This is a genomic window from Streptomyces tyrfis (genome assembly GCF_037034285.1).
In the GTDB taxonomy this organism is placed as follows: domain Bacteria; phylum Actinomycetota; class Actinomycetes; order Streptomycetales; family Streptomycetaceae; genus Streptomyces.
In genome coordinates this window covers 115,344-172,227 of sequence record NZ_JBAGJZ010000007.1, presented here as the reverse complement: position 1 = coordinate 172,227, position 56,884 = coordinate 115,344, and the positions used below count along the sequence as shown (strand labels likewise).

At 72.3% G+C, this 56,884-nt stretch carries 48 protein-coding genes, 1 tRNA gene and 1 pseudogene (2 of these 50 only partly in view); 26 read left to right on the top strand and 24 right to left on the bottom strand.

The genetic code is table 11. The features are described 5' to 3' along the window. The 5 genes from WA762_RS07930 to WA762_RS07910 all read left to right on the top strand — a co-directional run. On the top strand, positions 1 to 183 hold the 3' end of the coding sequence (locus WA762_RS07930; protein WP_335934085.1) for a class E sortase. 555 nt of this gene lie to the left of the window's left edge; only the last 183 of its 738 coding nucleotides appear in the window; its start codon lies beyond the left edge, outside the window; the stop codon is at positions 181 to 183. 58 nt (positions 184 to 241) lie between these two features. Continuing rightward, positions 242 to 424: a hypothetical protein gene (locus tag WA762_RS07925; RefSeq protein ID WP_335934083.1), complete on the top strand. Its 183-nt coding sequence runs from the start codon at positions 242 to 244 to the stop codon at positions 422 to 424. Next, entirely contained in the window at positions 421 to 1,059 is a 639-nt protein-coding gene (locus tag WA762_RS07920; protein ID WP_335934081.1) for an aminodeoxychorismate/anthranilate synthase component II, read from the top strand. Before WA762_RS07925 ends, WA762_RS07920 begins: the two co-directional genes overlap by 4 nt. A gap of 605 nt (positions 1,060 to 1,664) precedes the next feature. Then, the gene (locus tag WA762_RS07915; RefSeq protein ID WP_443080543.1) at positions 1,665 to 3,011 is read left to right on the top strand and encodes a class E sortase; all 1,347 of its coding nucleotides are present in this window, start codon (positions 1,665 to 1,667) and stop codon (positions 3,009 to 3,011) included. Positions 3,012 to 3,038: 27 nt separating this feature from the next. After that, positions 3,039 to 3,767, top strand: a complete 729-nt coding sequence (locus WA762_RS07910; RefSeq protein ID WP_335934079.1) for a class E sortase — start codon at positions 3,039 to 3,041, stop codon at positions 3,765 to 3,767. Between the two features lie 378 nt (positions 3,768 to 4,145). Here the strand turns inward: WA762_RS07910 and pknB are convergent, their stop codons facing one another. The 6 genes from pknB to WA762_RS07880 all read right to left on the bottom strand — a co-directional run bounded on the left by pknB (position 4,146) and on the right by WA762_RS07880 (position 12,192). Further along, on the bottom strand, positions 4,146 to 6,128 hold the full coding sequence (pknB, locus tag WA762_RS07905; protein WP_335934077.1) for a Stk1 family PASTA domain-containing Ser/Thr kinase: 1,983 nt from the start codon (positions 6,126 to 6,128) through the stop codon (positions 4,146 to 4,148). Positions 6,129 to 6,295: 167 nt separating this feature from the next. Continuing rightward, positions 6,296 to 7,750: a peptidoglycan D,D-transpeptidase FtsI family protein gene (locus WA762_RS07900; RefSeq protein WP_335934075.1), complete on the bottom strand. Its 1,455-nt coding sequence runs from the start codon at positions 7,748 to 7,750 to the stop codon at positions 6,296 to 6,298. Then, complete coding sequence (locus WA762_RS07895) at positions 7,747 to 9,159, bottom strand: FtsW/RodA/SpoVE family cell cycle protein (RefSeq protein ID WP_335934074.1); 1,413 nt, start codon at positions 9,157 to 9,159, stop codon at positions 7,747 to 7,749. The genes WA762_RS07900 and WA762_RS07895 overlap by 4 nt, the downstream gene beginning before the upstream one ends. Before the next feature lie 23 nt (positions 9,160 to 9,182). Beyond that, entirely contained in the window at positions 9,183 to 10,688 is a 1,506-nt protein-coding gene (locus WA762_RS07890) for a PP2C family protein-serine/threonine phosphatase (RefSeq protein ID WP_335934072.1), read from the bottom strand. Positions 10,689 to 10,817: 129 nt separating this feature from the next. Continuing rightward, positions 10,818 to 11,333, bottom strand: a complete 516-nt coding sequence (locus tag WA762_RS07885) for an FHA domain-containing protein FhaB/FipA (protein WP_335934070.1) — start codon at positions 11,331 to 11,333, stop codon at positions 10,818 to 10,820. Between the two features lie 10 nt (positions 11,334 to 11,343). Continuing rightward, complete coding sequence (locus tag WA762_RS07880; RefSeq protein WP_335934069.1) at positions 11,344 to 12,192, bottom strand: DUF3662 and FHA domain-containing protein; 849 nt, start codon at positions 12,190 to 12,192, stop codon at positions 11,344 to 11,346. Positions 12,193 to 12,507: 315 nt separating this feature from the next. Here WA762_RS07880 and WA762_RS07875 point away from each other — a divergent pair. The 3 genes from WA762_RS07875 to WA762_RS07865 all read left to right on the top strand — a co-directional run bounded on the left by WA762_RS07875 (position 12,508) and on the right by WA762_RS07865 (position 15,464). Continuing rightward, positions 12,508 to 12,590 (top strand) — tRNA-Leu (locus WA762_RS07875). A gap of 458 nt (positions 12,591 to 13,048) precedes the next feature. Further along, a complete protein-coding gene (locus WA762_RS07870) occupies positions 13,049 to 14,770 on the top strand; it encodes a sensor histidine kinase (protein ID WP_335934068.1) in 1,722 nt (573 codons plus the stop codon). Between the two features lie 34 nt (positions 14,771 to 14,804). Continuing rightward, complete coding sequence (locus WA762_RS07865) at positions 14,805 to 15,464, top strand: response regulator transcription factor (RefSeq protein ID WP_335934067.1); 660 nt, start codon at positions 14,805 to 14,807, stop codon at positions 15,462 to 15,464. 271 nt (positions 15,465 to 15,735) lie between these two features. On the opposite strand, the gene WA762_RS07860 is transcribed toward WA762_RS07865, so the two are convergent. Beyond that, positions 15,736 to 16,203, bottom strand: a complete 468-nt coding sequence (locus WA762_RS07860; protein WP_335934066.1) for a MarR family winged helix-turn-helix transcriptional regulator — start codon at positions 16,201 to 16,203, stop codon at positions 15,736 to 15,738. Positions 16,204 to 16,308: 105 nt separating this feature from the next. On the opposite strand from WA762_RS07860, the gene WA762_RS07855 reads away from it, so the two are divergent. The 4 genes from WA762_RS07855 to WA762_RS07840 all read left to right on the top strand — a co-directional run bounded on the left by WA762_RS07855 (position 16,309) and on the right by WA762_RS07840 (position 20,714). Further along, a complete protein-coding gene (locus tag WA762_RS07855; RefSeq protein ID WP_335934065.1) occupies positions 16,309 to 17,472 on the top strand; it encodes an ABC-2 transporter permease in 1,164 nt (387 codons plus the stop codon). 510 nt (positions 17,473 to 17,982) lie between these two features. Next, the gene (locus WA762_RS07850) at positions 17,983 to 19,305 is read left to right on the top strand and encodes a DUF2252 domain-containing protein (protein ID WP_335934063.1); all 1,323 of its coding nucleotides are present in this window, start codon (positions 17,983 to 17,985) and stop codon (positions 19,303 to 19,305) included. A 58-nt stretch (positions 19,306 to 19,363) separates the two neighbouring features. Continuing rightward, positions 19,364 to 20,323, top strand: coding sequence for a J domain-containing protein (locus WA762_RS07845; protein ID WP_335934062.1), 960 nt, complete (start codon positions 19,364 to 19,366; stop codon positions 20,321 to 20,323). Between the two features lie 46 nt (positions 20,324 to 20,369). Beyond that, a complete protein-coding gene (locus WA762_RS07840) occupies positions 20,370 to 20,714 on the top strand; it encodes a rhodanese-like domain-containing protein (RefSeq protein WP_335934060.1) in 345 nt (114 codons plus the stop codon). A gap of 187 nt (positions 20,715 to 20,901) precedes the next feature. Here WA762_RS07840 and WA762_RS07835 read toward each other — a convergent pair whose 3' ends face one another. The 6 genes from WA762_RS07835 to paaA all read right to left on the bottom strand — a co-directional run bounded on the left by WA762_RS07835 (position 20,902) and on the right by paaA (position 25,776). Beyond that, on the bottom strand, positions 20,902 to 22,077 hold the full coding sequence (locus WA762_RS07835) for an acyl-CoA dehydrogenase family protein (protein ID WP_335934058.1): 1,176 nt from the start codon (positions 22,075 to 22,077) through the stop codon (positions 20,902 to 20,904). A gap of 147 nt (positions 22,078 to 22,224) precedes the next feature. Then, positions 22,225 to 23,283, bottom strand: a complete 1,059-nt coding sequence (locus WA762_RS07830; RefSeq protein WP_335934056.1) for a 2Fe-2S iron-sulfur cluster-binding protein — start codon at positions 23,281 to 23,283, stop codon at positions 22,225 to 22,227. Beyond that, entirely contained in the window at positions 23,284 to 23,793 is a 510-nt protein-coding gene (paaD, locus tag WA762_RS07825) for a 1,2-phenylacetyl-CoA epoxidase subunit PaaD (RefSeq protein ID WP_335934055.1), read from the bottom strand. Further along, positions 23,787 to 24,488: a 1,2-phenylacetyl-CoA epoxidase subunit PaaC gene (paaC, locus tag WA762_RS07820; RefSeq protein WP_335934053.1), complete on the bottom strand. Its 702-nt coding sequence runs from the start codon at positions 24,486 to 24,488 to the stop codon at positions 23,787 to 23,789. The genes paaD and paaC overlap by 7 nt, the downstream gene beginning before the upstream one ends. Further along, the gene (gene paaB, locus WA762_RS07815) at positions 24,485 to 24,775 is read right to left on the bottom strand and encodes a 1,2-phenylacetyl-CoA epoxidase subunit PaaB (RefSeq protein ID WP_335934051.1); all 291 of its coding nucleotides are present in this window, start codon (positions 24,773 to 24,775) and stop codon (positions 24,485 to 24,487) included. Before paaB ends, paaC begins: the two co-directional genes overlap by 4 nt. Then, on the bottom strand, positions 24,772 to 25,776 hold the full coding sequence (gene paaA, locus WA762_RS07810; protein ID WP_335934050.1) for a 1,2-phenylacetyl-CoA epoxidase subunit PaaA: 1,005 nt from the start codon (positions 25,774 to 25,776) through the stop codon (positions 24,772 to 24,774). The genes paaB and paaA overlap by 4 nt, the downstream gene beginning before the upstream one ends. A gap of 118 nt (positions 25,777 to 25,894) precedes the next feature. Between paaA and WA762_RS07805 the strand changes: the two genes are divergently transcribed. From WA762_RS07805 to WA762_RS07795, 3 genes are all read left to right on the top strand, one after another. Next, complete coding sequence (locus WA762_RS07805; protein ID WP_335934049.1) at positions 25,895 to 26,884, top strand: DUF5819 family protein; 990 nt, start codon at positions 25,895 to 25,897, stop codon at positions 26,882 to 26,884. After that, positions 26,881 to 28,146 (top strand): HTTM domain-containing protein, encoded by a 1,266-nt coding sequence (locus WA762_RS07800; RefSeq protein ID WP_335934048.1) that lies wholly within the window; start codon positions 26,881 to 26,883, stop codon positions 28,144 to 28,146. Before WA762_RS07805 ends, WA762_RS07800 begins: the two co-directional genes overlap by 4 nt. Before the next feature lie 128 nt (positions 28,147 to 28,274). Further along, complete coding sequence (locus WA762_RS07795) at positions 28,275 to 29,015, top strand: TrmH family RNA methyltransferase (RefSeq protein WP_335934158.1); 741 nt, start codon at positions 28,275 to 28,277, stop codon at positions 29,013 to 29,015. Between the two features lie 220 nt (positions 29,016 to 29,235). On the opposite strand, the gene paaN is transcribed toward WA762_RS07795, so the two are convergent. Further along, positions 29,236 to 30,936, bottom strand: coding sequence for a phenylacetic acid degradation protein PaaN (paaN, locus tag WA762_RS07790; RefSeq protein ID WP_335934046.1), 1,701 nt, complete (start codon positions 30,934 to 30,936; stop codon positions 29,236 to 29,238). A gap of 123 nt (positions 30,937 to 31,059) precedes the next feature. Here paaN and WA762_RS07785 point away from each other — a divergent pair, with 123 nt between their 5' ends. Next, positions 31,060 to 31,653, top strand: coding sequence for a TetR/AcrR family transcriptional regulator (locus tag WA762_RS07785; RefSeq protein ID WP_335934044.1), 594 nt, complete (start codon positions 31,060 to 31,062; stop codon positions 31,651 to 31,653). 168 nt (positions 31,654 to 31,821) lie between these two features. Here the strand turns inward: WA762_RS07785 and WA762_RS07780 are convergent, their stop codons facing one another. After that, positions 31,822 to 32,328, bottom strand: coding sequence for an Lrp/AsnC family transcriptional regulator (locus WA762_RS07780; RefSeq protein ID WP_443080542.1), 507 nt, complete (start codon positions 32,326 to 32,328; stop codon positions 31,822 to 31,824). Between the two features lie 360 nt (positions 32,329 to 32,688). Here WA762_RS07780 and pdhA (WA762_RS07775) point away from each other — a divergent pair, with 360 nt between their 5' ends. The 7 genes and pseudogenes from pdhA (WA762_RS07775) to WA762_RS07745 all read left to right on the top strand — a co-directional run bounded on the left by pdhA (WA762_RS07775) (position 32,689) and on the right by WA762_RS07745 (position 42,152). After that, the gene (gene pdhA / locus WA762_RS07775) at positions 32,689 to 33,852 is read left to right on the top strand and encodes a pyruvate dehydrogenase (acetyl-transferring) E1 component subunit alpha (RefSeq protein WP_335934040.1); all 1,164 of its coding nucleotides are present in this window, start codon (positions 32,689 to 32,691) and stop codon (positions 33,850 to 33,852) included. Beyond that, on the top strand, positions 33,849 to 34,880 hold the full coding sequence (locus tag WA762_RS07770; RefSeq protein ID WP_335934039.1) for an alpha-ketoacid dehydrogenase subunit beta: 1,032 nt from the start codon (positions 33,849 to 33,851) through the stop codon (positions 34,878 to 34,880). The genes pdhA (WA762_RS07775) and WA762_RS07770 overlap by 4 nt, the downstream gene beginning before the upstream one ends. Beyond that, positions 34,880 to 36,466, top strand: coding sequence for a dihydrolipoamide acetyltransferase family protein (locus WA762_RS07765; protein ID WP_335934037.1), 1,587 nt, complete (start codon positions 34,880 to 34,882; stop codon positions 36,464 to 36,466). The genes WA762_RS07770 and WA762_RS07765 overlap by 1 nt, the downstream gene beginning before the upstream one ends. 122 nt (positions 36,467 to 36,588) lie before the next feature. Further along, entirely contained in the window at positions 36,589 to 37,437 is an 849-nt protein-coding gene (locus WA762_RS07760; RefSeq protein ID WP_335934035.1) for an NTP transferase domain-containing protein, read from the top strand. 833 nt (positions 37,438 to 38,270) lie between these two features. Beyond that, a pseudogene (locus WA762_RS07755) lies at positions 38,271 to 39,794 on the top strand (molybdopterin molybdotransferase MoeA); the annotation flags it as partial. Then, a complete protein-coding gene (locus WA762_RS07750) occupies positions 39,752 to 40,951 on the top strand; it encodes a potassium channel family protein (protein ID WP_335934034.1) in 1,200 nt (399 codons plus the stop codon). The pseudogene WA762_RS07755 and the gene WA762_RS07750, both read left to right, overlap by 43 nt. 214 nt (positions 40,952 to 41,165) lie before the next feature. After that, positions 41,166 to 42,152, top strand: coding sequence for an NAD(P)H-quinone oxidoreductase (locus tag WA762_RS07745; RefSeq protein WP_335934033.1), 987 nt, complete (start codon positions 41,166 to 41,168; stop codon positions 42,150 to 42,152). Positions 42,153 to 42,324: 172 nt separating this feature from the next. Here the strand turns inward: WA762_RS07745 and WA762_RS07740 are convergent, their stop codons facing one another. From WA762_RS07740 to WA762_RS07720, 5 genes are all read right to left on the bottom strand, one after another. Next, on the bottom strand, positions 42,325 to 42,870 hold the full coding sequence (locus tag WA762_RS07740; RefSeq protein WP_335934032.1) for a bacterial proteasome activator family protein: 546 nt from the start codon (positions 42,868 to 42,870) through the stop codon (positions 42,325 to 42,327). Positions 42,871 to 43,011: 141 nt separating this feature from the next. Further along, positions 43,012 to 45,864, bottom strand: coding sequence for an FtsX-like permease family protein (locus tag WA762_RS07735; protein WP_335934030.1), 2,853 nt, complete (start codon positions 45,862 to 45,864; stop codon positions 43,012 to 43,014). Continuing rightward, positions 45,861 to 46,652 (bottom strand): ABC transporter ATP-binding protein, encoded by a 792-nt coding sequence (locus tag WA762_RS07730; RefSeq protein ID WP_335934028.1) that lies wholly within the window; start codon positions 46,650 to 46,652, stop codon positions 45,861 to 45,863. The genes WA762_RS07735 and WA762_RS07730 overlap by 4 nt, the downstream gene beginning before the upstream one ends. Positions 46,653 to 46,889: 237 nt before the next feature. Beyond that, positions 46,890 to 47,516 (bottom strand): PadR family transcriptional regulator, encoded by a 627-nt coding sequence (locus WA762_RS07725; RefSeq protein ID WP_335934026.1) that lies wholly within the window; start codon positions 47,514 to 47,516, stop codon positions 46,890 to 46,892. Between the two features lie 121 nt (positions 47,517 to 47,637). After that, a complete protein-coding gene (locus WA762_RS07720; RefSeq protein WP_335934024.1) occupies positions 47,638 to 47,970 on the bottom strand; it encodes a hypothetical protein in 333 nt (110 codons plus the stop codon). Positions 47,971 to 48,181: 211 nt separating this feature from the next. Between WA762_RS07720 and WA762_RS07715 the strand changes: the two genes are divergently transcribed. Further along, on the top strand, positions 48,182 to 48,487 hold the full coding sequence (locus WA762_RS07715; RefSeq protein ID WP_335934022.1) for a hypothetical protein: 306 nt from the start codon (positions 48,182 to 48,184) through the stop codon (positions 48,485 to 48,487). Positions 48,488 to 48,934: 447 nt separating this feature from the next. Here the strand turns inward: WA762_RS07715 and WA762_RS07710 are convergent, their stop codons facing one another. Further along, positions 48,935 to 50,614 carry a protein kinase domain-containing protein gene (locus WA762_RS07710; protein ID WP_335934020.1) on the bottom strand — a complete coding sequence of 560 codons (1,680 nt, stop codon included), beginning with the start codon at positions 50,612 to 50,614 and terminating at the stop codon, positions 48,935 to 48,937. A 454-nt stretch (positions 50,615 to 51,068) separates the two neighbouring features. Here WA762_RS07710 and WA762_RS07705 point away from each other — a divergent pair, with 454 nt between their 5' ends. Then, the gene (locus WA762_RS07705) at positions 51,069 to 52,712 is read left to right on the top strand and encodes a protein kinase domain-containing protein (RefSeq protein ID WP_335934019.1); all 1,644 of its coding nucleotides are present in this window, start codon (positions 51,069 to 51,071) and stop codon (positions 52,710 to 52,712) included. Between the two features lie 172 nt (positions 52,713 to 52,884). Here the strand turns inward: WA762_RS07705 and WA762_RS07700 are convergent, their stop codons facing one another. The 3 genes from WA762_RS07700 to WA762_RS07690 form a co-directional block, all read right to left on the bottom strand. Next, positions 52,885 to 53,877: a phosphotransferase enzyme family protein gene (locus tag WA762_RS07700; protein WP_335934154.1), complete on the bottom strand. Its 993-nt coding sequence runs from the start codon at positions 53,875 to 53,877 to the stop codon at positions 52,885 to 52,887. 457 nt (positions 53,878 to 54,334) lie between these two features. Then, positions 54,335 to 54,787 carry a pyridoxamine 5'-phosphate oxidase family protein gene (locus WA762_RS07695; RefSeq protein ID WP_335934018.1) on the bottom strand — a complete coding sequence of 151 codons (453 nt, stop codon included), beginning with the start codon at positions 54,785 to 54,787 and terminating at the stop codon, positions 54,335 to 54,337. Positions 54,788 to 55,049: 262 nt separating this feature from the next. Beyond that, positions 55,050 to 55,706, bottom strand: coding sequence for a response regulator transcription factor (locus WA762_RS07690; protein WP_335934153.1), 657 nt, complete (start codon positions 55,704 to 55,706; stop codon positions 55,050 to 55,052). A gap of 401 nt (positions 55,707 to 56,107) precedes the next feature. Here WA762_RS07690 and pdhA (WA762_RS07685) point away from each other — a divergent pair, with 401 nt between their 5' ends. After that, positions 56,108 to 56,884 carry the 5' portion of a pyruvate dehydrogenase (acetyl-transferring) E1 component subunit alpha gene (gene pdhA / locus WA762_RS07685; protein ID WP_335934152.1) on the top strand. The gene runs 438 nt beyond the window's last position, so 777 of the gene's 1,215 nt are visible here — the first part of the coding sequence; it begins with the start codon at positions 56,108 to 56,110; its stop codon lies off the right edge, out of view.

Here is a 56,884-nt window from a genome sequence, read left to right as displayed (position 1 = left end):
CCGAGCGACATCGGGGTCATCGACCCCGTACCCCGCGCGTCCGGCTACGACGGGCCGGGGCGCTATCTGACACTGACCACCTGCGACCCCGAATGGGGCAGCAGCCACCGGCTGATCGCCTGGGCGCACCTCGACGCCACCCAGCCCGTGGGCGACGGACGGCCGACGGCTTTCCACAGCTGACCCACGGCTCCGCCCCGGCCCTTTAGTCTGGATCCCGTACCGATTTGGAGGGGACAGCATGTACGGCTGGATCTGGCGGCATCTGCCGGGCAATGTGTGGGTGCGCGCGCTCATCTCGCTCGTGCTGGTGCTGGCCGTCGTCTACGCGCTTTTCCAGTACGTCTTCCCGTGGGCGGAGCCGCTGCTTCCGTTCGGCGACGTGACGGTCGACGGGGCGAGCGGACCGGGGGCCGGCCGATGAGCGCCCGCATTCTCGTCGTGGACAACTACGACAGCTTCGTCTTCAACCTCGTCCAGTACCTCTACCAGCTCGGGGCCGACTGCGAAGTCCTCCGGAACGACGAGGTGACCACGGCGCACGCCCAGGACGGCTTCGACGGCGTCCTGCTGTCTCCCGGCCCCGGCGCCCCCGAGCAGGCGGGCGTCTGCGTGGAGATGGTCCGCCACTGCGCGGCGACGGGCGTCCCGGTCTTCGGGGTCTGCCTCGGGATGCAGTCGATGGCGGTGGCATACGGGGGAGTGGTGGACCGCGCCCCGGAGCTGCTGCACGGCAAGACCTCGCCGGTCGTCCACGACGGCACGGGCGTCTTCACCGGCCTGCCGTCCCCCTTCACCGCGACGCGGTACCACTCGCTCGCCGCCGAGCCGGACACGGTCCCGCCGGAGCTGGAGGTGACGGCCCGCACCGCCGACGGCATCATCATGGGGCTGCGCCACCGCGAACTTCCGGTGGAGGGCGTGCAGTTCCACCCCGAGTCGGTGCTGACCGAGCACGGTCACCTGATGCTGGCCAACTGGCTGGCGCAGTGCGGCGACACGGGGGCCGTCGCGAGATCGGCGGGGCTCGCGCCGGTGGTGGGCAAGGCCGTCGCGTGACCGAGCTCCGCCCCGAGCACGACGCCGGACAGGACGGCCCGTACGAGCGAGGAGCGTACGAGCCGTCGGGCGCGTTCGAGGCGGCGGGAGCCTCAGGGGGACCGGAAGCCCTTGAGGGCTCCGGGGCTCTCGGGGACTCGGGGGCCTTCGGGGACTCGGGGGCCTTCGAGGCGGCGGTCGGCCGGCTGGCCGACCCGCTGAACGACCCACTGCCGGTTCCGGTTCCGGTTCCGGCTCCGGGGCAGCACCCCTCGCCGTGGTTCCGTGCGGACGGCCCGCCGTCGGAGAGACCGGGCCCGGGGCAGCGCGAGGGGGGCCGGCACCGCGCTCCGGAGCGGCCGGAGCGACCGGAGCAGAAACGGGCCGACGCCCCGGCACCGGACCACGCGCGGCCGTCGCGGGCGGCGGCCTCCCAGGAGACCCCGCCCGAGTGGTACGACCCCGAGGGCTTCGAACGGGACTGGTACGGGCCGCGGAGCCCCACGCCGGCACCCGGGGCGCGGTCGGTCGGCCCGCCGTCCCCCGCCCCCGCTCCCGCCTCCTTCCCCTCGGCGTCCCCGGTGCCCCCGGCGTTCCCGGTGTCCCCGGTGTCTTCGGCGTCCCCGGTGCCCCCGGCGTCTTCGGCGTCCCCGTCTTCCGGGACACCGGTCTCTCCGTTCTCCGGGGCGCCGGCATCCCCGTCGGTCGGGGGCCCCGCCCCTTCGCCTTCCGGAGCCGCGGTAGGCCCCTCCTCCGAGGGCCCGGTCTCCCGCTCGCGCTCTTCCGCGGTCCCGGCCGGAGCAGCCCCCGCCGTGGGCGACGCGGCGGCCGGGTCGCGCGGCCAGAGCCCCGGGGGCCAGGGCGGACCGAGGAGCCCGGATGCGCCGAGGGGCCAGGAGGGACCGAGAAGCCCCGGCGGCCTGGTCGATCGCGGCGGCCCGGTCGATCGCGGTGGCCCGACGGGCCCGGGCGTCCGGACGGATCCGGGCCTTTCGGCGGATCCGGGCGGCCCGATGGAGTCGACCCGGCGGATGCCCGCCATTTCCGTACCCGCCCCCGGGCCGGACTCGGCCCCGGAACCGGATCCTGAGCGTGCGGCGGACCCGGAGCGCGGGCCGGACCGGGCTCCGGAGGAGCCGCGCACCGGAGGCCGTGCCGAGCGCCGTCGCGCCGCGAAGGCGAAGGGCCGCCGTCGCGCCGAACCGCGACAGGGGCCCGCGAACCCCGCTCCGCCGCCGACGCCCGGCAGACCCATGTCGCGCGTCGAGGCACGGCGTGCGGCGCGTGCCGCCAAGGACAGTCCGGCCGTCGTAGCGAGCCGGGTCGTCGGCGAACTCTTCATCACGCTGGGCGTGTTGATGCTGCTGTTCGTCACGTACCAGCTGTGGTGGACGAACGTGCGCGCCGACCAGTACGCCGGCAAGGAGACGCACAAGATCCAGGACAACTGGGCGAAGGCGAAGGGCGACCGCACCCCGGGCGCCTTCGAGCCGGGGCAGGGCTTCGCCATCATCCACATCCCCAAACTGGACGTGGTCGCCCCGATCGCCGAGGGCATCAGCAAGGAGAAGGTCCTCGACCGGGGCATGGTCGGCCACTACGCCGAGGGCGCGCTGCGCACCGCGATGCCGTCCGCCGAACGGGGGAACTTCGCGCTCGCCGGTCACCGCAACACCCACGGCGAACCCTTCCGGTACATCAACCGGTTGAGCCCCGGCGACCCGATCGTGGTCGAGACGCAGGACGCGTACTACACGTACGAAATGACGAAGATGCTGCCGCAGACCTCGCCGTCCAACATCTCGGTCATCGGCCCGGTGCCCCCCGAGTCGGGATTCACCGGACCCGGCCGGTACATCACCCTGACCACCTGTACACCGGAATTCACGAGTACGTACCGGTTGATCGTCTGGGGCAAGATGGTCGACGAACGACCGCGCAGCAAGGGGAAGCCCGACGCGCTTCTCGACTGACACTTCATCACCACAGGGACGGGTGCGGTGACCACGAGGACCGAGCACGAAGAGCTGACCGGCGAGTCCGCGCCCCCGCCGCGGCGTGCGGGCCGCCATCCCATCGCGGCCGCGATCAGCGTCTTCGGTGAGCTTCTGATCACCGCGGGCCTGGTCCTGGGGCTCTTCGTGGCGTACTCCCTGTGGTGGACCAATGTGCTCGCCGACCGCGAGGCGACGAAGCAGGGCGACACCGTCCGCGACCGCTGGGCGGAGGGGCCGGGCGCTCTGGACACCAAGGACGGCATCGGCTTCCTGCACGTCCCGTCGATGAAGAACGGCGAGGTGCTGGTCAAGAAGGGCACCGACACCGAGAACCTCAACGATGGCATCGCGGGCTACTACACGGACCCGGTGAAGTCGGCCCTGCCCTGGGACAAGGAGGGCAACTTCACCCTGGCCGCCCACCGCGACGGCCACGGCGCCAAGTTCCACAACATCGACAAGATGAGGACGGGCGACGCGATCGTCTTCGAGACCAGGGACACCTGGTACGTCTACAAGGTGTTCAAGGAGCTTCCCGAGACGTCGAAGTTCAACGTCGACGTGCTGCAGCCGGTGCCGAAGGGGTCCGGCGCGAAGAAGCCCGGCCGCTACATCACGCTGACGACCTGCACCCCGGTCTACACGTCGAAGTACCGCTACATCGTCTGGGGCGAGCTGGTGCGGACGGAGAAGGTCGACAAGGACCGCACGAAGCCGGCGGAGCTGCGCTGAGACCAGGGCCGAGGGGCCCCGCAGGGCCCTGACCGTCCCGCAGGGCCCGGCGACCGTCCCGCTCCGCCCGGCGGCCGTCCCGCTCCGCCCGGCGGCCGTCCCGCTCCGCCCGGCGGCCGTCCCGCTCCGCCCGGCGGCCGTCCCGCTCCGCCCGGCGGATTTCCGGGTGCCTTCTGGTGCTTTCCGGTGTCTTTCCGACGCTCTCCGCCAGCTTCCCTTCGGCAGCCCGGCAGCCCGGCAGCCCGGCAGCCCGGCGGCTTCACGGCCGCCGCCGTCGGCGGCACGATGCCGCAACGCCCCGCGCGGGCCGAACGCGGAGGGCCCCGGTCACCCGTTGACGAGTGACCGGGGCCCTGTGGGTGCCGGGGGAGAGGCGGGTCAGTGCTTCCGCTGGCCCGACGGGCCGCCGAAGTCGTTGTTCCCGCTGCCCGGGAGAGTCAGCACGCTGACCTCGCTGTTCTTGTCGACCTGCTGGCCCTGGCCGGGCTGGGAGGTGACGACCCGGGCGTTGTCGTCGTTCGGGCCCTGCACCTGGCCGAGCCGGAGCCCGGCGCCGGCGAGCAGGTTCTTCGCCTCACCGAGGGTCTTGTTCTGGATCTCGGGAACCGTAGTCTGCTCCGGCTGAGCCGGACCCTTCGAGACCGTCAGGACGACCTGGACGTCCAGCGGCTGGGACGAGCCCCCCTGCGGGGTCTGACTGATGACCGTGCCCGCGGGCTTGTCCGAATCGACGTCGGTCCTGGAGACGTTCTTGAAGCCCACGGCGTTCAGCTGGGCCACCGCGTCGTCGTAGCTCCGGTCGGTCACCGGCGGAAGCGACCGGGCGGCCTGCTTCGCGACCGTGATCGTGACCTCGGAGTTCTTCTCGGCCTTCGAACCGCCGTCCGGGGACTGCCGGATGACCGTGCCGACGCTCTTTTCCGACACCTCCGCGGTGACGTTGACCGTGAAGCCCTTCTCCTCAAGGTACTTGCGGGCGCTCTCCTCGGACTTCTCCGTGACGTCCGGGACCTCGACCTTCGGCGCGCCGGTGGAGACGACGACCGTGATGGTGTCCTTCGTCGCCATGGTGTCGTCGGTGCCCGGGGTCTGGCTGCAGATCCTGTCCTTGGGCTGCTCCTCGCACGGTTCGTGCGAGCCGACCTTGAGGACGACATCGGCTCTGTCCGCGAGCTTCTGTGCCTCGGCCACGGTCGAGCCGACCAGGTTCGGCACGTCGATCTTGCCGCTGTCGCTGTGGTCGCCGAACACCGACCGGCCGATCAGGATCGCCCCGATCAGGACCAGGACACCGGCGACGACCAGCAGGATCGTCGAGGTGTTGCTCTTCTTCTGACGGCGGCGGTCCGGACGGTCGTCGTAGCCGTAGCCGCCGTCGTCCGGGTTGACCGGGGGCAGCATGGAGGTGGCGCCCGCGCCGTGCTGGTCCCCGGAGTGCAGCGCCGTGGTGGGCTGGTCGCCGTAGCCGGCGTCGTAGCCGCCGTAACCGGGCGCGCCCATCGCCGCGGTGGCGGCGACCGGCTGGCCGTCGAGGCACGCCTCGATGTCGGCACGCATCTCGTCGGCCGACTGGTAGCGGTAGTCGGGGTCCTTGACCAGGGCCTTCAACACGATCGCGTCCATCGCGGGCGTGATCTCGGGGTCGAAGTTGCTGGGCGGCTGCGGCTCTTCCCGTACGTGCTGGTAGGCGACCGCGACGGGGGAGTCGCCGACGAACGGCGGCCGGACCGTCAGCAGCTCGTAAAGCAGGCAGCCGGTCGAGTACAGGTCGGAGCGCGCGTCGACCTGCTCGCCCTTGGCCTGCTCCGGCGAGAGGTACTGGGCGGTGCCGATGACGGCCGAGGTCTGGGTCATGGTCATGCCGGAGTCGCCCATGGCGCGGGCGATGCCGAAGTCCATGACCTTGACCTGGCCGGTGCGCGTCAGCATGACGTTCGCCGGCTTGATGTCACGGTGGACGATGCCCGCGCGGTGCGAGTACTCCAGCGCCTGGAGGATGCCGACCGTCATCTCCAGGGTGCGTTCGGGCAGCAGCTTGCGGCCCGAGTGCAGAAGCTCCCTGAGCGTCGACCCGTCGACGTACTCCATCACGATGTACGGGATGGAGACCCCGTCGACGTAGTCCTCGCCGGTGTCGTAGACGGCGACGATCGCCGGGTGGTTGAGCGAGGCGGCGGACTGGGCCTCACGGCGGAACCGGGCCTGGAAGGACGGGTCGCGGGCCAGGTCGGCCCGGAGTGTCTTCACAGCTACGGTGCGGCCGAGCCGGGTGTCGTGTGCGAGGTAGACCTCGGCCATGCCACCACGGCCGAGCACCGAGCCCAGCTCGTACCGGCCGCCGAGGCGACGCGGCTCTTCCATAACTGTTCCAGCCCTCTCCGTCAGTCCCGACCGCACCGGTGCGCGGTCCGGCGGTGTGCTGCTCGCGCCTACGCTACCGGCCGCGCACTACCCGATCGGCCCGGAGCCCGGACCTGATACCTGACCGGTATCCGAAGGCGCAGGTATGACGCCTGGTGTGACAGTCGTCACTTCTTGTCGATGATCGCCTTCATCACGGCCTTGGCGATCGGCGCGGCCAGACCGCCACCGGAGATGTCGCCGCGGTTCGCCTCGCCGTCCTCGACGACCACGGCCACGGCGACCGGGGAGCCGTCGCCGGTCTTGGCGTACGAGATGAACCAGGCGTACGGCTTCTCGCTGTTGTTGAGGCCGTGCTGTGCCGTACCCGTCTTGCCGCCGACGGTGACGCCCGGGATCTGAGCGTTCTTTCCGGTGCCGTCCTGGACGACGGTCTCCATCATCTTCTGCAGCTTCTGGGCGTTCTCGGCCGAGAGGGGCTGGCTGAACTCTTCCTTCTTGTGGGTGTAGATGACGTCCAGGTTGGGCGCCTGGCGCTCGGCGACCATGTACGGCTGCATCAGCTTGCCGTCATTGGCGATCGCGGCGGCGACCATGGCCATCTGGAGCGGGGTGGCGCGGTTGGAGGCCTGGCCGATGCCGGCCATGGCGTTCTGCGGGCGGTTGTCCTTGGGGAAGACGCTGGCGTCGGCCCGGACCGGCGTGAAGATCTCCTTGTTGAAGCCGAACTTGTCGGCCTGGTCGATCATCTTCTGGTTACCGAGATCGTCGCTGATCTTGCCGAAGACGGTGTTGCACGACCAGCGCAGCGCCTCACGGAGCGAGGCGTTCTCGCACGGGATGTTGCCCTCGTTGTTCAGCGGGAGGGTCGACTGGGGCAGCTGCCAGGGCAGCGGCGAGTTCGTCCGCGCGTCGATGTCGGTGTACAGCCCGTTCTCCAGGGCCGCGGTGGCGGTGACGACCTTGAAGGTCGAGCCCGGCGGGTAGGTCTCGCGCAATGCCCGATTGAGCATCGGCTTGTCCTTGTCCTTCAGGAGCGTCTGCCGGGCCTTGGTGTCCTTGTCGGAGTTGCCCGCGAAGGTGGAGGGGTCGTACGAGGGAGTGCTGGCCAGGGCCAGGATGGCACCGGTCCGCGGGTCGAGCGCCGCGACGGCGCCCTTCTTGTCCCCCAGCCCCTTGAACGCGGCCTTCTGGGCGGCGGAGCTGAGCGTGGTGACGATGTTGCCGCCCTGCTTCTCCCCCCCGGTGAACATCGACAGCGTCCGGTCGAAGAACAGCTGGTCGTCGTTGCCGGTGAGGATGCCGTCCTCGATCTTCTCGAGCTGGGAGGCGTCGAACGCCTGGGAGGAGTACCCGGTCACGGGGGCCCACATGGGGCCGTCCTTCCAGACCCGCTTGTACTTGAAGTCGCCCACCTTGGTCTCGACCGACCCGGTCACCGGGTTGCCGTCGACGATGATGTTGCCGCGCTCGTGCGCGTACCGCTCGATGCGGACGCGGCGGTTCTCGTCCCGGCTGTTCAGCTCGTCGGAACGCACGTACTGGAGGTAGTTGGTGCGTACGAGCAGGGCGAGGACGAGGAGGCCGCAGAAGATCGCGATCCGGCGCAGGGGCTTGTTCACGGTCGGACCACCTGGGTCATCTCGGCATCGGGGGACGGCGCGGGCGCCGGGGCGGGGCGGCGGGCGGTGTCGCTGATCCGGATCAGGATGGCGATCAGCGCCCAGTTGGCGAGCACGGACGAACCACCGTAGGCGAGGAACGGCATCGTCATACCGCTGAGGGGGATGAGCCCCATCACACCGCCGGCGACCACGAAGATCTGGATGGCGAAGGCGCCGGACAGACCGATGGCGAGCAGCTTGCCGAAGGGGTCTCGGGCGGCGAGCGCCGTGCGGACGCCCCGCTCGATGACCAGGCCGTAGACCAGCAGGACGGCCATCATCCCGGCCAGGCCCAGCTCCTCGCCGACAGTGGCGAGGATGAAGTCGGCGTTGGCGGCGAAGCCGATCAGGTCGGAATGCCCCTGCCCCCAGCCGGTGCCCAGGGTGCCTCCGGAACCGAAGGACATGATCGCGTTGGAGATCTGCTCGCAGGCGCCGTTGGTTGTGAAGCAGGCGAAGGGGTCTTGCCAGGCGGTGACACGAGCCTGCACATGCGACTCGAAGGAGGCGACGCCTACCGCACCAGCCGCGGACATCAGCAGACCGAAGACGATCCAGCTGGTCCGCTCGGTGGCGACGTACAGCATCACCACGAAGAGGCCGAAGAACAGCAGCGAGGTGCCGAGGTCGGTCTCGAAGACCAGGATCAGGATCGACAGGGCCCAGATCGTGATGATCGGGCCGAGGTCGCGTCCGCGCGGCAGGTACATCCCCATGAAACGGCGACTGGCCAGCGCCAGCGCGTCACGCTTCACCATCAGATAGCCGGAGAAGAACACCGCGATCAGAATCTTGGCGAACTCACCCGGCTGGATGGAGAGCGGGCCCAGGCTGATCCAGATCTTCGCGCCGTTCACCGCCGGGAAGAACATCGGCAGGATCAGCAGGACCAGCGCCACGGCCATCGAGATGTAGGTGTAGCGCTGCAGGATGCGGTGATCCTTGAGGATCATCAGCACGGCGACGAAGAAGGCGACGCCGATCGCCGAGTAGAGCAACTGCTTCGGGGCGTCCGGACTGTACGACCCGTACAGGTACTCGGCGCGCTTGATCAGCCGTTCCGACTGGTCGAGTCGCCAGATCAGCACCAGCCCGAGACCGTTGAGCAGGGTCGCGAGCGGCAGGAGCAGCGGGTCCGCGTACGGGGCGAACTTGCGCACCACGAGGTGGGCGACGCCGCCGAGCAGGATGAGGCCACCGCCGTAGCCCAGCATGCCGGGCGGGAGCTTGCCGTCGATGGCGAGCCCGACGTTGGCGTAGGCGAACACCGAGATGGCGACGGCGAAGACCATCATCATCAGCTCGGTGTTGCGACGGCTCGGCGCGTCGATCGCGCCGATCGTGGTCGTATTGGTGACAACGCTCATGGTGCTGGAGGCCCCCTACGGCTTTACTGCTTACCGCACTGCGGGACCAGCTTTTTCTCTTCCGCCGAGAGGCTGGGACCAGGAGTGGGAGTCGCTTCGGTCGACTTGGTCTTGTCGGCGCCCGGTTCGTCGAACGGCTTGGGCGCGCCCGATTCCATGCCGCCGGCCCGGCCCTCGTCGGAGCGGGCCTTCTCGGCCGTGCGCCGCTGGGCGTCCTTCTTGCAGGCGGATGCCTGGAGGGCGAGTTCGTCGATCTTCTCGCGGGCGGAGGCGAGGTCGCCCTCGGCGATGGTCGCCTCGACCTGCTTGCGCTGGTAGGCCGGGAGGTACTTGAGTTCGATCTCGGGGTGGTCCTTCTCGACCTTCGAGAGCGAGATCCACGCCAGGTCCTGGCTGAGGCCCCGGAACAGCGCGACGTGCTCGTTGTTCGCGCCGACGTAGAACTGGTTCTGCGTCCAGCGGTAGCCGCCGTAGACGCCGCCGCCGAGGACGGCCAGCGTCAGGACGGCGTAGAGCGACCTCTTGATCCACTTCCGGCCGCCGCGCGGCTTGACGAAGTCGTCGTCGGTGTACGCGTCGAAGGAGCCGTCCGGCATGCCGTCGTATCCGGCGTCGCCGCCGCTCCCGGGCGGGCCGAATCCGCCGGCGGGGGGCGGGACGGGGCGGCCCAGGCCGGCCGCCCGCCCGGCGGGGGTCTGCATGGCGGCCGTGCTCTCGGCGGCGCTCATCTGCGCGGCCTGGTTCTCGGCGACCGCGCCGACGACGACCGGGGTGTCGTTGAGCTGCCCGGACAGGGTGTCGTTGCTGTCGACGTCGAGGACGTCGGCGACGATGCAGGTGATGTTGTCGGGGCCGCCGCCGCGCAGGGCGAGCTGGATCAGCTCCTGGATGGTCTCCTGCGGGCCCTGGTAGCTGGCGAGCGTCTCCTCCATCGTCTGGTGGGAGACGACGCCCGACAGCCCGTCGGAACAGATCAGATAGCGGTCGCCGACCCGGACCTCGCGGATGGAGAGATCGGGTTCGACGTGGTCGCCACTGCCCAGCGCCCGCATCAGCAGGGCCCGCTGCGGGTGGGTGGTGGCCTCCTCCTCGGTGATCCGGCCCTCGTCGACCAGCCGCTGCACCCAGGTGTGGTCCTGGGTGATCTGGGTGAGCACACCGTCGCGCAGCAGATACGCGCGGGAGTCGCCGACGTGGACGAGACCGAGGCGCTGACCGGTCCAGAGCAGGGCGGTGAGCGTGGTGCCCATGCCCTCCAGCTGGGGGTCCTCCTCGACCATCATGCGCAGCTGCTCGTTGGCCCGCTGGACCGCGACGCCGAGCGACGTGAGGATGTCCGAGCCCGGGACGTCGTCGTCGAGCTGGACGAGCGTGGAGATCACCTCGGAGCTGGCGACCTCGCCGGCCGCCTGGCCGCCCATGCCGTCGGCGATGGCGAGCAGTCGCGGACCGGCGTAGCCGGAGTCCTCGTTGCCCTCCCGGATCATGCCCTTGTGCGATCCGGCGGCGAAGCGCAGGGAAAGACTCATGCCCACCTCGCCCGTCGGCTCGGGGTACCGCCGGTCTCGAGCCACACTGCCCACCCTCCGGTCGGGAGCCGGGCCGGGGCCGTTGCCCGGGCCGCCGCGGCTCGCTCGCTCCGCTCGCTCATTGTCGTACTACTTCCGCAGCTCGATGACGGTCTTGCCGATACGGATCGGCGCGCCCAGCGGAACAGGCGTCGGGGTGGTGAGCCGGGTCCGGTCGAGGTACGTGCCGTTGGTCGACCCGAGGTCCTCGACGATCCACTGGCCGTCGCGGTCGGGGTAGATCCTGGCATGCCTGCTGGACGCGTAGTCGTCGTCCAGCACAATCGTCGAATCGTGGGCCCGGCCCAGCGTGATGGTCTGCCCCTGGAGCGTCACCGTGGTGCCGGTGAGCGACCCCTCCGAGACGACCAGCTTCGTGGGCGCTCCCCGGCGCTGGCGGCCGGACTGCTGGCGCTGCGGCGGCGGTGCCGCGGCGTTCTGGCGCGCCTGTGGCGGCCGTGCGTCGTTCGTGCTGCGGCGCGAGCCGCGCTGCGTGACGCGCGTTCCGAACAGGTCGCTGCGGATGACCTGGACGGCCACGATCACGAACAGCCACAGAACAGCCAGGAAACCTAGCCGCATGACCGTCAGGGTCAGCTCTGACATTGCCCCCGCTTCACCCTTCGGCTTGCCGGTAAACGATGGTGGTGCTGCCCACGACGATCCGCGAGCCGTCGCGGAGCGTAGCGCGGGTGGTGTGCTGTCCGTCCACCACGATGCCGTTGGTGGATCCGAGATCCTGGATCGTCGAGGGCGTTCCGGTCCGGATCTCGCAGTGCCGACGCGATACGCCGGGGTCGTCGATCCGCACGTCGGCGTCGGTGCTGCGTCCCAGCACCAGCGTCGGGCGGGAGATCTGGTGGCGGGTGCCGTTGATCTCGATCCAACGCCGTACCTGTGCGCCCGGCAGGGGACTGGGGCCGGCCGTTCCCGGCGGCGGGGCCGCGGGCATGGGCGGCGCGGGGCTGGGCGGATAGCCGTAGCCGCCGGTCGGCTGCGAGGGCCGCCCCTGACCCGGGTGGGGGGGCTGGCCGTGCGGTCCCGGGGGGTTCGGCGCCGCCTGCCGGCCGAAGTCCTGGTGCTGTGACGAACTCGACGCCAGCGTGCGGCTGCGTACCCGGTAGAGACCGGTGTCGAGGTCGTCGGCCTTCTCCAGGTGGACCTTGATCGGGCCCATGAAGGTGTACCGCTGCTGCTTGGCGTAGTCGCGGACCAGCCCGGAGAGCTCGTCGCCCAACTGGCCCGAGTACGGGCTGAGTCGCTCGTAGTCGGGCGTGCTGAGCTCGACGATGAAGTCGTTGGGGACGACCGTCCGCTCGCGGTTCCAGATCGTCGCGTTGTTGTCGCACTCGCGCTGGAGGGCTCCCGCGATCTCCACCGGCTGGACCTCGGACTTGAAGACCTTGGCGAAGGTGCCGTTGACCAGACCCTCGAGACGCTGCTCGAAACGCTTCATGACTCCCATGGGGCACCTCCTCCGTCGTAGCCGTCCCGGTACTGCTTACTGATCGTATCCACGCCTCGGGAAATCGGCTGGTTCCCCTTGTCTGCCCTGTGGATGAGTGTCACCTCTCACACGGATCGTAGAGGCGGCCTCCTGACAGTGTCCCGCACGCGGGGGGTACTGAGGAGGAGTGGGGGCGGCCGCTCGGCGTTCCCGCTTCCCGCCAGGTGCTCGGTGAAACAACGGATGTGAATCCACCCCCTCCAGCGTGCTAATCTTCCGGATGTCGCCAGGCGATCGCACCAAACGGTGGGAGAACCTGAAAACACCACTCATGCGCGAGTGGCGGAACGGCAGACGCGCTGGCTTCAGGTGCCAGTGTCCTTAGGGACGTGGGGGTTCAAATCCCCCCTCGCGCACAGGAGAGAAGCCCCACAGGTCAAACGATCTGTGGGGCTTCTTCGTTCCCGCTGTCCTGGGGCGATTTTCGGCACTTCCCGGTGTTCCCGGTCTTCCTGGCTTTTCCGGTGCTCCCGTCGTTGCGGGGCGATCCCGATGTTCGGGATGTCTCGGGGGGTTCCCGGCCTTACCGATGCTCCCGGACGCCCCCGATGCTTCCGGACGTGCCCGGTGGCCCCGGACGTTCGTGGAGTCCCGGACGTTCATGGAGTCCTGGATGTTCATGGAGTCCTGGATGTTCGTGGGATCTCGGATGTTTCGGACGGCCCGGGTGTTTCCGGTGTTTCCGGTGGTTCCGGGGCGGACTCTTCGCAGCTCTTTGGCGTCGGGGCGTGGTGCGGGATGACGACTTTTGTCGTCGGCTCCTGCGACGAAAGCAGGGCGTCACAGGCATAGGGGACTGTCTAGGGTGCGGAACGTGGACGCGATATCGAAGCTCCGGGCCGGGTGGCGGTGGTGGGCGGCGCCTGAGCTGTGGTCCCGGCGCAGGACGGCCGGCGAGGCGGTGCTGGCCGGGGTGCTGGGTCTGCTCGCGGCGGGCACGGAGGAACTGCTGCGCAGCGGGCAACCTCACCTGTGGGCAGTGTCGGTCGCGGTCGTGGTGCTGTCCCTGGCGCGGCGCCGACTGCCGGTCACGGTGCTGGTGGTCAGCTCCGCCCTGGCCGGTCTCTCTGGCGGTTTCGCACTGCTGCTGATGGTCGTGGCGTGGAGTTCCGGGCGCAGGATCGCGGGGGCCGGGCGGGCACTGGGCGCGTTCACCGCCTCCTATGTGCTCTACACGGGGCTGACCGTCGCGGTGAACTGGGTGTCGCTGCAGCCGCTGACGCAGGTGTTGTTCACCACCCTCTACTTCCTGGCGACGACGCTCGTGCCCGGGCTCGCCAGCCGGTACTGGACGCAGCGCCGGACCCTGCTGCACGCCCTTCAGGAACGCAACGCCCAGCTCATCCGGGAACGGGCCATGATCGTGGGCCAGGCACGGCTCATGGAGCGCCAGCGGATCGCCCAGGACATGCATGACAGCCTCGGTCATCAACTGGCGCTCATCTCCGTCCATACGGGGGCCCTGGAGGTCGACCGGGAACTGACGGAACGGCAGCGCGAGGTGGTCGGAGTGCTCCGCGACGCCTCGGTCCACGCCATGCACGAGCTGCGCGAGGTCGTCGGCATCCTCCGCGACGGCGTCGAGGCGCCGGTCCAGGGCGCCGACGGCGGGCAGGCGACGGCGCGCGGGACCGCGGGCATCGAGGAGCTGACGGCGGCCGCGCGGGCGGCCGGGAACGTGGTGGAGTTCCGTCGGACCGGGGAGGCGCGGGAGCTCGCGGGCCCCTCGGACCGGGCGGCCTACCGCATCGTCCAGGAGGCGCTGACCAACGCGTACAAGCACGCGCCGGGCGCGGCGATCACGGTCGAGCTGCGTTACGAGCCGGATTCCCTGGTCGTCGAGATCGTCAACGGGCCGCAGGGCCGGGCACAGCCCGAGGTGGAGGTGGTCAGCGGGGGACAGGGCCTCCCCGGTCTGCACGAGCGGGCCCGGCTGGTCGGCGGCATGGTGCACACCGGCCGGACTCCGGACGGCGGCTTCCGGGTCGCCGGAGTGCTTCCGTACGGCGCCGAGGGGGTGCCCGGCAGTTCGGTCGGCACGCCGATGGTCGATGTGGAGGACGACTTTCGGCAGCAGTCGCAGAAGGCCCTGCGGGGGAACGGTGGTCCGGTCATGGACTGGACTGTTTCCGAGCGGGAGTTGGCGATGGGCGGCGGCAGGAGAAGCACGGGCGGCGGGATCGCGCTGGGTTGCGGCATCGGGGCGGGGGCACTGCTGCTGTTGCTGCTGGCCTGTGGGTTCGGCCTGTACTTCCTGGTGGGGGAGGTGCAGAAGGCGACGATCGACCCGGAGCAGTACCAGTCGATCAAGGTCGGGACGGCCGAGGACGAGGTGCGGGAGCAACTTCCCGACGGGGATACATTCGTTGCCGACGGGCTGGACCGGGAGGGGCCCGAGAAGCCGGCCGGGGCGCGGTGCCTGGTCCTGATGTCCTCCGAACTGGGCGACAGCTTCAACACCGAGCCGGTGTTCCGGTTCTGCTTCCGGGACGGCAAGCTGATCGAGAAAAGGTCCTACGAGGTCGCCAGCAGATGAGGCGCCCGGACGAGCGCACGGGAGTACGAGCGAAGTGACGGGGCAGCCGATCCGGGTCGTCATCGCCGACGACGAGCCCCTCATCCGGGTGGGGATACGCATGATTCTCACCTCCGACCCTTCCATCGAGGTGGTCGCGGAGGCTCCGAATGGGCGCGAGGCCGTCGAACTGGCCCGCGCCCACGCGGCGGACGTGGTGCTGCTCGACATCCAGATGCCGGTGATGGACGGCCTCACGGCGCTGGCGGAACTCCGGACGGCGGCACCGAAGACGCGGGTGATCGTGCTCACGACGTTCGGCGAGCGGGAGAACGTCCTGCGGGCGCTGGAGCAGGGAGGCGCCGGCTTCCTGCTCAAGGACACCGCCCCGGCCGAGCTGATCCAGGCTGTGCAGGCGGCGGCGGCCGGTGACGCGTATCTCTCGCCCGGCGCCACCCGGCATGTGGTGGATCAGCTGACGCGGGGGCGGGCGGCGGCGCGGGGAGAGGAGGCGCGGCAGCGGATCGCCGCTCTCAGCGAGCGGGAGCGTGAGGTGCTGGCGCTGCTCGGGGAAGGGCTCTCCAACGCGGACGCGGGCCGTCGTCTGCACATGAGCGAGGCGACGGTGAAGACGTATGTGAGCCGGATCCTGGCGAAGCTGGGGTGCGAGAACCGGGTGCAGGCCGCGCTGCTGGCCAGGGACGCGGGGTTGTAGCGGGGGCGTGGTGCGGTCGCGCAGCGGGGCGCGCCGGGTCTCCGAGGGGTGGGCGCGGGCGCGTTGGGCGCGGGCGCGTGCGGCGTGGGCCGGGAGAGCCGGGCAGAGGGGTGGGCGCGGGGCGCCGGGCCGAGGAGTCGTGTTTCACGTGAAACACCCCATTGGGGGCGTTCCCATGCGAACGCCCCTTGTCGCAGCGGTGCGGCGGTTCGGCGTGCGGTGAATCGACAGTTCGGGTTATGGGTGTTTCGCGTTTCGACCGGGGCGGTGGTCAGCGCGGCTCGGTCGGAGTGATCGGGTTCCCGCCGTTCGCGGAGTTGTAGCGCATCAGGCATTCGGCGAACTTCGCGAGATCGTCCGCCGTCCAGTCCGCGAGACGTTCCTGGTAGGCGGCGCGTCGGCTGGCCTGGGTCGAGGCCAGTGCCTGGGTGCCGGCCTCCGTGGGGTGCAGCACCTGGATGCGGTGGTCGTCCGGGTCCGGGTGGCGCTCGACCAGCCCGAGTTCCTCCAGCGTCCGGATCTGCCGGCTGACCGTCGACTTGTCCAGCATGTAGTGCGCGGCCAGGTCCGTCGCGCGGCAGCCGTTCCGGTCGTCGATGTGCGCCAGCAGCGTGTACGAGACGAGGGGCAGCTCCGGGTGGAGGCGGGCCGCCGCAGCGCGGGCGCGGCGGGCGAAGGCGGTCAGTTCGCGCTGGATGACGTCCAGTGATGCTTCGCGTTCCGCAGGTGTGCCCGACACCGGTCCGCCCTCCTCGTTCATCGTTCTCGGCTCACCGCTTCCAGTTTCAGTTGTATGGTACAACGAATTGAAGTTGTAAAAGCCAACCAATGGGAGCTTTCTCGCATGTCTTCCGATCGGGGTGCTGCCGCGGGCTCCACCGCCGCCGCTCTGCGTCATGTGCTGGGGCACCTGGTCACGCCGCTGCTGATGTGCGTCGGCATGGGGCTCGCCTATCTCGGCGCGTTCCACGCTCCAGAGCCGCACGATCTGCGGGTCGACGTGATCGGATCGGGCACGAGTGCGCAACTGCTCGCCCAGACGCTGCAGGACACGGCGGACGGCGCGCTGAACGTGCGCACGGTTCCGGACCGGGCCACCGCGATGAACCACCTGGCGACCCAGGCGAGTTACGGGGCCTATGCGCCGGGGCGGCACCCCGAGCTGCTGGTGGCGAGCGCCTCCTCCGACACCAGTGCCACGGTGGTGGAGAAGGTCTTCACGAAGGTCGCGGCCGAACACGGACACCCGCTGAAGGTGACCGACATGGCCCCGACCGCGCACGGCGACCCGACCGGGCAGGGCATCTTCTTCCTGCTGGTCGCGCTGAGCATCGGCTCCTATGCGTCGGTCGCGGTGATCGGCGGTGCGGGCGCGGTGCTGACGCTGAGGATCAGGGCCGCGCTGGCGATCGCCGCGTCCCTGGTGGTGAGCCTGATCGGGGTGGTGTTCGCGGGCCCGCTGTTCGGGCTGGTGGACCACGGGCTCGGCGGGCTGTGGGCGATGGCCTGGCTCTATTCGGCGGGCATCCTGATGATCGGCGTCGGGCTGCACACGTTCCTCAAGCGGTGGACGACGCTCGGCGTGATGGTGCTCTTCGTGATGCTCAACTTCACCAGCTCCGGCGGCATTTTCCGGCCCGAGCTGCAGCCCGGTTTCTTCGGCTCGCTGCACTCCTTCTGGAACGGGGCGGGCTTCGTCGAGGGCGTACGGAGCCATGTGTACTTCGGCGGGCACGCGCTCGGCCGGCACGTCCTGGTGCTGGCGCTCTGGTTCGTCGTGGGCCTGGCGCTGATGGGCCTGGCCGGTCTGGCCGAATCCGGGCGGCGGAGGGCGGCCGCGGGGGCGGTTCCGGCGGCGGTCGTCGCCGGTGCCGTCGTCGGGGAGGCCGGGGCCGAAGCGGCGCGCGGACGGGGACGGCACGTCAGGGCCGAATCCCGGACCGGTGCGGAGGCGGGGGAGGCGGACGAAGCGCTGGAGGAGGAGCTGGAGGGGGCCGTCGGCGTCTGACCGGGGCGCGTTGTGCGGCCGTACCTGGGCGGGGCCCGGGCTTGGGCGGGGGCCGGGCCTGGGGTCGGGTTTGATGGGGGCGGGCGCACGGCCGGGCGGGCCGTTGTCCACAGAAGGCGGGTTTTCCACAGGGTTTTCCACAGAGGGAGACGGGCTTCGGTCGACGGGGGTAGCGTCGTCGCGATTGATCCGCGGCGGGGCACCGGGCCGGTGCGCGGACGAGATCGGGGGAGGCTGCGTGCCATGCGCGAGAACGACGAGGCGGCGACGCCGGGACGAGTGACGCTGCCGGACCGGGCGGCGGCTCTGGGACGGTCGGGGTTCCCGGGCCGGTTGGTGGCGCCGGAGCAGGGGGCGGTACGGGACCGGAAGCCGAGTCCGGGCCGGTCGGCGGTGCCGGACCAGCGGGGTGCGCCGGATCGGCCGCGCATTCCGGACGTGCCCGGGTTCGCGTGCCCTGCGGAGAGGGCGCCAGCGGACGCCGGGCGGGCGGAGCGGTCGCTCAAGGCGATGGGCAGGGAGCTGCGGAAGAGGGTGCCCAGAGCCTCGCACGCGTCCCTGGACCTGCCGCCCGGGCGGCCCGACGCCGTGCGGGCGGTCGAGGAGTCGAACCTGGGCAGGGTGCTGGCGCTGGCCCCGATCCGGGTGGGCCGCATGACGGCCTCACCGTTCGCCTTTCTGCGCGGTTCGGCCGGCCTGATGGCGCACGACCTGGTGGGCACGCCGGTCAGCGGGGTGGGCGCCCAGCTCTGCGGCGACGCGCACGCGGCCAATTTCGGGCTGTACGGCGATGCGCGGGGCAGCCTCGTCATCGACCTGAACGATTTCGACGAGACGGTGTTCGGTCCCTGGGAATGGGACCTCAAGCGCCTCGCCACCTCGCTGGTGCTGGCCGGGCGGGAGGCCGGAGCCGACGAGGACACCTGCCGCCGGGGCGCGTACGACACCGTGGGCGCGTACCGGCGGACGATGCGGCTGCTGGCCCGGCTGCCCGCGCTCGACGCCTGGAACGCCATCGCGGACGAGGAGCTCGTCTCGCACACGGACGCACGGGATCTGCTCGGCACGCTGAAACGCGTCTCGGAGAAGGCCCGCGGCAACACCAGCGCCCGTTTCGCCGCCAAGTCCACGGAGGCCGCCGGTGACGGCGGTCGCCGCTTCATCGACGCGCCGCCCGTGCTGCGGAGAGTGCCGGACGCGGAGGCCGCGGCGGTGGCGGCGGGGCTCGGCGACTACCTGGACACCGTCCCGGAGGACCTGGCGCCCCTGCTCGGCCGGTACGCGATCCACGACGTGGCGTTCCGGGTGGTCGGCACGGGGAGCGTCGGCACCCGGTCGTACGTGGTGCTCCTGCTCGACCACCGGGGCGAGTCCCTGGTGCTCCAGGTGAAGGAGGCGCGACCCTCCGCGCTCGCACCGTATCTGCCGGCCGTCGGGTTCGAGGCGCCGGAGGCGGCGCACGAGGGGCGCAGAGTGGTGCTCGGGCAGCGCCGTATGCAGGTGGTCAGCGACATCCTGCTGGGCTGGACCAGCGTGGACGGACGTCCTTACCAGGTACGGCAGTTCAGGAATCGCAAGGGCAGCGTCGACCCGACGGCGCTGGCGGCCGACCAGGTGGACGACTACGGCCGGATGACCGGGGCACTGCTGGCGCGGGCCCACGCGCACAGCGCCGATCCACGGCTGATCGCCGGGTACTGCGGCAAGAACGACGAACTGGACGAGGCGGTGGCCGCGTTCGCGGTGACCTACGCGGACCGTACGGAGGCGGATCACGCGGAGTTGCTGCGGGCCGTGCGGGCGGGACGGATAGCGGCGGACCCGGGCGTGTAGCGGGGGCGTTCCCCACCGTGCGTCCTCCGGGAGGGTTCGGGGGCCATACGCTGGACGAGTGAGCCACGAAGCCGCCGGGGTGCCGACCACCCGGAACGACGATGACCGGCAGGACGACGACCGGCAGGACGAGCAGCATGCCCAGCCCGAGCAGCCCGAGCAGCCCGAGCAGCCCGAGCAGCCCGAGCAGCCCGAGCCGGGCGGGCGGGCAGCCGGTGGCGGCCCGGCCGGGGCGGCCGAGGGGGAGCGGCCCGAGGCGCGGCTCGCCAGAGCCGTGCACGGGGCGGAGCAGGCGCTGATCGAGTTCGAGATCGCGGTGGAGACCTTCCGGGTGGAGGTCGAGAACTTCTCCCGGCTGCACCATCAGAAGCTCGGCCCGATGTACGCACGTCTCGACGAGCTCGACGCGCAGATCGCCGAGGCCCGGGCCGCCAGGACCGGTGACCCCGAGGATCTGCGCAAGGCGCGGGAGGCGCGGGCGGTCGTGATGCCGATGCCGGGCGTCGACGAGCTGTTCCACGACTGGATCGACTCCGAGGGGCTGTCCCCCGAGGCGGCGGCGATGCTGACCGAGCAGCCGGTCCAGCCGCCGAAGCGGGTCCGGCCGACCGAGGAGGCGCGCAAGCTCTACCGTGAGCTGGCGCGCAAGGCCCATCCGGACCTGGCTCAGGACGAGACGGAGCGGGCGCGCCGGGAGGAGTTCATCACCCGCGTCAACGCGGCCTACGGACGCGGGGACGAGGCGTTGCTGGAGGAGCTGGCGCAGGAGTGGGCGGCGGGTCCGTCGGTGCCGACGGCGGAGCTGAGCGAGAGCGAGGAGCTCTACGCCCGGCTGGACTGGCTGACCCAGCGCAAGGAGCTTCTGACGGTTCTGGCGCGGGAGCTGGAGGAGAGCGCGATCGGGGCCATGTTGCGCATGGCGCCCGACGACCCGGACCGGCTGCTCGACGAGATCGCCGAACAACTGCTGGCCGAGGTCGCCCGGCGCGAGGAGGAGCTGGCGGGCCTGGTGCAGTAGCGTTTCCGACGACCCAGGAGCGTACGTACGAGAGAAGGCTTGCCCCATGAATTTCGCCCCGCTGCCCTCGGTGGACGCCGCGGCGGTTCCGTCGGACGGCTTCGTGCTGGACGTCCGGGAGAACGACGAGTGGGCGGCCGGGCACGTCGCGGGCGCCCTGCACATTCCGATGAGCGACTTCGTGGGTCGTTTCGGTGAGCTGACCGAGGCCGTCGAGGACGGCCGGCGGGTGCATGTGATGTGCCGGGTCGGAGGCCGGTCCGCCCAGGTCACCCAGTACCTGGTGCGGCAGGGCATCGACGCCGTGAACGTCGACGGCGGGATGCTCGCCTGGGACGGCGCCGGGCGTCCGATGACCACCGACGACGGCAGCCCGGCCGTCGTTCTCTGAGACACCGGGCCTCGGGCGCACCCGTCCTCGGGGACGCCCCGTCTCGGGGCCGCCCCGTCTCGGGGACGCCCGGTCTTGGGAACGCCCGGCCTCGGGCCGGCCCGCCGCCGTTCTCCCGCCTTCACCCCCTCCGTGTGGCCGGCCCCGCGCAACGGGCGCCGGACGGGGAGGAGCGGGGAGGGCGAGGTCAGCCGAGGAGGTGTGAGGCCAGCAGGTCGCCCAGCGCCTCCTCGTGCGCGGCGGCCGGGCCGAGGGCGAGTTCCACCTGCTTCGCGCGGGCGTGGAAGCGGTGCAGAGAGTAGTCGGTGTCCGCGCCGAAGCCGCCGTGCAGATGCTGTGCCGTCTGCACGACGCGTCGGACCCCCTCCGAGGCCCAGATCTTCGCCACGGCGACATCGCCCTCCGCCGGAAGCGCGCCGTCGGTTCCGGCGGACAGACGCCAGGCTGCCTGCCAGAGCGTGACCTCCATGGCCTGGAGGTCGATGTACCGGTCCGCCGCCTGCACGGCGACGGCCTGGAAGGTCGCGATCGGGTGGCCGAACTGCTCGCGCTTGCCGGTGTATTCACTCGTCATGGCGAGCACGGCTTCGCCCAGCCCCAGCGCGAGGGCGCAGGTCCCGGTGGTGAGTACGGCGCGCAGCCACTCCCAAGCCCCGTCGGCGTCGATCAGCGCGCCGCCCTCGACGAGTACCGAGTCCAGCCGGACCTCGGCGAGCGGTTCGCCGCTGGTGGAGAACTGTTCGGCCAGGGTGACGCCTTCCTGGTCCGGTCGGACGAGGGCGACGACGGCCCGGCCCTCCTCCGTGCGGGCCGGGATCGCGATCCGGTCGGCGGAGGCCGCCCACGGCACCCCCGTCTGCGTCCCGTCCAGCACCCGGGTGTGAACGTCCAGCCGGGCGTGGACGTCGTCGCCGTCCGTGCCGTGGGCCGGCCGGCGGGCGGTCACGGCGAGTTCAGCCGGGTCGTGGCCGGAGCGGCCGTTGGCCGCGACGGTGAGGACCAGCTCGCCCCGGCCGACCGACGGCAGAAGACCGGCGGCCGACACCGGGTCGCCGTACCGCTGCAGTGCTATCGCGACCGCGCATGTCTCCAGCAGCGGCACCCGCGCGAGCACCTTGGCGGACTCCCGCAGCACCAGACAGAGCGCGACCAGATCGAGCCCCGCCCCGCCGTGTTCCTCCGACAGGGGCAGACTCAGCAGGTCACCGGCCGCGAGCCGGGCCCACAGGGGCCGGTCGATGTCGTCGGCCACCGCGCCCGGCACGAGAGCGGGGCTGGGCACGCCGTCCGGCGCGACGCCCGAGAAGGCCGCCTTCGCCGCCTCGGCGGCTGCCCGCTGTTCCTCGGTGAAGGTGAAGTCCATCGTTCCGGCCTCCCGCGAACCGCTGTTCCCGCACCCATATCTGACGGGCCGTCAAGATAGAACAGGTTCTATGAGAAGTGAAGGGAGCGGGCGTGCGGGGAACGGGCGCGGGACGGGGGGCGGGGAGAGCGTGGGCGGCGGGGACGGTCAGCGGTCGAAGTCCAGCTCCACCTCCGCCGTCGCCGGGTGCGACTGGCACGCCAGCACATACCCCGCGTCCGTCTCCTCGGGCTCCAGCGCGTAGTTGCGGTCCATCCGGACCTCGCCCGACACGAGGAACGCCCGGCAGGTGCCGCACACGCCGCCCTTGCAGGCGTACGGCGCGTCGGAGCGGCTGCGCAGGACCGTTTCCAGCAGTGACTCCCCTTCCCGGACCGGCCAGGTGCCGGAGCGGCCGTCCAGCGTCGCCGTGAGTCTGCTGTGGGCGGGCGCCTCGATCCGGGGGCGGGCGGACGCCTCCGGGGCGTCGTCCACGTGGAAGATCTCCTGGTGGACGCGGGTCCGGTCGACGCCCAGTTCGCGCAGCGCGTTCTCGGCCGCCCGGACCAGGCCGAACGGCCCGCACAGATACCAGGCGTCCACCTCCGCCACCGGGAGCAGCGCGGGCAGCAGCCGGCCGAGCCGGTCCCGGTCCAGCCGACCGGAGGGCAGACCCGCCTGCTGCTCCTCCCGGGAGAGCGCCGTGACCAGCTGGAACCTGTCCGGGTAGCGGTCCTTCAGGTCCGCCACCTCGTCCAGGAACATCGTCGATCCCGCCGTCCGGTCGCTCCGGATCAGGCAGAACGTGGCGTCGGGCTCCCGCTCCAGCAGCGTCGCCGCGATCGACAGGACCGGCGTGATCCCGCTGCCTCCGACGACCGCCGCGAAACGGCCGGCGCGCGGCGTGAGCACGAAGCGGCCCATGGGGGGCATTGCCTCGACCACGTCGCCGACCGCGAGCTCCTTCAGCGCGTAGGTGGAGAACACCCCGCCGTCCACCAGCCGGATGCCCACGCGCAGCACGGGATCGGCCGGCTCCTCGGCGGCGGGGGAGCAGATCGAGTACGAGCGGCGGATCTCCTGGCCGTCGGCCGTGCAGCGCACATTGAGATGCTGACCGGGCTTGTGGCGGAAGGTCTCGCGCAGCTCGGGCGGCACGACGAGGGTGACGGCCACCGAATCGTCCGTGAGCCGTTCGATCGCCCGGACCCGGAGCGGATGGAACATCTACAACTCCTTGAAGTGGTCGAACGGTTCGCGGCACGCCACGCACCGGCGGAGCGCCTTGCAGGCGGTGGAGGAGAACCGGCTCAGCAGCTCCGTATCGGTCGAGCCGCAGTGCGGGCAGCGCACCGCGAGCGTCAGCGGCACCGGACCGCCGCCCGCGGGGGCCGCGGCGTCGTGCGGACGGGGAGGCGCGATCCCGGACTCGGCCAGCTTGCGCCGGCCTTCCGCGCTGATGTCGTCCGTGGACCATGCCGGTGAGAGGACCGTGACCACGGAGACCTCCGGTATGCCGTGGTCGTGGAGCACCCGCTCGATGTCGGCGGACATGGCCTCGATCGCCGGGCAGCCGGTGTACGTCGGGGTGAGCCGCACGGTGACCCGGCCGGGCGCGTGCACCTCCACGCCCCGCAGCATCCCGAGCTCGTCCAGGGACAGCATGGGCATCTCGGGGTCGGGCACCGAGCCCGCCAGCCGGTGCAGCTCCGTCTCCAGAGGCGTCCCGGTCACCATGTCGCCCCCGGGTGGCTGCGATGCAGATGCTGCATCTCGGCGAGCATCCGGCCGAAGGGCTCGGTGTGGATGCCCTGGCGTCCCGCGCCCGCCGCCCACGCCGTGGACCTCGGCCCGTCCGGCACGGTCAGGGTCGCCTGCCCCAGCACCGAGCCGACGGAGCCCAGCCAGCCGTCCTCCAGGGACGCCCAGTCGGCCTCCACGCCCTCGACGGGCTGGAACAGCTCGCCGGTGAATCGCCACAGGGCGTCCACCGCGCGCTGCATCCGGTCATGGCTCTCGGCCGTGCCGTCGCCCAGCCGCAGGGTCCAGTGCTCCGCGTGGTCCCGGTGGTAGGCGACCTCCTTGACCGCCTTCGCGGCCAGGCCCGCGAACGGGCCGCTGCCGGCCGCCAGTTGCTCGTACAGCAGATGCTGGTAGGCGGAGAAGCAGAGCTGCCGGACGATGGTGTGGGCGAAGTCGCCGTTCGGCTGCTCGACCAGCTGGACGTTGCGGAAGGCGCGTTCCTCGCGCAGATAGGCCAGTTCGTCCTCGTTCCCGGCGAGGGAGAGCAGCACCCGGGCCTGTCCCAGCAGGTCCAGGGCGATGTTGGCCAGCGCCACCTCCTCCTCCAGCACGGGGGCGTGGCCCGCCCACTCCCCCAGCCGGTGCGAGAGCACCAGCGCGTCGTCGCCCAGGGCGAGGGCCGCGGTCACAGGTGCTTCACCCCTTCGGGGATCTCGTAGAACGTGGGGTGCCGGTACGGCTTGTCGGCGGCCGGTTCGAAGAACGAGTCCTTCTCGTCGGGCGAGGAGGCCGTCACCTGGGCGGACGGGACCACCCAGATCGAGACGCCCTCGGACCGGCGGGTGTAGAGATCGCGCGCGTTGCGCAGGGCCATCTCCGCGTCCGGGGCGTGCAGGCTGCCCGCGTGGGTGTGGGACAGCCCGCGGCGCGAACGCACGAACACCTCCCACAGCGGCCAGTCGGTCGAGCTGCTCATACCGTCGCCTCCCCGTTCCGTGCCGGTGCGTGCTTCGCGGCGTACGCGGCCGCCGCGTCCCTGACCCAGGCGCCCTCCTCGTGCGCCCGGCGGCGCTGGGTGAGGCGCTGCTCGTTGCACGGGCCGTTGCCCTTGAGGACCTCCTGGAACTCCGTCCAGTCGATCGTCCCGAAGTCGTGGTGTCCGCGCTCCTCGTTCCACCGGAGGTCGGGGTCCGGGAGGGTGAGTCCCAGGGCCTCCGCCTGCGGGACGCATATGTCCACGAAGCGCTGCCGCAGCTCGTCGTTGGAGTGCCGCTTGATCTTCCAGGCCATCGACTGCGCCGAGTGGGCCGAGGCGTCGTCCGGCGGGCCGAACATCATCAGCGACGGCCACCACCAGCGGTTCACCGCGTCCTGCGCCATCTCGCGCTGGGCCGGGGTGCCGCGGCTGAGGGCGAGCAGCAGTTCGTACCCCTGGCGCTGGTGGAACGACTCCTCCTTGCAGATCCGGACCATCGCCCGGGCGTAGGGGCCGTAGGAGCAGCGGCAGAGCGGCACCTGGTTGGTGATCGCGGCGCCGTCCACCAGCCAGCCGATCGCTCCGACGTCCGCCCAGGTCAGCGTGGGGTAGTTGAAGATCGACGAATACCGCTGACGGCCCGCGTGCAGCTTGTCGAGCAGCTCCTCGCGACTGGCGCCCAGCGTCTCCGTGGCGCTGTACAGATACAGCCCGTGTCCGGCCTCGTCCTGCACCTTGGCCATCAGGATCGCCTTGCGGCGCAGCGAGGGCGCGCGCGAGATCCAGTTGGCCTCCGGCTGCATTCCGATGATCTCGGAGTGGGCGTGCTGGGCCATCTGCCTGATCAGCGAGGTGCGGTACGCCTCCGGCATCCAGTCGCGCGGCTCGATGCGCTCGTCCGCCGCCACGGCGGCGTCGAAGGACGCCCGAAGGGCCGCGTCCGCCCCTTCGGGCCCGACTGCTCCCGTCTGGGGCGTCTGGCCCGCAGTCACTGCCGTCATCCCGGACTCCCTACCAACCGACCGATCGTTCGGTTCGTCGTCTTCAATGGTGTGTCGGTGGCCCGTAGGGTGTCAACCCTGTGGACAACTGACCGGGATCGACGGGGATCGGGGCGGGATGGATTCGTACGACGACACGGACGCCGAGGCCGGGAGCGGGGGAGCCGGGCCGGGCCGGCCGCCTCGGCGGGAGGCGCGGGAGGGGCGGGCCGACGGACCGCGCCCGGGCGCGGGCACACCGGCCGGCGTCGACCCGGGACCGGCTCCGCACCCGGCCGCCGTCGTCCCAGGGCCGGAACCGGAATCAGGTCCGGTCGCCATAGCCGCCCCAGTACCCGGACCGGGACCGGCTCCGGGACCGGCCGCCGATGCCCCAGGACCGGGACCGGCTTCGGACCTGGCCGCCGCCTCAGGACCGGGACCGGCCGCCGCCTCAGGGCCGGGACCGGAGCGGGGCGTCCGCGGCGGCATGGCCGCGCTCTCGCTGCCCTACCAGATCGCGGCCGCGGTCGCGCTGTCGGTCATCGGACTGCTCGCCTGCGGTCACCTGGCGATGGTCTTCCTGCACGTCGCACCGTCCAACACGCTCACCAAGCAGCACGGCGAAGCCGTCGACGAGTGGATCTACCCGGAGTTCGAGCAGAACTGGAAGCTGTTCGCCCCGAACCCGCTCCAGCAGAACGTGGCCGTTCACGTACGGGCCGAGGTGGCGGGGCCCGACGGCCGGCGCACCACGCCCTGGATGAGCCTGTCCGGTGAGGACGCGAAGGCGATACGCGGCAGCCTCGCCCCCAGCCACGTCCACCAGAACGCGCTGCGTCGCGGCTGGGACTTCTACGTCAACTCGCACGACAACGAGAACCGGCCCAACGGCCTGCGCGGCAACCTCTCCGAGAGCTACATCCGCCGCCTCGCGATGCAGCGCCTCGGCGAGCACGACTACGGCGGCACCGTCGAGCGCATCCAGCTCCGCTCCGAGACGCGGTCCGTCGCGGCGCCCGCCTGGAGCAACGAGAAGATCAACACCAAGCCGTTCTACCGGGAGCTGCCCTGGTGGACCGTGACCCCGGCCGACATTCCCGGCAACGCCGAGGGGGCCCGCAAGTGAGTACGGTCTCCCTCGACCGCAGGCTCGCCCGCGGCGTCCAGCGCGTCACCTCCTCGGCCCTCGGCCCGTACCAGAGCGCCGTCGTCCGGATCGGCTTCTCCGCCACCTTTCTGCTGTACCTGCTGCGCGAGACACCCCATCGCCATGAGATGTACGGTCCCGACGCCCCATGGGGCTGGGACATGGCGCGGCAGCTCATAGCGGGCAACCGGGCGTTCACCGCGCTCATGTGGTCGGACAGCACGGTCTGGTTCGAGATCGTGTACGCGGTCGCCGTGCTCTCGGCCGCGCTGCTGATGCTCGGGTGGCACACCCGCGCCGTGTCGGTCCTCTTCATGGCCGGTGTGCTGTCCCTGCAGAACCGCAGCATCTTCCTGGGCGACGGCGGTGACAACGTCATCCACCTGATGGCCATATACCTGGTGCTGACGCGCTGCGGGCAAGTCTGGTCGCTGGACGCGCGCCGCGCGGCCCGTGCGGCGCGCGCCGCCGATCCGGCGCCGCCGGCCGGGGCGGACGCCGGGGAACCGGTGCCGACGACGCGGCGGGACGCGGTCGGTCCGGTCCTCTGGACGGCGCTGGGCCTGGTCCTGATCGCGGCCACGCTGACCGACGGGCTGGGCGGCACCTGGTGGCTTCCGGCCCTTCTCTGGATCCTCTGGGCGGGCCAGGGACTCTGGTGGATCGTGAACCGGCGTGCGCCGCACAGTGAGCTGCGCACGTTGTTCGACGTCATCGCCAACCTCGCGCACAACGCGGCCCTCGTCGTGATCATGGCCGAGGTCTGCGTGATCTACGCGACGGCGGGCTGGTACAAGGTCCAGGGCTCGCGCTGGCAGGACGGAACGGCGCTGTACTACCCGCTGAAGCTCGACTACTTCACGCCGTGGCCCGCGCTGTCGGACGTCCTCGCCTCCAGCGGCGTGATCGTGATGCTGGTGAGCTACGGCACGGTGATCGTGCAGGTCGCGTTCCCCTTCACGCTGTTCAACCGGCGGGTCAAGAACGTCCTGATCGTGGCCATGATCTGCGAGCACGCCGGCATCGCCCTGATGCTCGGCCTCCCCTTCTTCTCCATGGCGATGATCGCCGCCGACTCCGTGTTCCTGCCGACCGCCTTCCTGGTGTGGTTCGGGAACCGGGTGGCCCTGGGCAGACGGCGGCTGTTCAGGCGCGCGGCCAAGGTGCCGGCCCAGCGGAGCGCCCCCGATGCCGAGGCCCTGAAACGGAGCGACGACGGGAGCCATACGCTCGTCGGGTGAGCAGTGAGAGCGGCAGCAGCATCGGCGGTACCGGTCCCGCCGGAGACGACGACCCCTTCGGAGGCGACTTCGGAGGCGACGAGCCCGTGGAAGGACAGGAATCCGGAGCGGCGGGACGGGGCCGGGCGATGGGCGGCGGCCGGGGCACGTCCCCCGGCCGGGACCGGTCGCCGTCCGCCGGCGTCGGCGAGTCCGGTCCGGACGCGGGCCGGGGGCAGGACGCGGAGCCGACGCAGTACGACGAGGGGTACGGGACACCGGTCGGGGTCGGGCCGCACCCGCTGCCCTGGCCGGCGGGCGACCGGTACGATCCCGAACTCCTCGCCCATGGCGACCGACGCAACGTCGGCGACGCCTATCGCTACTGGACGCGGGAGGCGATCGTCGCCGACCTGGATCTGCGGCGGCACGACTTCCATGTGGCGGTCGAGAACTGGGGCCACGACTTCAACATCGGTTCCGTGGTGCGCACCGCGAACGCCTTCCTCGCCAAGGAGGTCCACATCGTGGGCCGGCGGCGCTGGAACCGGCGCGGGGCGATGGTCACCGACCGCTACCAGCATGTACGGCACCACCCGGACACGGAGTCGCTGACCGCGTGGGCGGTGGCGGAGGGGCTGCCGATCATCGGGATCGACAACCTGCCGGGCGCGGTGCCGCTGGAACGCACCGAGCTGCCGCGCCGGTGCGTACTGCTCTTCGGGCAGGAAGGACCCGGACTGACCGAGGAGGCCCGAAAGCACGCGTCGATGGTGTGCTCCATCGCGCAGTTCGGATCGACGCGGTCGATCAACGCGGGCGCCGCCGCCGCGATCGCCATGCACGCGTGGATCCAGCGCTACGCGGAGATCCCGGGCGCGGAGCGGTAACGGCGGCTCTCGCGCGGGCTGCCCCGCCCGTGCGCCGGCCATCCTGCTCGCACGCCGACCGTCGCGCCCGCGCGTTGGCCGCCCCGCTTCCTTTCCTCCCGTGCCCCGGCCTGCGGCTCTCCGGGGCTGCGACTCTCCAGGGGCTCCCGGCCCCACCTGACCCCCACCCCCACCCCGTGCTCCGGGAAGCGGGGTGGGAGTGGGGATTGGGAGGACGGGATCACGCCTGGCGGCGGACCTCCACCACGCGGAAGCGATTGGCCACGAAGGCACCGTCGCACAGGGCCGCGTTCGCCGCGGGGTTGCCGCCCGAGCCGTGGAAGTCGGAGAACGCCGCGGTCTGGTTGACGTACACCCCGCCGGTGAGATTCAGCGACAGCTGGGCCGACTCGTCCAGGCAGACGTCCTCCACCGCCTGCTCCACCTCCGGCGAGGTGGTGTACGCGCCGACCGTCATCGCGCCCTTGTCGCGGATCGTGCGGCGGAGCAGCTCCACGGCGTCGGCCGTCGAGTCGACGGCGACGGCGAAGGAGACCGGGCCGAAGCACTCCGACATGAAGTGCTCCGCGTCGTCCGGCTTGTTGCCGTCCAGCTTGACGATCGCGGGCGTGCGGACCACGGCGTCGGGGAACTCCGCGTCGGCCACCTCGCGGGAGGCCAGCGCGAGCTCGCCCAGCTCCTCCGCCGCCTCCAGCCGGGCCTTCACCGCGGGATTGACGAGGGCGCCGAGCAGGGCGCTCGCCCGCGCGTCGTCGCCCAGCAGGCCGTCGACCGCGGCGCCGATGTCGGCGACGACCTCGTCGTACGTCTTGTCGCCGGCGTCGGTCGCGATGCCGTCGCGGGGGATCAGCAGATTCTGCGGGGTGGTGCACATCTGGCCGCTGTACAGCGAGAGGGAGAAGGCCAGGTTGGCGAGCATGCCGCGGTAGTCGTCGGTGGAGTCGAGGACGATCGTGTTCACCCCCGCCTTCTCCGTGTAGACCTGGGCCTGGCGGGCGTTGGCCTCCAGCCAGTCGCCGAAGGCGGTGGACCCGGTGTAGTCGATGATCTTGATCTCGGGGCGCACGGCGAGGGCCTTCGCGATGCCTTCGCCGGGCCGCTCGGCGGCCAGGGCGACCAGGTCGGCGGCGAAGCCCGCCTCGACGAGCACCTCGCGGGCCAGCCGGACCGTGAGCGCGAGCGGGAGCACGGCGCGCGGATGCGGCTTGACCAGGACGGGGTTGCCGGTGGCCAGCGAGGCGAACAGCCCCGGATAGCCGTTCCACGTCGGGAACGTGTTGCAGCCGATCAGCAGCGAGATGCCGCGCGGCGCGGCCGTGAACGACTTGCGCAGTTCGAGCGGGGCACGCTTGCCCTGCGGCTTGGACCATTCGGCGTCGTGCGGCGTGCGGACCTGCTCCGCATACGCGTACGCCACGGCCTCCAGCCCGCGGTCCTGGGCGTGCGGGCCGCCCGCCTGGAACGCCATCATGAACGCCTGACCGCTGGTGTGCATCACGGCGTGGGCGAACTCATGGGTTCTGGCGCTGATCCGCGAGAGGATCTCCAGGCAGACCAGGGCCCTGGTCTCGGGCCCCGCCGCCCGCCAGGCCGCCATTCCCGCGCGCATCGCGGGAAGCAGGACGTCCGGGTCGGCGTGCGGGTACTCGACGCCCAGCTCCGGCCCGTACGGGGAGACCTCGCCGCCCGTCCAGCCGTCCGTGCCCGGCTGGCCGAGGTCGATACGGGTGTGCAGCACGGCGTCGAAGGCCGCCTTGCCCTCGGCGAGGCTCAGGCTGCCGGGGACGCCGCCCTCGCCGTACGCCTTGGGGTGCTCGGGGTGCGGGGACCAGTAGACGCGCGTACGGATCGCGTCGAGTGCCTGGTCGAGCGTGGGGCGGTGCTTCTCGGCAAGCAGACGCGGGGTGAGCTCGGCGGCCATGAAGGACCAACTCCTCATCGAGCTGGGCGGGGACAGACGGACAGAGTTAGAGTAACCGAACGATCGGTCGGGACAAGGGGGCCCGCCCAACCTGTGGACAACCGGTAGGGGAGGATCGCGGACATGACCACGGCCAAGCGGGACACGTACACCCCGGAGACCCTGCTCACCGTCGCCGTCCGGGTCTTCAACGAACGCGGCTACGACGGCACGTCGATGGAGCACCTCTCCAAGGCGGCGGGCATCTCCAAGTCCTCCATCTACCACCATGTCGCGGGCAAGGAGGAGCTGCTCCGCCGTGCCGTGAGCCGGGCCCTGGACGGGCTCTTCGGGATTCTCGACGAGCCCGGCGCGACGCAGGGGCGGGCGATCGAGCGCGTCGAATACGTCACCCGCCGCACCGTCGACGTGCTGATGGCCGAGCTGCCCTACGTCACCCTGCTGCTGCGCGTGCGGGGCAACACGAAGACCGAGCGCTGGGCCATGGACCGGCGGCGCGAGTTCGACCAGCGGGTGACCGAGCTGCTCGGGGCGGCCGTCGCGGAGGGCGATCTCCGCGCGGACGTGGACATACGGCTGGTGACGCGGCTGCTGTTCGGGATGATCAATTCCCTGGTGGAGTGGTACCGGCCGCAGCCGGACGGCGGCGTCGACGGGGAGCGGCTGGCGGACACGGTCGTCCGGGTGGCCTTCGAGGGCGTGCGGTCCAGCCGCTGAGCCACGGCGGCGGGCGGGCCGCGGGGCCGGCCCCCGGTTCGCTGTTCCCGGTACGCGGCCCCTGATCCGTGCCGGCCCCCGGCCCCTGGTTCGTGCTCCGGCCCCCTGATCCCTGCCGTCCCCGGCCTCTGGTTCGTGTTCGCCGGCCCCGGTCTCGCTCCCGGCTCCTCAGGCGAGCTCGGAGGGCCGGTCCGGTCCGGGGGTCAGGTCCGTCTCCTCGAAGACGAGGAGCGTGCGCGTGGAGAGCACCTCCGGAATGGACTGGATCTTCGTCAGGACCAGCTCGCGCAGCGACCGGTTGTCCGGGGTGTGCACCAGCAGCAGAACGTCGAAGTCGCCGCTGACGAGCGCGATGTGGGTCGCTCCCGGCAGGGCCTGGAGCTGCTCGCGCACGGTGCGCCAGGAGTTCTGCACGATCTTGAGCGTGATGTAGGCGGAGGCGCCCTGCCCCGCCCGTTCGTGATCGATCCGGGCGGTGAAGCCGCGGATCACCCCGTCGTCGACGAGCCGGTTGATCCGGGCGTACGCGTTGGCCCGGGACACATGGACGCGGTCGGCCACCGACCGTATCGAGGCGCGGCCGTCCGTCTGGAGCAGCCGCAGGATGTCGCGGTCGATGGCGTCGAGCGGGCGCGCGGGCGGGATCCGCTCGGGTTCCTCGACCCCCGCGGCCATTTGTTCAGCCGACATGTGCCCGCGCCTCCTCGCCCTGGACGACCTGTCCCTATCCCAGGCTGTGGATAACCGTTTGTCCACAGGCTGGAGGCGCCTGTAGCCAAAATGCGCTCACGACCGAACAATCGGTAGGTGAGGCGGGTCACAGCCGCGCCTCGGACAGTGCCCGACGTATCGCTCCATGTCGTCATCCCGGAAGTCCCTCGACGCCCGGGATGCCCACCCGACGCTTCTCGACGCTCCTACCACACCCTTCGGCCCCCGGACGCCCCCTCGACCCCTTCGACACCCCTCGGCATCGGACGATCCCGACGCCGACAGATGCCGCTCGGAACCCCTCGATGCCAGGAGGTGCTTGTCATGACGGTCCAAGAGCTGCCCGGCGCGGCGGCCTACCGCCCCACGCCGCCCCCGGCCTGGAAGCCGCTCACCGATCCCGCGCCGTTGCTCCCGGACCCCGAGCCGTACCGCGTGCTCGGTACGGATGCCGTGGGCGAAGCCGACCCCGGGCTGCTGCTCCGGCTCTACGCGGAGCTGGTCCGCGGCCGCAGGTACAACGCGCAGGCCACGGCCCTGACCAAGCAGGGGCGGCTCGCCGTCTACCCGTCGAGCACCGGGCAGGAGGCCTGCGAGATAGCGGCCGCGCTGGTCCTGGAGGAGAGGGACTGGCTCTTTCCCAGCTACCGCGACACGCTGGCGGCCGTGGCGCGCGGCCTGGATCCGGTCGAGGCGCTGACGCTGCTGCGCGGCGACCGGCACACCGGCTACGACCCGCGCGAGCACCGCATCGCACCGCTCTGCACCCCGCTCGCCACCCAGTTGCCGCACGCCGTGGGCCTGGCGCACGCGGCGCGTCTGCGGGGCGACGACGTCGTGGCGCTGGCCATGGTCGGCGACGGCGGGACCAGCGAGGGCGATTTCCACGAGGCGCTCAATTTCGCGGCCGTCTGGCGGGCCCCGGTCGTCTTCCTCGTACAGAACAACGGCTTCGCGATCTCCGTGCCGCTGGCGAAGCAGACCGCGGCCCCGTCGCTGGCGCACAAGGCCGTGGGGTACGGGATGCCGGGCCGGCTGGTCGACGGCAACGACGCGGTGGCGGTGCACCAGGTCCTCGGGGAGGCGGTCGCGCGGGCGCGGAGGGGCGACGGGCCGACCCTCGTCGAGGCGGTGACGTACCGCATGGACGCCCACACGAACGCCGACGACGCCACCCGCTACCGCACCGACGGCGAAGTGGAGGCGTGGCGCGCGCATGATCCGATCCTGCTTCTGGAACGGGAGCTGACCGGGCGGGGCCTGCTCGACGACGACGGGAAGGACGAGGCGCGCGCGGCGGCCGAGCGGATGGCGACGGCGCTGCGCGAGCGGATGAACGCCGATCCGGTGCTGGACCCGATGGACCTCTTCACCCACGTCTACGCGGAGCGGACCACGCAACTGCGGGAGCAGGCGGACCAGTTGCGCGCCGAGTGGGAGGCCGGTCGGGAACAGGCCGCGGGCGACCGGACGGAGGAGGGGCGATGACCACGGCAGCGGCGCCGGCCGGGACGCGGGCGGCGAAGGCCAGACCCGCCACGATGGCCCAGGCCCTGGGACGGGCGCTGCGCGACTCGATGGCCGAGGACCCCGCGGTGCATGTCCTCGGGGAGGACGTCGGCACGCTCGGCGGGGTCTTCCGGATCACCGACGGCCTGGCGAAGGAGTTCGGCGAGGACCGTTGCACGGACACCCCGCTGGCCGAGGCGGGCATCCTCGGCACGGCCGTCGGCATGGCGATGTACGGGCTGCGGCCCGTGGTGGAGATGCAGTTCGACGCGTTCGCCTATCCGGCGTTCGAGCAGCTCGTCAGCCATGTCGCCAAGATGCGGAACCGGACGGGCGGGGCGATGCCGCTGCCGATCACGGTCCGGGTGCCCTACGGCGGCGGGATCGGCGGGGTCGAGCACCACAGCGACTCCTCGGAGGCGTACTACATGGCGACGCCCGGTCTCCATGTCGTCACCCCCGCCACGGTCGAGGACGCGTACGGGCTGCTGCGGGCGTCGATCGCCTCCGACGACCCGGTGGTCTTCATGGAGCCGAAGCGGCTCTACTGGTCGAAGGCGGACTGGTCGCCCGACGCTCCTCCGGCCGTCGAGCCGATCGGGCGGGCCGTCGTCCGCCGACGCGGGCGCGGCGCGACGCTGATCACGTACGGCCCTTCGCTGCCGGTCTGCATGGAGGCCGCGGAGGCGGCGGTCGAGGAGGGCTGGGACCTCGAAGTCGTCGATCTGCGTTCGCTGGTGCCGTTCGACGACGAGACCGTCGCAGCCTCCGTGCGGCGCACGGGGCGCGCGGTCGTCGTCCATGAGTCCTCCGGTTTCGGCGGTCCGGGCGGCGAGATAGCGGCCCGGGTCACCGAGCGGTGCTTCCACCATCTGGAGGCGCCGGTGCTGCGGGTCGCCGGGTTCGACATCCCGTATCCGCCGCCGATGCAGGAGCGGCACCACCTGCCGGGTGTGGACCGGGTGCTCGACGCGGTCGCCCGGTTGCAGTGGGAGGCGGAGAGCTGATGGCCCAGGTACTGGAATTCAGGCTGCCGGATCTCGGCGAGGGGCTCACGGAGGCGGAGATCGTGCGCTGGCTGGTGGAGGTCGGCGATGTCGTCGCCATCGACCAGCCGGTCGTCGAGGTCGAGACGGCCAAGGCGATGGTGGAGGTGCCGTGCCCGTACGGGGGCGTGGTGACGGCGCGGTTCGGTGAGGAGGGCGCGGAACTTCCGGTCGGCGCACCGCTGTTGACCGTGGCGGTGGGGGCCGGTGACGGCGGAGCGGGTGAGGCGTCCGGATCCGGGGAGTCCGTGGGCTCGGCGGGGTCCGGGAGATCCTCGGGGCGGGCCGGGGCGGCGGCGGGGTCCGGCGAGTCGGCGGGCGTGGGCGCGGGCCCGGTGGCGGGTGGCGGTGCCGACGCCGGTCCTGCCGCGGCCGGCGGGGGTTCCGGGGGCGGGCCGGTGTCCGATGCCGGTACCGCAGCGGCGGAGTCGTCCGGCAATGTGCTGGTCGGATACGGGACCGGCGCGCCGGTGGCACGTCGTCGGCGGGTGCGGCCCGGGGCATCGGTCGTCCGGGAGGCCGTTCAGGCCCCTCCCGGTCTCGCGCGGGGCACGGCCGCCGAGGCCGGGGGCGCTCCGGCGACTTCCGCCGGGGATCCGGAGCCGTCGGGGGGCCCGGTGGCCGTCGTCTCGCCGCTGGTGCGGAAGCTGGCGCGACAGCACGGCCTCGACCTGCGCCGACTGGCGGGGTCCGGGCGCGACGGGCTGATCCTCCGGTCCGACGTCGAGGCCGCGATCCGGGCGTCGGCGGAGGCCGCGGCGGCCCGGACCGCCGCCCAGCCGGTCGCGACGCCGGCGCCGGCGGGGCCGGGGCCGGCGTCGCAGGCGGGCCGGGCGGGCGCACCGGCCGCTGAGCGGATCCCGCTGCGCGGGGTGCGGGGCATGGTCGCGGACAAGCTGGCGCGCAGCCGCCGTGAGATCCCCGACGCCACGTGCTGGGTCGACGCGGACGCCACCGAGCTGATGGCGGCCCGAGCCGCGATGAACGGCGCGGGCGGCGCGGCCATGGGGCCCAAGGTGTCGGTGCTGGCCCTGCTGGCACGTATCTGCACCGCCGCGCTGGCCCGGTTCCCGGAGCTCAACTCCAGAGTGGATCCGGAGGCGCGGGAGATAGTGCGGCTGCCCGAGGTCCATCTCGGGTTCGCGGCCCAGACCGAGCGCGGACTGGTCGTCCCCGTCGTACGGGACGCGCACGCCCGGAACGTGGAGTCGATCGGGGCCGAGATCAGCCGGCTGACCGAGGCCGCGCGGGCCGGAACGATATCCCCGGCGGAGCTGACCGGCGGCACGTTCACCCTGAACAACTACGGGGTGTTCGGCGTCGACGGCTCGACCCCGATCATCAACCACCCGGAGGCGGCGATGCTCGGCGTCGGCCGGATCGTGCCCAAGCCATGGGTGCACCGGGGCGAACTCGCCGTGCGCCAGGTCGTCCAGCTCTCGCTGACCTTCGACCACCGGGTCTGCGACGGCGGCACGGCGGGTGGGTTCCTGCGGTACGTGGCCGACTGCGTGGAACAACCGGCGGTGCTGCTGCGCACGTTGTAGTCGTGGCGGACGGCCGTGGGGGCGTGGTCGCGGCGCCTTCGTCCGGTCCCCTTCCCATCCCTCGTCCTCCCGCTCCCTCCCCGGGCGGATGAGGGGAGGAGGCGGCCCGCATACTCGGATGCATGACCGCGTATGACGCCATCGTCCTTGCCGGGGGCACCGCCGCACGACTGGGCGGTGCGGACAAGCCCGGGATCCGGATCGGCGGCCGCACCCTGCTCGACCGGGTGCTCGCCGCCTGCGCGGGCGCCACGACCACGGTGGTGGTGGGCGGGCGTCGTCCCACGGCGCGCGCGGTGACCTGGACGCGCGAGGCGCCCCGGGGCGGCGGGCCGTTGGCCGCCCTGGACGCCGGGGTACGGCAGACCCGCGCGGACTGGGTGCTCGTGCTCTCCGCCGACCTGCCGTTCCTCGCGGAGACCACCGTCGCCGCGCTGCTGCACGCGGCCGCCGACGGCGGGTGGGAGGGGGCCCTGTGCACGGACCGGGACGGGCGCGACCAGCCGCTCGTCGCCGTCTACGCGGCCGAACCGCTACGCCGTGAACTCGCCCTGATCGCCGCCGAGCACGGTGGCCTGTCCGGGCTGCCGCTGCGGCTGCTGACGGGCGAACTGAATCTGGCACGGGTGCCCGCCGGTCCTCTCGCCTCCTTCGACTGCGACACCTGGGAGGACATCGCGGCGGCCCGGGCCCGCATCAGGGAGCATGGGAACGTGCTGGACGAATGGATCACCGCAGTCAAGAACGAACTGGGTATCGAACTCGACGTGGACACCACTGTCTTGCTCGACCTCGCCCGTGACGCCGCCCACGGGGTCGCCCGCCCGGCCGCGCCGCTGACGACCTTCCTGGTCGGGTACGCCGCGGCGAAGGCGAGCGGGGACGACGGCGGTCCGGAGGCGGTGGCCGAGGCCGCGCGCAAGGCCGCCGCGCTGGCCATGCGGTGGGCGGACGAGAACGAGAGTCAATGACGATCCGGGACGGCGGGCCCGACCCCCTTTCCGCGGTGACCGGTTCCGGGCCTTCGGCGGCCGCCGGGTCCCGGCCGCGGTCGTCGGCTGTCGGCCCCGGGCCGACGACGGGCACCGGCAGCGCGTCGCCGTGGGCGGGAACGGGGACGGGGACGGAGGCCGGGACGAGGCCGGAAGCAGGGCGGACCTCGGTCTCCGGCTCGGGGCCGAGCCCGGACCCCGGTCCGTGCCAGGGGGATCCGGGTTCGAGCCCTGGTCCGTGCCCGGAGGACCAGGGCAAGAGCTTCGGCCCGTTCCAGGAGGATCTGGGGCTGAGTCTGGGCCCGTGCCCGGAGGAGGCGTGGGCGGCCGAGGACGATCTGGCTGTTGAGCAGGCCCTTGCCCTGGTCAGGGGAGAGGCGGCGGGCGAGCCGCACGCCTCCGGTCGGCCTGCCCCGACGGGCGGCGGCTCCTCCGCCGGCAGCCGGGCGTCTGCCGACCGGGCGTCGTCTGCTGATCGAGGGTCGTCTGCCGACCGGGCGTCGTCTGCTGATCGAGGGTCGTCTGCCGAGCGGGGGCCGGCCGGTGATCGGGGACCGTCTTCCGGGCGGCGGCCGTCGGCCGGGCGGGCCTCCGTCGACCGGGATTCCGCCGACTGCCGGGCCGCCGCGGACGTCTCCGCCGGATGGCCCGACCCGGTCTCCGACACGCAGTGGCCCGCAGCCGGATGGTCCGACTCCGACCCCGATTCCGACCCCGACCTCGCTCCCGATCCCGCTGCCGGTGGGCAGGAGGGCGCCGCCGGACGGGCCGGGGCCGCGTCGGGGCGCGCCCATGAGCCCCGCGACTCCGTCTCGTCCCCGCCGCCCTCGGGCTCGTCCCCGTTCCCGCCGTCGCCCGCCCCTGCCCTCGCGCCCGCGCCCTCGGGCTCGGGGTCGGAGGGGGGCTCCGCTCGGTCGCGGGGGCGGGAGCGCCGGGGGCGGGCGGTTCCGTGGCAGGAGGCGCGCGCCCTCGCCGCGCGGTCGGGCCGCAGGACACCCGTCCGCGACCGCCGTCTCCCCCTCGACCAGGCGCTCGGCCGCGTGCTCGCCGAACCGCTCACCGCCCTCACGGATCTGCCGCCCTTCGACACCTCCGCCATGGACGGCTGGGTCGTGTCCGGGCCGGGACCGTGGACCATCCGCGGGCTCGCCGAGACCGGCCGGGGCACCGAACCGGGCATTCTCGCCGGTCGCGGCGCCCCCGCCCGGCTTTCCGACGGGGAGGCCGTACGGATCGCCACCGGCGCGCGTATCCCGGCGGACGCCAACGCCGTGATCCGCAGCGAGCACGGCCGGGTCGACGTGGCCAAGGGCCTGCTCCACGCCGGCGGCCGGGTGCACCCCGGGCAGGACATCAGGCCGCGGGGCCAGGAATGCCGCTCCGGCGACCGGCTGCTGCCCGCCGGAGCCGTGGTGACCCCCGCCGTCCTCGGCCTGGCCGCCGCCGCCGGATACGACGAACTGGTCACCGTCGCGCGTCCCCGGGTCGATGTCCTCGTCCTGGGGGACGAGCTGCTGACCGGCGGACTGCCGCACGACGGACTGATCCGCGACGCGCTCGGACCGATGATCGGCCCCTGGCTGCGGGCACTGGGCGCGGACGTCTCCGCCGCGCGGCGGCTCGGTGACGACGCGGGGGCGCTCCGGCGTGCTCTCGCGGGCTCCGACGCCGATCTGGTCATCACCACGGGCGGTACGGCCTTCGGCCCGGTCGACCACGTCCATCCGGTGCTCTTCGAACTCGGGGCCGAGCTGTCGGTCGACGGGGTCGCCGTCCGTCCGGGCCACCCGATGCTGCTGGCCAGACTCGGGGCGGGCGACCCGGAACCCGGCCCGTATGTCGTCGGGCTGCCCGGGAACCCCCTGGCCGCCGTCTCCGGCCTCCTCACGCTCGCTCAGCCGCTGTTGCGCGGTCTGGCCGGGCATGCCGCGCGCGAGCCGCGCTGGGCCGTCATACGCGACGAGGTGCGGGGGCATCCGCACGACACCCGGCTGGTGCCCGTCGCCCGCCGGCCCGCCGCGTCCGGGGAGAGGTCTGCCACATCCCGCGAGAGGTCTGCCGTACTGCGCGAGAGACCCGGTACGCCGGGAGCGGGCGGCTCCGGGACAGGCCGTCCCGGGGCGAGCGGTCCCGGAGCCGGTGGGGCGGGAACCGGGAGCGCCGTCGAGTACGTCGTACCGCTGCGTTACGACGGTCCGGCGATGCTCCGGGGCATCGCCGTGGCGGACGGGCTGGCCGTCGTACCGCCGGGCGGGGTACGGTCCGGCACCGAGGTGGAGATCCTCGAACTACCGTGGGCCTCGGCGACGCCGTGGACGGAAGGGTGTTTCACGTGAAACTTCCCGGCCACGATGCGATGGCCAGGCGCGCTGACGAGCACGTCGTACCCACCCGGGTGCAGCTTCCCCGCCGGGTCGTCGACCGGCCGGCCCGGCAGGTGGCCAAACGGCTGTCGATGGCGCTGCTGGTGCTGGCCATCACCGTGTTGATCGTCTGGGTGGACCGCAAGGGGTACCACGACGCCGCCGACGACACGGTCGACCTGCTGGACTCGGTGTACTACGCGACCGTCACCCTCTCCACCACCGGCTACGGCGACATCACCCCGTACAGCGACAGCGCCCGGCTCGCCAATGTGCTGCTCGTGACCCCGCTGCGGGTGCTCTTCCTGATCATCCTGGTCGGCACCACCCTTGAGGTCCTCACGGAACGGACCCGGGAGGACTTCCGGCTGAAGCGTTGGAGAACGAACTTGCGTGACCACACCATCGTCGTCGGGTTCGGCACGAAGGGCCGTTCGGCCATCCAGACCCTGCGTGCCACCGGCCTGAGAAGCGAACAGATCGTCGTCGTCGACCCGGCGAGCAAGGTGATCGAGATCGCCAACGCCGAGGGGTTCGTGGGCGTGGTCGGTGACGCGACGCGCAGCGAGGTGCTGCTGAGGGCCGAGCTCCAGAAGGCGCGTCAGATCATCATCGCCACCCAGCGCGACGACACGGCGGTGCTGGTGGCGTTGACGGCGCGGCAGCTCAACCGGACCGCGAAGATCGTCGCCGCCGTGCGCGAGGAGGAGAACGCCCCGCTGCTGCGGCAGTCCGGCGCCGACGCCGTGATCACCAGTGCCAGCGCGGCCGGACGGCTGCTGGGGCTCTCCGTCCTCAGCCCCAGCGCGGGCACGGTGATGGAGGACCTGATCCAGCAGGGCAGCGGCCTCGATCTCGTCGAACGCCCGGTGATAAAGGCCGAGGTGGGCAAGAGCGTCCGGGAGACGGACGATCTGGTGGTCAGCGTGCTGCGGGGGCACCGGCTCCTCGCCTACGACGATCCGGCGGCGAGCCCGTTGCAGCTGACCGACCGCGTGATCACCATCGTGCGCGTCTCGCACGAACAGCCCCTGGGGCACCCGGGCCTCGGCGGCCCGCGGCAGTATCCGGCGTCCGCACGCGAAACCGGCCCCCAGCCTGGTGGCCGGGGCCCGCAGCCGCGCCCGTAGGGGGTGTCTGACACATACCTGCGGCGTCGCGGGGTCCGGCACGCACGCTCGCGGCGTTGCCGAACCGCCCACGTGGCTCCGCCACGCAGACGCTCGCGGAGCCTTGCGATCGCACGCACCGGCCCCCGCTCCTTCTCCCACACTCATTTATCAGACACCCCCTAGCCCGGCCGGTGTCCGCGCCGGTGGGGCGTCACGGAGTAGCCTCGCCGCCATGTATGCGATCACGATCCCCGAACCCGGTGGCCCCGAGGCGCTCGTGTGGGCCGAGGTGCCCGATCCGGTGGCCGGTGAGGGCGAGGTTCTCGTCGATGTCGTGTCGAGCGCGGTCAACCGCGCCGACGTGCTGCAACGACAGGGGTACTACAACCCGCCGCCCGGGGCGTCGCCGTATCCGGGTCTGGAGTGTGCGGGTCGTGTCTCCGCGATCGGGCCCGGCGTCAGCGGCTGGTCGGTCGGTGACGAGGTGTGCGCGCTGCTCGCGGGCGGCGGTTACGCGGAGAAGGTCGCCGTGCCCGCGGGGCAGCTGCTGCCGGTGCCGGACGGGGTCGACCTGGTGTCGGCCGCGGCGCTGCCCGAGGTGACGGCCACGGTCTGGTCGAACGTGTTCATGGTGGCCCATCTGCGCCCCGGTGAGACGCTGTTGGTGCACGGCGGGTCCAGCGGCATCGGCACGATGGCGATCCAGCTGGCCAAGGCGGTGGGCGCGCGCGTCGCGGTGACTGCGGGCGGGCCGGAGAAGCTGGCCCGCTGCGCGGAGCTCGGGGCCGACATCCTGATCGACTACCGGGAACAGGACTTCGTCGACGTGCTGCGCAAGGCGACGGACGGGGCCGGCGCGGACGTCATCCTCGACATCGTCGGCGCGAAGTATCTGGACCGGAACGTGAAGGCGCTCGCCGTCAACGGCCGACTGGCCATCATCGGCCTCCAGGGCGGGGTGAAGGGCGAGCTGAACCTGAACGCCCTGCTGCGCAAGCGGGCCGCGATCACCGCGACCTCGCTGCGCGGCCGTCCGCTCGCGGAGAAGGCGGCCATCGTCGCCGCCGTGCGCGAGCACGTCTGGCCGCTGATCGCGGGCGGGGTCGTCCGGCCGGTCGTGGACCGCTCGCTGCCGATGCCGGACGCCGCCGAGGCCCACCGGGTGCTGGAGTCCAGCACGCACATCGGGAAGGTGCTCCTGCGGGCCCCTGCGAGCTGACGCCCGCCCCAGGCGGCATGGCGGAGGCCCGGCATGGCGGAGGCCCGGCACGGCGGAGGCCCGGCACACGGTCGGTGACCTGTGTGCCGGGCCTCCTCGCCGTCGTACGGCCGAACGGCGCCGAGCCGTCCGGCCCGGATCACGATCCCCCGAAGGCCCGGATCACGATCGCCTAGAGGTACGGGCCGGTGCGGATGGCGCCGTGCTGGTCCCCGCCGTCCGCCTCCTCGTGTCCGCTGCCCGGCGGCAGGGCGCGGCGCATCTGCTCAAGCTGGGCCCGTGCCGCCATCTGCTGGGCGAACAGCGCCGTCTGGATGCCGTGGAACAGCCCCTCCAGCCAGCCCACCAACTGGGCCTGTGCGATCCGGAGCTCCGCTTCGGACGGCACCGTCTCCTCGGTGAACGGCAGGGAGAGCCGCTCCAGCTCCTCCACCAGCTCCGGGGCGAGGCCGTCCTCCAGTTCCTTCACGGAGCTGGCGTGGATCTCCTTGAGCCTGACGCGGCTCGCCTCGTCGAGAGGAGCCGCCCTCACCTCTTCCAGGAGCTGCTTGATCATGCTGCCGATGCGCATGACCTTCGCGGGCTGTTCGACCATCTCCGTCACCGGGACCTCACGCGACTCGTCGTCAGTGCCACCGCCGCCGATCGCCATGCCGTCCTGCCCCACCACGAGGACTTGGGGGTGCTCCTGCGACCGTTCATTCCTCGGCATCTCCATGGCGTCATTGTCTCCCACACCTGCCGTGCAACACGGTGGTGCCCCCGCAAACGGTTGATCCACCGTCTGCGAGGGCACCGGGACGCCGTTCCGCCCGAACGGCCGCAGGCCGTTCGGGCCCGCCGGAACGGCCGCGGGCCGTCAGCCGGCCCGCCGCGCCAGCGTCAGGCGCGACTTGGTGATCAGCGCCGCGAGCAGCCCGGCGAGCAGCGGGACGCCCACGACGAGCAGGCCGAGCGTTTCCCAGGGGACCTCGATCGGCGTGTACGCCGATTGCATCGGTTCGAGCCGCATCTCCGCCAGCGCCTCGCGCAGGTCGATGAGGCGCAGCGCCACCGCGGGCACCAGGCCCGCGACCGTGCCCAGCACCACCCCCGTGAGCGCCACCACCAGGCACTGGAAGCCGGAGAGCTTCCGCCGGACCGTCGGCGGCGCGCCGACCGCGCTCAGGGTGTTGAGGTCGGCCTCGGCGTCCGCCTTGGCGAGACCGGTCGTGATCGCGGCCGCGCCCAGCGTCACCAGCCCGGCGAACAGGGTGAGAACCACCATCATGGAGTCGTCCCCCCGGCCGGGGCCGGAGTCGATCTGGGTCCAGAAGCCGTTGCCGATCTGCTGGAGCGCCGCGTTGCTCCGCTGCTGCTCGGCGTCCGTCGGGGCGTGCGAGACGGTGTACACGCTGCCGGCCGGTGCGGTGTGCAGGCCGAGCCGGTCCGCGGTCTGCTGCGGCAGGATCAGGCGGAGGCCGGGGGTGGCCGCGTACTTCTCCGCGGCCACGTACACCTTCAGCCGGTCCGTGGTGGTCCGGGCCTTGCCCGGGTGCAGCTTCCGGTTCTCCTTGTCGCGGTCGTTGTACGTGTGGACGGACTTGAGGGTGATCTCACCGTCCTTCGCGTACGCCGGGTTGAGCAGCACCGGGGTGCCCGCCTCCAGTGCCTTGACGGCCGCCGGGTCGTCGAGCTTCACATACGTGCTCAGGATGCTCGCGTCCGCGACCAGGATCTGGCTCTCGTCGCCGGGGAAGGGGCTCGGGGCGTCGTGCTCGCCCAGGCAGGCAGGGGTGCGCATCAGCTTCCGATGCTCCTCCGAGGAGAGCCGCGAGGCGAGTTCCTTGGCGCCCTCGCCCTTGAGCGGGCAGCTGTGGCCCTCGCCGACGGGCTTGACCAGCTGCATGGTGCCGCAGGCGTTCTCCTCCTCGTAGTAGACGTCGCAGTCGCTGCCCGCCCAGACCCGATTGAAGTCGGAGTGTCCGCCGGTGACGGGCAGGCTCCGTTCGACGGCGGCCCGCGCCAGAGGCAGCTTCGCGGCCACTTCGTTGTCGGCCGCCCTGACCAGGATGGTCCCCGAGGTGAGGCTGGGGGTGTACCGGTACTGCTGCTCGGCCACCTGGCTGGCCGAGTAGGTGGCGATCGCCACCGAACCGGCCACGGCCGCCATGACCGCGGCGACCGCGGGGGCCGTGCGGCCGCGGTTGCGGGCCGCGTCGCGCAGCGCCATCCGCGGCGAGAGCGGCAGCCGGTTGCCGAGCCGCCCGAGGAAGCCGACGATCACCGGGATGCAGGCCAGCACGCCGAGTTCGGCGACGACCGAGCCGCCGGAGACCATCGTCGAGTCCCCGGTGGTGCCGCCGTAGGCGGCGACGACGCAGCCGAGCGCCAGCACGCACACGCCCACGAGAGGCAGCACCCGGGACGAGCGCCGGACGCCGCGACGGCCGGTGAGCGACTCCAGGATGGACTGCCGGCTCGCCACGACGGCCGGGGCGAACGCGGCCAACACGCCGGTGACCAGGCCGATCACGGCGATCAGGAGCAGTTCCGTCGGGCGGATGGCGAGGCCGCCGAAGCGGTGTCCCACCCACTCCTCGATCACGGGCCGCAACGCCGCGGTGAGCCCGAGCCCGGCCACCACGCCGGTCACGGCGCCGATGCCGCCGAGCACCAGACCGCCGCCGAGCACCACGGACCGGATGTGCCGCCGGTCCCCGCCGCAGGTGCCGAGCAGGCCGAGCTGGCGGCGGGAGCGGCGCGCCCCGACCGCGAAGGCCGGTCCGGCGAGCAGCACGATCTCCAGGACCGTCATGACCACCACGGTGACCAGGGCGGGGCTGCTCCCCCCGGAGCCGCCCCAGTCCTCCTCCTGGTACTTCTTGGCCAGCGGGACCTCGGAGTCCGGCGGCGGGTCGAGGACGACCTGCCGGGAGGTGACGAGCACGCCCGCCGCGTTGGCCTTCAGGATGTCGGGCCAGGTCACGCCGGTCCCGGCGGGGCCCTTGACCAGCCATTCCATGGAGCCGACGTTCGGCGGCAGCACCTTCTTGTCGCGTTCGGCCTTGGCCGCCCACGGGGCGATGACCGTCCCGGGGTCCGCGAACAGCGCCTTGGCCGCCAGATCGTGCGGCTGCTCGACGACACCGGTGATCTTGTAGGTCTCGCCGGAGTTGCGCACGGTGGTGGTCGACCCGACCCGCAGCCCGGTCGCCTTGAGGAACGGCTCGGTGGCGGCCACCTCGCCCGGCCCGTGCGGGTAGGCGCCGCGCACCAGGTCGGCCTTGCCGCGGGCCATCTCGTCCGAGGTGGGGAACTCGTAGACGGTGGCGTCCGCGATGCCGTACTCGGTGGTGACGCTCGCCGGCACGGACTGGATGCTGATTCCGCGCGAGCCCTTGGGGAACGTCTTCGGCACGTCGACCGGGGGAGGGGTCTCGGTCGGTCGGCCCTCCTCCCCCTCCTCGACCTGCTGGTACATCTCCGCGTCGGGCATCTGCTCCAGCGGGCCCATCCGCTGGTCGCTGAACAGGGCGTCCGCCGAACCCATCCCGGCGGTCAGCGTCTCCGCGACGGTCGGCGTCATGCTCCAGTACGTCACGTCCAGGGCCGTGACGCCGAGCACCGGCACCGCGATCATCGCGATCACCAGCGCGCTGCGGGCCTTGGCGCGCGCCGCGTCCCGCCTGGCTATCCGGAGGGCGGCGCGCCAGCCCGTGAACACGCTCACTGGGCGCCCTCGGCGGTCAGCAGCGCGTCGGCGCCGACGGTGAGCGTCTGGTCGACGATCGAGCCGTCCCGCAGGAACACGACCCGGTCCGCCCACGCCGCGTACCGCGGTTCGTGCGTCACCATGACGGCGGCCGCGCCCCGGTCGCAACGGGTGCGCAGCAGCGCCAGGACGGCCTCGCCGGTCTCGGAGTCGAGGGCCCCGGTCGGTTCGTCAGCGAGCACCAGGCGCCGGTCGCCCACCAGGGCGCGGGCGATCGCCACCCGCTGCTGCTGGCCGCCGGACATCTCGTCGGGGAACCGGTCGGCGAGCTGGATGAGGTTCATCTCCTCCAGCGCCGCACGGGCCTCCTTGCGCGCCTTGCGGACGGAGACCCCGTCGAGCTCGCGCGGCAGGGCGATGTTCTCGGCGGCGGTGAGGGCCGGGATCAGGTTGTAGTCCTGGAAGACGTAGCCGACGCTGCGGCGGCGCAGGGCGGCGACGCCCTTGCGGCCGAGCACGGATATGTCCTGCCCCTCGATGATGACCTGGCCGCTGGTCGCGGTGTCCAGCCCGCCGGCGATGGTGAGCAGGGTGGACTTGCCGGAACCGGACGGCCCCATCACGGCGACGAGTTCACCGGCGTACACCGACAGGTCGATGCCGCGCAGGGCGTGCACCTCCGCGACGCCGCTGCCGTGGGTGCGGGTGAGGCTCCGGAGTTCGAGCACCGGCTCCCCGCCGGACGACGGCGGGCCGGACGGTGCTCCGGACGAGGATCCGGGCCGGGACGGGACGGGCGAGGACATGGTGGGTGATTCCCCCTTGGAACGGTTCTGTGGGCCGACGCGGGACGCCGGATCGGGCCGAGGCGGGACATCCGGATCGGGCCGGTGCCGGAGGTGCGGATCGGGCCGATGCGCGGACGCCGGAGTGCGTCGGGGCCGTACGTCGGAGTGGTCCGGCGTCGGCTCGGGGTGCGTACGGGCCCGGCCCGGCGGTGACCGGGGCCGGGCGGGCACGCGGATGAACGGTGGGAGCCGCGGTCAGCCCCGGACGCGCGGGCGTCCGAAGCGGGCCGGAGCACGTCCCGCCGGACGTCCCGCCGGGCGCGTCTCGGGCTCCGGCTGGGTGGCGGCGGCCTCGGCGAGGCGGACCAGCCGGGACTCGCAGTGGTCCAGCCAGCGGGCCTCGGCCTCCGCCTGGAAGATCAGCTGTTCGAGCACGAGCAGCCAGGCGACCTCGTCGCGGTTGGCCGGGACGTCGGCGAGCGCCTGGGCCTTGAGCCGGGTGTAGTCCTGCATCGCCTTCACGGTGTGATGGCGCTGGGCCTGGATGATGGCCCGGAGGTCCACGCCCGGCGCACCGACCGCCATGGCGAGCTTGATGGCCAGCTCGTCCCGGGGCGGGCTGCTGCGGTCGACCGGCGTCTCGAACCAGTTCCGCAGCTCGACGCGCCCGGCGTCGGTGATCGCGTAGAGGGTGTGTCCCTGGTCGTCCTCGTCGTCCTGGACGACCAGGCCGTCGCGCTCCAGGCGACCCAGTGTCGTGTACACCTGGCCGACGTTGAGCGGCCAGGTGGAGCCGGTGCGCGACTCGAATTCGGTACGGAGCTGGGAGCCGTATCTGGGGCCCCGCTCCAGCAGGGCCAGTAGCCCATGGCGGATCGACATACTGAGTATGTATACCGAGTATGCGGGGTGGTGCAAGTCGCCGCCGCGTGCATGGGAGCCCTGGGCATACCGGGTAGGAGCGCTCTGTATACCGAGTATGCGTACGGAGTGAGCGGGGCGTTCAGTTCACGCGGCGCAGGCGCAGCGCCAGGAAGCCGAGGCCCAGTCCGACGAGTGCGATTCCGGCCCCCAGGGAGACCTGGTGGGCCTGTCGGACGGTGGGGTCGCCCAGGGCCTGCGGCGCGTTGCGGCCGCTTCCCGGAGGTGAGTCCGGCAGGGACGTCGTCCCGGCGGGCGGCATCGGCTCCGGGTCGGCCGCCGCCGGGTCCGCCCCCGGCTCGTCGAAGAGGTCGTCCTCCTCCGCGAGTTCCCACGGTGAGCGCGGCGGGAGGGGGCGGCCGGTCCGCTGCTGGTCCTCGCTGGATATGTGCCCGGCGGCGGAGGGCTGCGCCACGGGGCGTTCCGGCCCGATCTCGGAGACGGAGACGGAGACGGAGGGGGAGGGTGAGCGGGGAGGGGAGGGGGACGCTGAAGCGTGGGCGGAGGCCGAGGCCGAGGGGGAGGGCTGTGTGCCGGAGGGGGCGGGGGAAGTGGGGGAAGCGGGGGATGGTGATCCGCTTCCGGGGGAGGACGCCGCGGATATCGCGGCCGGATCGACCGAAGGGGTGAGGGCCCCGCTCGGCGGGGCGGCCGCCGGGGAGGCGGAGGGGCGGGTCGCGCTCCCGGACGTCGCCGACCCTGTGAACGCCGCGGGCGCGGACGCGGACGGGCGGGTCGGAGTCGACGCGGGCGGGTCGGCCGGAGTCGACGCGGGCGAACCGGTCGGGGGCGCAGCGGACCCGGACGCCGTGGTCGTGGACCGGGGCGAGGTGGACGTGGACGAGGCGAATCCGGACGATGTGGACGGCGTCATCGGGGCGTCGACCGCGCCCGGGGACTCGCTCGGGTCGCGCCGGTCGGCGTGCGCCTGACCGGCGGCGGCCCCCAGGGCCGCGCCCGCCGAGAGTATGAGGCAGGCCACGCACCTCGTGGATCGCGAAGGCAGGAGTCCTTGAGCCATGAGGTCAGCGTCACATGCGCCTTTATGTCCGGCATCTCGGATATAAAGGGCAACTCCTGTCCGTGGTGGCCGACATGCGGGCCCGCCCCGGACGCGTACCGAAGCCGCCCCGGACCCGCCCCTCCGGGGTCCCGGACCCGCTCCGGAGGAGCCAGAGGTGCGCGGAACCGAAGTGTGCGCGAACCGTGCGGGGCCGCGCAGAGGCCGTGCGGAGGTCGTGCGGATTCCGTACGAAAGTCGCACGGAGGCGAAAGCCCTGCGGACCCCGGCCGGCCCGCCCCCCGCCTCCGTCGAACCGGGCAGCCCGTCGAACCGGGTCGCCCGTCAGCCGGGGTCGCCCGTCAGCCGGGGTCGCCCGTCAGGCCGGGTCGCCCGTGGCGACGCGCAGCTCGAACTTGGCCCCGGTCTTGTTCACGGCGGTGCCCGCCGAGGGGAACTGGTCGATGACCTGGTCCTCGGCATAGGCGTTCCCCGGCACCTTGACCTTCTTGACGACCCAGCCGGCCGCGTCCGCGCACGCCTTGGCCGAGAGGAAGTCCTTGTAGAGGAAGCTCGGCGCGTCGACCTTGTCCGGGTCGTCGCTGTCCTCCATGGCGTCCGTGCACGCCTCGGTCTTCATCGTGCGGTTGCGCTCCGGAGGCTTGTGCTCGCTCGCCGCGGGCGGGGTGTCGTTCGTGCCGGAGGCGCTGCCCGAGCCCCCGTCCTTGAGCGAGATGGCCGCGATCAGGCTGCCGACCGCGACCAGGGCGACCGCGATCGCGCCGACGACGATCGCGGTGGTCCGCTTCGACCCGCCCCCGCTCTTGCCGGGGCCGCCGCTCGTCCGCGTCGCCGGCCCGCCCGTGTACGGCGGCGGTGTCGGGTGCCCCGTCGGCTGCATCGGGGCCATCGACGCCTGGTTCGGGTACGCCGGGGCCGCCTGCGGATAGCCGTACGACGGGCCGGGCGCGGGCGTCGGGGCCGATGGGCCGTACGGACCGGGCTGGGCGGCCGACGGGTACGGGCCCGGCTGGTACGGCGTCTGGACGCTCTGCTGCGCCGGGGCGCTCTGGTCGACCGGCGGGAAGACCGCCGAGCCGACGCCGGATCCGCTGTTCACCGGGGCGCCGCCCGCGATGATCACCGGGGCGCCCGTCTGCCCGCCCGCGTTCAGCACCCGGGCTATCTCGTCCTGCATCGCGGCGGCGCTCGGGAAGCGTTCGTTCGGGTTCTTCCGCAGCGCGCGGGCGACGAGCGCGTCCATCGCCGGAGTGATCGCGCGGTTGATGGCGGAGGGCGCGACCGCCTCCTCCTGGACGTGCGCGTACGCGATGGCGAGCGGCGAGTCCGCGTCGAAGGGGAGGCGGCCGGTCAGCAGCTGGAACAGCATGATGCCGACCGAGTACAGGTCGGAGCGGGCGTCGACGCCGCGGCCCAGGGCCTGTTCGGGGGAGAGGTACTGCGGGGTGCCGACGACCATGCCGGTCTGCGTCATCGACGTGACGCCGGACTGCATGGCACGGGCGATGCCGAAGTCCATGACCTTCACGACGCCGCGCTTGGTCACCATGACGTTGCCCGGCTTGATGTCGCGGTGGACCAGCCCCATCTCGTGGCTGGTGTCCAGCGCGGCCAGCACGTCGGAGGTCACCTTGAGCGCCCGTTCGGCGGGCATCGCGCCGTGGGCGCGGATGTCCTCCTGGAGCACGGAGCCCAGCGGCCGGCCCTCCACGTACTCCATGACGATGTACGGCATGAGCGCGCCGCCGAGCTCGTCCTCGCCGGTGTCGAAGACCGAGACGATGTTGGTGTGCTGCAGTTTCGCAACGGCCTGCGCCTCGCGGCGGAACCGCTCGCGGAACGACTGCTCGCGCCCCAGCTCCGTGTGCAGGGTCTTGATCGCGACCTGCCGGTCCAGCGCGGAGTCGTACGCCAGGTATACGGACGCCATCCCGCCCTCGCCGAGCAGGTCGCGGAGCTGGTACCGGCCGCCGGCGACCGAACCGCCCGCGTAGCGGCCCTGCGCGCTCTGCGCGCCGTGTGCGCCGTCCTGGCTCATGACTTGCTTCCCCCTCGGCGCGCGAACCACGCGTGATCCCTGTGACGGGCCAAGTCTGCCCCAGGGGTCCGACACGTCAAGCCGGGAGCCCGTTCCGTGACCCTCCGCACAGGAAGCGTCTCGGAAGCATCACAGGAATCGCACGTAACGCGCGCGGGCGGCCCGTCGCCGGTCCGGTGGACGGTCCGCTCGGAAAACGCGTGTCCGCCGGAGGCTGTAGCGTGACGTGGCAATGCAGCCAAGGGCTGTCCCGCTCTTCGCCGGTGGACCGGCGGGCGGCGTCAGAGGTGGTGCATCGCAAGGCGGAGGGGCGCACGCATACTGGGTTGTCCGGGCGTTCCGACAACGCGGCGAGGCGTCGCAGCCGTCGTCGTGCGCCCTCCGGGGACGACGGACAGCCCTTGGACACCGTGAGAACCCGCGGACGCGCGGACAGATACGACGGCGAGGACTGATGGCACCCGATTCCGAAGCAAACGGCGGCGGAGTCTCGGATGGCACCGACTCCTGGGGCGTCGGCGGCGTCGTCGGTGACGGTCGCTACCGGATGACCCACCGGCTCGGCCGGGGCGGCATGGCGGAGGTCTACGCCGCCGAGGACGTCAGGCTGGGACGCACCGTCGCGGTGAAGCTGCTGCGTTCCGATCTCGCCGAGGACCCGGTCTCCAAGGCCCGGTTCACGCGCGAGGCGCAGTCGGTCGCCGGCCTCAACCACCACGCGATCGTCGCCGTGTACGACTCCGGCGAGGACGTCGTGGGCGGCCAGACCGTCCCCTACATCGTGATGGAGCTGGTCGAGGGCCACACCATCCGCGATCTGCTGCTCAGCGCCGAAGCCCCGCCCCCCGAGCAGGCGTTGATCATCGTCTCGGGGGTGCTGGAGGCGCTCGCCTACTCGCACCAGCACGGCATCGTGCACCGTGACATCAAGCCCGCCAACGTCATCATCACCAACTCGGGCGCGGTCAAGGTGATGGACTTCGGCATCGCCCGCGCGCTGCACGGCGCGCAGTCGACGATGACACAGACCGGCATGGTCATGGGCACGCCGCAGTACCTCTCCCCGGAGCAGGCGCTGGGCAAGGCCGTCGACCACCGCTCCGACCTGTACGCGACGGGCTGCCTGCTGTACGAACTCCTCGCGCTGCGGCCCCCGTTCACGGGCGAGACGCCGCTGTCCGTGGTGTACCAGCATGTGCAGGACATGCCGGTTCCGCCGTCGCAGGTGCTGGACGAGGTCCCGCCGGAGCTGGACGGGCTGGTCATGCGCTCGCTCGCGAAGGACCCGGACGACCGGTTCCAGAGCGCCGAGGAGATGCGCGGCCTGGTCCAGTACAGCCTGCAGATGCTCCAGGCGCAGGGCGGCCACACCGGCGCGTGGAGCACCGGCCCGGTCGCCATGCACGAGGCCGGGCACACCCCGCCCATGGGCGTCACCGGCGGCACGCGGATGATGAGCCAACCGCAGCACGGGGAGACCTCGCAGGGGCCGATCCTGCCGCCGATGAACCCGGACGACGGCGGCTACGAGGGCGGCTACCAGGCCGGTGGCGGGCGCGGCAAGCTCTGGCTGTTCGTCGTGCTCGCGCTGATCGCCATCGGCGCCGGCGTCGCGCTGGCGCTCAACGCGGCGGACAGCGGCGGCAAGAAGCACGAGAAGCAGCCGGCTCCGACGACCAGTTCGACGACCTCGCCGGAGGACTCGCCGACGCCGAGCGACCAGGAGACCGAGCAGAACCAGCAGCCGGAGAACTCCAGCGGCGACCAGCAGGGGACGTGGCCCCGGCACTCGTACACCCCGCCGCCCCGCCAGACCCAGCCGACCGAGCCGTCCTCCGACGAACCGTCGAACCCGGACACGGGCGGCAACACCGACAACGGCACGGGCACCGACGCGGGTACGGGGAAGACGAACGAGGGCACCAGCTCCGGCACGGGCGACAGCACCAGCACGGGTACGGGCGACAGCAGCACCGGGACCGGGACCAACCCGGGCGGCAGCAGCAGCGACGGCGGCACCGGCACGACGGACGGCGGCGGAGCGCCGGGCGGGACCCTGCCCGGCGGGCTGGGGAACACGACCAGCTCGACCCAGTGACGGACGGGGCTGCCGCCCGGTGACGGACGGGGCCGCCAGCCGGTGACGAACGGGCCGCGGGGCCCGGCAGCCCCGCGGCCCCGTCGCCTTTCCGGGGCTCGGGTTCTGCCCCGGCCCCTGCCCCGTCCTCTTTCTCGACGCGGACGTTCCGCCGTCCCGGGCCGGGAGCGCCTCAGCCCGTGAAGGCCTCGCGCACCGCCTCGTACTCGCGCGTCCACCAGACCGCCAGGGCCGACACCGCGGGGAACTGCGGGTCGGCCCTCCGGTCGTGCAGGCAGTACCGCCAGCGCAGTATCCAGAAGTCGTTGAGCCGCTCCCACCACACCCGGTGCACCGCCGCGGCCAGCTCCGCCGCCCCCGCGCCGGCCGTCCGCCGGTAGGCCGCCGCGTACGCCCCTACCTTCGTCAGCTCCAGCTTGCCGCCGGGCTGTACGAAGAAGATCGCCGCCGCCCGTACCGCCTCCTCCGCACGGGGCTGGACGCCCAGCCGGTCCCAGTCGAGGATCGCGACCGGCTCCGCGCCCCGGTAGAGCACGTTCAGCGGGTGGAAGTCGCCGTGTACCCAGCCGGTGGCCGGGGCGTCGGGGGCGGGGGGCCGGCGGTCGGCGTGCCGTTCCAGCAGGGCGCGCCGCTCCAGCAGCCGGTGTTCGGCCAGCTCGTCGAAGCAGTCGCGGCGGCGGCGCCCGCGCGCGGCCGCCAGCAGCTCGTCGATCAGCGCGAAGGTGTCCACCGGGTCCGGGCTCGGGTGCTTCCCGGACCGCCCGGCGGGCTCCGGGGGCGCCCCCATGACCCGCTCCAGCCCGGTGTGCACGCTCCCCAGCAGGGCGCCGAGCCGCCACGAGTCGGCGACGGTGAGCCGGTCACCGGCCCGGTGCAGGCCCTCGACCCAGGGGTGCAGGGCGTAGCACCGGCCGCCGACCTCCGTGACCGTGTCGCCGTCGATGTCCTCGACGGGCGGGGCGACCGGTACGCCGAGCGACTGGAGCCGCCGGATGGCGCGGTGCTGGCGGAGGATCGTGGCGCGGTCGCCGGTGGAGGCGTCGAGGTGGTGCTTGAGGAAGTAGGAGCCGCGGGTGGTGGAGACCCGGTAGCTCTGGTTGAGCAGCCCCTGCGCGACGGGCTCGCAGCTCAGCAGCCTGCCGACGCCGGGGCGGCGCCCCAGCACCTCCTCCACCGGCGGAACGGGCGGGCGCGGCACGGCGGTCCGGCTCCCGGCGGTCCGGCCGCCGTCGGCCCGGTCCGTGCCCGGGTGCCCGACGGCCGCCTGGTCCACGCTCGCGCGGCGGGCGGTCGCGTGATCCGCTCCGGGACGGTCCGCGCCCGGGCGGCCGGGGACGGGCACGCTCTCCGCCGGGCGGCCGGGGACCGGCGGGCTCTCCGCCGCCGGATGACCTGCGGCCGGAAGGCTCTCCGCCGGGCGGCCCCGGGCCGGAAGGCGCTCGGCCGGGTGGGCCGGGGCCGGGCGGGGGACGGCCGGACGTGGCACCGCCGGGCGGGGGATCGACGAGCGCGGGACCGGCGGCCGGGGCACGGTCGGGCACAGCAGATCACCGCCCGGCGGGGCGGAGGAATCCGGCGGAGCGGAAGGAAGCGGTACAGATGAGCGCGACACTCGCCAGATGTTAGATCACGCTGCGTTGCGGTTCGGCTGACTTGCGTGAGGGCCCGGAGTGTGCGTGGAGACCCAGCGTGTGCACGGTGACGAAGTGCGGGGCGACCGCGAGATAGGCCGGGGCGAAGGGCTCGCCGTTGACCAGGGCCGGGGCGGCGCCGAAGCGCTCCCGCTGGCCGGGGGTCGGGCGCACGATCCGGGCCGGACCGGTGAACTGCACGGACCACAGCCCCTCGTCGTCCTCCGATGGCCCGGTGTTGTAGTTGTCCGCCCCGTACGCCACGACCGTGCCGTCGCAGGCGTCGTGGTAGCCGAGGCCCTCGTGCATCCGCAGGACGACCCGGCCGTCGGCCACGATGTGCCGGGCCACGGCCAGTATCGGAAGGGCCCGCATGCTCGTCGCCAGCCGGCCGTACGCGACGCGGCCGAGCAGGTCGAGCGCGTGGAGATCCTCAGAGGGCATGGCCTCCACTCTCCCGGCGCCGCCGGGGCGGCGGGAAGAGGCCGCCGCCCCGGTTGGGCCGGGACCAAAGTCCCGAAGACCGCCCGGGACCACGGCCGACCGGCCGGGCCGCCCGCCGCTCCCTCCGCACGCCCGTCCGCCCGCGCGGAGAAGCTCGACGAGCAGCCGCCCGACGAGCAGCCGCCTGACGATCAGCCGCCCGGCGCGCACCGCCCGGGACCACGGCCGACCGGCGGCCGAGCAACCGCCCGACGCGGCCCGCTCAGCCCTTCTTCGCCTGGAGCCGGGCCACGTACGCGGCGGCCTGCGACCGCCGTTCCATCCCCAGCTTGGAGAGCAGGCTGGAGACGTAGTTCTTGATGGTCTTCTCCGCGAGGTGCAGCCGCTCCCCGATCGCCCGGTTCGTCATCCCCTCCCCGATCAGGTCGAGGATCTTGCGCTCCTGCTCGGTGAGCGAGGCCAGCCGTTCGTCGCCGCCCTTCTTCCCCTCCCGCAGCCGCTCCAGCACCTGCGCGGTCGCGACCGGGTCCAGCAGCGACTTCCCGGCCGCCACGTCGCGCACCGCGTTCAGCAGTTCCGTGCCGCGGATCGCCTTCAGCACATACCCCGAGGCCCCCGCCATGATCGCGTCGAACAGCGCCTCGTCGTCGGCGTAAGAGGTGAGCATCAGGCACTTGACGTTCTCGTCCTGCGAACGGATCTCCCGGCAAACCTCCACCCCGCTGCCGTCCGGCAGCCGCACGTCGAGCACCGCCACGTCGGGCCGCGTCGCCGGGATGCGGACCAGCGCGTCCTCCGCCGTGCCCGCCTCGCCGACCACCTCGATGTCGTCCTCGACCGACAGCAATTCGTGGACCCCGCGCCGGACCACTTCATGGTCGTCCAGCAGAAAAACAGTGATTTTTCCTTGTTCGCGCACAAAACGCAGTCTCACACACTCGCCTCTTCCCTGCCGCCGAACGGCGGGATAACGTGCCGTTGTTCCGGCGACCCACAAGGCTGTTCCCAGCGCTGTGACCAGCGAGAGTTCCCGACTTTTTCGATTTACTTGGAAATCCAAGCAAAATCGCAGGTCAGACAGGGTTTCGCAGTTATGCGGCGTACTGGGTAACGTGCTTTTGACAGGGCGCTCGCCGGGGCACCTGTCACGCCTGTCCCCCGGACCGAGCGGCACCCACCCCGTGCACGGGTACGGGAGCAGGCGAGCCGCACTGGCTTCCCGGCAGACCCCGGGGGCCGGACCGACGGAGGAGCACGCACGTGACCGTGGAGAGCACTGCCGCGCGCACACCGCGACGCAGCAGCAAGCGGACCAGCGCCGTGAAGACGACCGCGAAGACGACGGCAACGGCGAAGACGCCCGCGGCCGCGAAGTCGACGACGACGGCGACCGCGAAGAAGCCCGCGAGGGCGACCGCGAAGAAGCCGGCCAAGGCGCCCGCCCGGGCGCCGCGCAGTCCCGAGCCCGAGCTCGTACAGCTGCTGACGCCCGAGGGCGAGCGCGTGGAGCACCCCGACTACCAGGTGGACCTGACCGCGGAGGAACTGCGCGGTCTGTACCGGGACATGGTCCTCACCCGTCGCTTCGACGCCGAGGCCACCGCCCTCCAGCGCCAAGGCGAACTGGGCCTGTGGGCCTCGCTGCTGGGCCAGGAGGCCGCCCAGATCGGCTCCGGCCGGGCTCTGCGCGACGACGACTACGTCTTCCCGACCTACCGCGAGCACGGCGTCGCCTGGTGCCGGGGCGTGGACCCGACCAATCTCCTCGGCATGTTCCGCGGCGTGAACAACGGCGGCTGGGACCCCAACAGCAACAACTTCCACCTGTACACGATCGTCATCGGCTCGCAGGCCCTGCACGCCACCGGCTACGCCATGGGCGTCGCCAAGGACGGCGCGGACTCGGCCGTGATCGCGTACTTCGGCGACGGCGCCTCCAGCCAGGGGGATGTCGCCGAGTCCTTCACGTTCTCCGCGGTCTACAACGCCCCGGTCGTCTTCTTCTGCCAGAACAACCAGTGGGCGATCTCCGAGCCCACCGAGAAGCAGACCCGCGTCCCGCTCTACCAGCGCGCGCAGGGCTACGGCTTCCCCGGG

Bases quoted from the DNA above. Each gene is read 5' to 3' on its own strand.
- WA762_RS07925 (WP_335934083.1), top strand. From the start codon at position 242: ATGTACGGCTGGATCTGGCGGCATCTGCCGGGCAATGTGTGGGTGCGC.
- WA762_RS07920 (WP_335934081.1), top strand. From the start codon at position 421: ATGAGCGCCCGCATTCTCGTCGTGGACAACTACGACAGCTTCGTCTTC.
- pknB (WP_335934077.1), bottom strand. From the start codon at position 6,128: ATGGAAGAGCCGCGTCGCCTCGGCGGCCGGTACGAGCTGGGCTCGGTG.
- WA762_RS07895 (WP_335934074.1), bottom strand. From the start codon at position 9,159: ATGAGCGTTGTCACCAATACGACCACGATCGGCGCGATCGACGCGCCG.
- WA762_RS07890 (WP_335934072.1), bottom strand. From the start codon at position 10,688: ATGAGTCTTTCCCTGCGCTTCGCCGCCGGATCGCACAAGGGCATGATC.
- WA762_RS07885 (WP_335934070.1), bottom strand. From the start codon at position 11,333: ATGTCAGAGCTGACCCTGACGGTCATGCGGCTAGGTTTCCTGGCTGTT.
- WA762_RS07880 (WP_335934069.1), bottom strand. From the start codon at position 12,192: ATGGGAGTCATGAAGCGTTTCGAGCAGCGTCTCGAGGGTCTGGTCAAC.
- WA762_RS07855 (WP_335934065.1), top strand. From the start codon at position 16,309: ATGTCTTCCGATCGGGGTGCTGCCGCGGGCTCCACCGCCGCCGCTCTG.
- WA762_RS07850 (WP_335934063.1), top strand. From the start codon at position 17,983: ATGGGCAGGGAGCTGCGGAAGAGGGTGCCCAGAGCCTCGCACGCGTCC.
- WA762_RS07840 (WP_335934060.1), top strand. From the start codon at position 20,370: ATGAATTTCGCCCCGCTGCCCTCGGTGGACGCCGCGGCGGTTCCGTCG.
- WA762_RS07835 (WP_335934058.1), bottom strand. From the start codon at position 22,077: ATGGACTTCACCTTCACCGAGGAACAGCGGGCAGCCGCCGAGGCGGCG.
- WA762_RS07830 (WP_335934056.1), bottom strand. From the start codon at position 23,283: ATGTTCCATCCGCTCCGGGTCCGGGCGATCGAACGGCTCACGGACGAT.
- paaD (WP_335934055.1), bottom strand. From the start codon at position 23,793: ATGGTGACCGGGACGCCTCTGGAGACGGAGCTGCACCGGCTGGCGGGC.
- paaB (WP_335934051.1), bottom strand. From the start codon at position 24,775: ATGAGCAGCTCGACCGACTGGCCGCTGTGGGAGGTGTTCGTGCGTTCG.
- paaA (WP_335934050.1), bottom strand. From the start codon at position 25,776: ATGACGGCAGTGACTGCGGGCCAGACGCCCCAGACGGGAGCAGTCGGG.
- WA762_RS07805 (WP_335934049.1), top strand. From the start codon at position 25,895: ATGGATTCGTACGACGACACGGACGCCGAGGCCGGGAGCGGGGGAGCC.
- WA762_RS07795 (WP_335934158.1), top strand. From the start codon at position 28,275: ATGGGCGGCGGCCGGGGCACGTCCCCCGGCCGGGACCGGTCGCCGTCC.
- paaN (WP_335934046.1), bottom strand. From the start codon at position 30,936: ATGGCCGCCGAGCTCACCCCGCGTCTGCTTGCCGAGAAGCACCGCCCC.
- WA762_RS07785 (WP_335934044.1), top strand. From the start codon at position 31,060: ATGACCACGGCCAAGCGGGACACGTACACCCCGGAGACCCTGCTCACC.
- WA762_RS07780 (WP_443080542.1), bottom strand. From the start codon at position 32,328: ATGGCCGCGGGGGTCGAGGAACCCGAGCGGATCCCGCCCGCGCGCCCG.
- pdhA (WP_335934040.1), top strand. From the start codon at position 32,689: ATGACGGTCCAAGAGCTGCCCGGCGCGGCGGCCTACCGCCCCACGCCG.
- WA762_RS07770 (WP_335934039.1), top strand. From the start codon at position 33,849: ATGACCACGGCAGCGGCGCCGGCCGGGACGCGGGCGGCGAAGGCCAGA.
- WA762_RS07765 (WP_335934037.1), top strand. From the start codon at position 34,880: ATGGCCCAGGTACTGGAATTCAGGCTGCCGGATCTCGGCGAGGGGCTC.
- WA762_RS07760 (WP_335934035.1), top strand. From the start codon at position 36,589: ATGACCGCGTATGACGCCATCGTCCTTGCCGGGGGCACCGCCGCACGA.
- WA762_RS07745 (WP_335934033.1), top strand. From the start codon at position 41,166: ATGTATGCGATCACGATCCCCGAACCCGGTGGCCCCGAGGCGCTCGTG.
- WA762_RS07740 (WP_335934032.1), bottom strand. From the start codon at position 42,870: ATGGAGATGCCGAGGAATGAACGGTCGCAGGAGCACCCCCAAGTCCTC.
- WA762_RS07730 (WP_335934028.1), bottom strand. From the start codon at position 46,652: ATGTCCTCGCCCGTCCCGTCCCGGCCCGGATCCTCGTCCGGAGCACCG.
- WA762_RS07725 (WP_335934026.1), bottom strand. From the start codon at position 47,516: ATGTCGATCCGCCATGGGCTACTGGCCCTGCTGGAGCGGGGCCCCAGA.
- WA762_RS07710 (WP_335934020.1), bottom strand. From the start codon at position 50,614: ATGAGCCAGGACGGCGCACACGGCGCGCAGAGCGCGCAGGGCCGCTAC.
- WA762_RS07705 (WP_335934019.1), top strand. From the start codon at position 51,069: ATGGCACCCGATTCCGAAGCAAACGGCGGCGGAGTCTCGGATGGCACC.
- WA762_RS07695 (WP_335934018.1), bottom strand. From the start codon at position 54,787: ATGCCCTCTGAGGATCTCCACGCGCTCGACCTGCTCGGCCGCGTCGCG.